47 protein-coding genes (1 of these 47 running past the window's edge) are annotated in these 57,671 nt (G+C 40.9%); 31 read left to right on the forward strand and 16 right to left on the reverse strand.

Annotation, left to right across the window (positions count from 1 at the left end; genetic code table 11):
* Positions 1 to 281, reverse strand: a 281-nt coding sequence (locus tag GSY47_RS10980; protein WP_219071190.1) for a hypothetical protein, incomplete at its 3' end; no start/stop codon positions are given.
* A gap of 405 nt (positions 282 to 686) precedes the next feature.
* Between GSY47_RS10980 and GSY47_RS10985 the strand changes: the two genes are divergently transcribed.
* The 14 genes from GSY47_RS10985 (at position 687) to GSY47_RS11050 (ending at position 21,971) form a co-directional block, all read left to right on the forward strand.
* Positions 687 to 1,079 carry a plasmid mobilization protein gene (locus GSY47_RS10985; protein ID WP_219071189.1) on the forward strand — a complete coding sequence of 131 codons (393 nt, stop codon included), beginning with the start codon at positions 687 to 689 and terminating at the stop codon, positions 1,077 to 1,079.
* Positions 1,064 to 2,314, forward strand: a complete 1,251-nt coding sequence (locus GSY47_RS10990) for a relaxase/mobilization nuclease domain-containing protein (protein WP_219071188.1) — start codon at positions 1,064 to 1,066, stop codon at positions 2,312 to 2,314. The genes GSY47_RS10985 and GSY47_RS10990 overlap by 16 nt, the downstream gene beginning before the upstream one ends.
* 18 nt (positions 2,315 to 2,332) lie before the next feature.
* A complete protein-coding gene (gene mobC, locus GSY47_RS10995) occupies positions 2,333 to 4,321 on the forward strand; it encodes a conjugal transfer protein MobC (RefSeq protein WP_219071299.1) in 1,989 nt (662 codons plus the stop codon).
* An 822-nt stretch (positions 4,322 to 5,143) separates the two neighbouring features.
* Positions 5,144 to 6,268 (forward strand): DUF4238 domain-containing protein, encoded by a 1,125-nt coding sequence (locus tag GSY47_RS11000; RefSeq protein ID WP_219071265.1) that lies wholly within the window; start codon positions 5,144 to 5,146, stop codon positions 6,266 to 6,268.
* Positions 6,269 to 6,296: 28 nt separating this feature from the next.
* Positions 6,297 to 8,201, forward strand: a complete 1,905-nt coding sequence (locus GSY47_RS11005; protein WP_219071266.1) for an AAA family ATPase — start codon at positions 6,297 to 6,299, stop codon at positions 8,199 to 8,201.
* A gap of 2 nt (positions 8,202 to 8,203) precedes the next feature.
* Positions 8,204 to 9,178, forward strand: a complete 975-nt coding sequence (locus GSY47_RS11010) for a hypothetical protein (protein WP_219071267.1) — start codon at positions 8,204 to 8,206, stop codon at positions 9,176 to 9,178.
* 728 nt (positions 9,179 to 9,906) lie between these two features.
* Positions 9,907 to 11,466, forward strand: coding sequence for a nucleotidyltransferase (locus tag GSY47_RS11015; RefSeq protein ID WP_219071268.1), 1,560 nt, complete (start codon positions 9,907 to 9,909; stop codon positions 11,464 to 11,466).
* A gap of 60 nt (positions 11,467 to 11,526) precedes the next feature.
* Entirely contained in the window at positions 11,527 to 12,549 is a 1,023-nt protein-coding gene (locus tag GSY47_RS11020) for a CBASS cGAMP-activated phospholipase (protein WP_219071269.1), read from the forward strand.
* A gap of 453 nt (positions 12,550 to 13,002) precedes the next feature.
* Positions 13,003 to 17,745, forward strand: a complete 4,743-nt coding sequence (avs2, locus tag GSY47_RS11025) for an AVAST type 2 anti-phage system protein Avs2 (protein ID WP_219071270.1) — start codon at positions 13,003 to 13,005, stop codon at positions 17,743 to 17,745.
* Between the two features lie 3 nt (positions 17,746 to 17,748).
* Complete coding sequence (locus tag GSY47_RS11030; RefSeq protein ID WP_219071271.1) at positions 17,749 to 18,840, forward strand: MBL fold metallo-hydrolase; 1,092 nt, start codon at positions 17,749 to 17,751, stop codon at positions 18,838 to 18,840.
* Between the two features lie 109 nt (positions 18,841 to 18,949).
* Positions 18,950 to 19,366 (forward strand): hypothetical protein, encoded by a 417-nt coding sequence (locus tag GSY47_RS11035; protein ID WP_219071272.1) that lies wholly within the window; start codon positions 18,950 to 18,952, stop codon positions 19,364 to 19,366.
* 1,080 nt (positions 19,367 to 20,446) lie between these two features.
* Complete coding sequence (locus tag GSY47_RS11040) at positions 20,447 to 21,016, forward strand: hypothetical protein (protein WP_219071273.1); 570 nt, start codon at positions 20,447 to 20,449, stop codon at positions 21,014 to 21,016.
* Positions 21,017 to 21,284: 268 nt separating this feature from the next.
* Positions 21,285 to 21,440, forward strand: a complete 156-nt coding sequence (locus GSY47_RS11045) for a hypothetical protein (protein ID WP_219071274.1) — start codon at positions 21,285 to 21,287, stop codon at positions 21,438 to 21,440.
* Positions 21,441 to 21,746: 306 nt separating this feature from the next.
* Entirely contained in the window at positions 21,747 to 21,971 is a 225-nt protein-coding gene (locus GSY47_RS11050; protein ID WP_012024726.1) for a hypothetical protein, read from the forward strand.
* A 96-nt stretch (positions 21,972 to 22,067) separates the two neighbouring features.
* Here the strand turns inward: GSY47_RS11050 and GSY47_RS11055 are convergent, their stop codons facing one another.
* From GSY47_RS11055 to GSY47_RS11085, 7 genes are all read right to left on the reverse strand, one after another.
* Positions 22,068 to 23,168 carry a catalase family protein gene (locus tag GSY47_RS11055; RefSeq protein WP_219071275.1) on the reverse strand — a complete coding sequence of 367 codons (1,101 nt, stop codon included), beginning with the start codon at positions 23,166 to 23,168 and terminating at the stop codon, positions 22,068 to 22,070.
* A 29-nt stretch (positions 23,169 to 23,197) separates the two neighbouring features.
* Complete coding sequence (locus GSY47_RS11060) at positions 23,198 to 24,157, reverse strand: beta-propeller domain-containing protein (protein ID WP_219071276.1); 960 nt, start codon at positions 24,155 to 24,157, stop codon at positions 23,198 to 23,200.
* A 2-nt stretch (positions 24,158 to 24,159) separates the two neighbouring features.
* Entirely contained in the window at positions 24,160 to 25,326 is a 1,167-nt protein-coding gene (locus tag GSY47_RS11065) for a PQQ-dependent sugar dehydrogenase (protein WP_219071277.1), read from the reverse strand.
* Positions 25,327 to 25,593: 267 nt separating this feature from the next.
* The gene (locus GSY47_RS11070) at positions 25,594 to 25,827 is read right to left on the reverse strand and encodes a hypothetical protein (protein ID WP_149207790.1); all 234 of its coding nucleotides are present in this window, start codon (positions 25,825 to 25,827) and stop codon (positions 25,594 to 25,596) included.
* Between the two features lie 324 nt (positions 25,828 to 26,151).
* Positions 26,152 to 26,790, reverse strand: coding sequence for a YciE/YciF ferroxidase family protein (locus tag GSY47_RS11075; protein WP_149207791.1), 639 nt, complete (start codon positions 26,788 to 26,790; stop codon positions 26,152 to 26,154).
* A gap of 414 nt (positions 26,791 to 27,204) precedes the next feature.
* Positions 27,205 to 27,492: a hypothetical protein gene (locus GSY47_RS11080; RefSeq protein ID WP_219071278.1), complete on the reverse strand. Its 288-nt coding sequence runs from the start codon at positions 27,490 to 27,492 to the stop codon at positions 27,205 to 27,207.
* Positions 27,493 to 27,671: 179 nt separating this feature from the next.
* Positions 27,672 to 28,838, reverse strand: coding sequence for a zinc-dependent alcohol dehydrogenase (locus GSY47_RS11085; protein WP_219071279.1), 1,167 nt, complete (start codon positions 28,836 to 28,838; stop codon positions 27,672 to 27,674).
* Between the two features lie 605 nt (positions 28,839 to 29,443).
* Between GSY47_RS11085 and GSY47_RS11090 the strand changes: the two genes are divergently transcribed.
* Both GSY47_RS11090 and GSY47_RS11095 read left to right on the forward strand, forming a co-directional pair.
* Entirely contained in the window at positions 29,444 to 31,627 is a 2,184-nt protein-coding gene (locus GSY47_RS11090; RefSeq protein ID WP_223704598.1) for a hypothetical protein, read from the forward strand.
* A 235-nt stretch (positions 31,628 to 31,862) separates the two neighbouring features.
* Entirely contained in the window at positions 31,863 to 32,621 is a 759-nt protein-coding gene (locus tag GSY47_RS11095) for an SDR family oxidoreductase (RefSeq protein ID WP_219071280.1), read from the forward strand.
* Positions 32,622 to 33,064: 443 nt separating this feature from the next.
* Here the strand turns inward: GSY47_RS11095 and GSY47_RS11100 are convergent, their stop codons facing one another.
* Together GSY47_RS11100 and GSY47_RS11105 are read right to left on the reverse strand one after the other, a co-directional pair.
* Positions 33,065 to 33,274, reverse strand: a complete 210-nt coding sequence (locus GSY47_RS11100; RefSeq protein WP_044047735.1) for a hypothetical protein — start codon at positions 33,272 to 33,274, stop codon at positions 33,065 to 33,067.
* 533 nt (positions 33,275 to 33,807) lie between these two features.
* Positions 33,808 to 34,263, reverse strand: coding sequence for a hypothetical protein (locus GSY47_RS11105; protein ID WP_219071281.1), 456 nt, complete (start codon positions 34,261 to 34,263; stop codon positions 33,808 to 33,810).
* Positions 34,264 to 34,991: 728 nt separating this feature from the next.
* Between GSY47_RS11105 and GSY47_RS11110 the strand changes: the two genes are divergently transcribed.
* Positions 34,992 to 35,237: a DUF6965 family protein gene (locus GSY47_RS11110; protein WP_219071282.1), complete on the forward strand. Its 246-nt coding sequence runs from the start codon at positions 34,992 to 34,994 to the stop codon at positions 35,235 to 35,237.
* A gap of 75 nt (positions 35,238 to 35,312) precedes the next feature.
* On the opposite strand, the gene GSY47_RS11115 is transcribed toward GSY47_RS11110, so the two are convergent.
* Entirely contained in the window at positions 35,313 to 35,762 is a 450-nt protein-coding gene (locus GSY47_RS11115; protein WP_149207797.1) for a response regulator, read from the reverse strand.
* A gap of 399 nt (positions 35,763 to 36,161) precedes the next feature.
* On the opposite strand from GSY47_RS11115, the gene dinB reads away from it, so the two are divergent.
* The 5 genes from dinB (at position 36,162) to GSY47_RS11140 (ending at position 44,137) form a co-directional block, all read left to right on the forward strand.
* Positions 36,162 to 37,343, forward strand: coding sequence for a DNA polymerase IV (gene dinB, locus GSY47_RS11120; RefSeq protein WP_219071283.1), 1,182 nt, complete (start codon positions 36,162 to 36,164; stop codon positions 37,341 to 37,343).
* A gap of 3 nt (positions 37,344 to 37,346) precedes the next feature.
* A complete protein-coding gene (locus GSY47_RS11125; RefSeq protein ID WP_219071284.1) occupies positions 37,347 to 40,403 on the forward strand; it encodes a DNA polymerase III subunit alpha in 3,057 nt (1,018 codons plus the stop codon).
* A 61-nt stretch (positions 40,404 to 40,464) separates the two neighbouring features.
* A complete protein-coding gene (locus tag GSY47_RS11130) occupies positions 40,465 to 41,085 on the forward strand; it encodes an alpha-ketoglutarate-dependent dioxygenase AlkB family protein (RefSeq protein WP_219071285.1) in 621 nt (206 codons plus the stop codon).
* A 123-nt stretch (positions 41,086 to 41,208) separates the two neighbouring features.
* Complete coding sequence (locus GSY47_RS11135) at positions 41,209 to 41,526, forward strand: DUF3606 domain-containing protein (RefSeq protein WP_149207800.1); 318 nt, start codon at positions 41,209 to 41,211, stop codon at positions 41,524 to 41,526.
* A 292-nt stretch (positions 41,527 to 41,818) separates the two neighbouring features.
* The gene (locus GSY47_RS11140) at positions 41,819 to 44,137 is read left to right on the forward strand and encodes an ATP-dependent helicase (protein ID WP_219071286.1); all 2,319 of its coding nucleotides are present in this window, start codon (positions 41,819 to 41,821) and stop codon (positions 44,135 to 44,137) included.
* Between the two features lie 210 nt (positions 44,138 to 44,347).
* Here GSY47_RS11140 and xseB read toward each other — a convergent pair whose 3' ends face one another.
* Positions 44,348 to 44,557 (reverse strand): exodeoxyribonuclease VII small subunit, encoded by a 210-nt coding sequence (xseB, locus tag GSY47_RS11145; protein ID WP_379786629.1) that lies wholly within the window; start codon positions 44,555 to 44,557, stop codon positions 44,348 to 44,350.
* The gene (gene xseA, locus GSY47_RS11150; protein WP_219071287.1) at positions 44,532 to 45,968 is read right to left on the reverse strand and encodes an exodeoxyribonuclease VII large subunit; all 1,437 of its coding nucleotides are present in this window, start codon (positions 45,966 to 45,968) and stop codon (positions 44,532 to 44,534) included. The genes xseB and xseA overlap by 26 nt, the downstream gene beginning before the upstream one ends.
* A 320-nt stretch (positions 45,969 to 46,288) precedes the next feature.
* On the opposite strand from xseA, the gene GSY47_RS11155 reads away from it, so the two are divergent.
* The 4 genes from GSY47_RS11155 to GSY47_RS11170 are packed head-to-tail and all read left to right on the forward strand — an operon-like array spanning position 46,289 to position 48,805.
* Positions 46,289 to 46,675, forward strand: a complete 387-nt coding sequence (locus GSY47_RS11155) for a single-stranded DNA-binding protein (RefSeq protein ID WP_219071288.1) — start codon at positions 46,289 to 46,291, stop codon at positions 46,673 to 46,675.
* Positions 46,676 to 46,719: 44 nt separating this feature from the next.
* Entirely contained in the window at positions 46,720 to 47,079 is a 360-nt protein-coding gene (locus tag GSY47_RS11160; RefSeq protein ID WP_219071289.1) for a DUF7222 domain-containing protein, read from the forward strand.
* A 26-nt stretch (positions 47,080 to 47,105) separates the two neighbouring features.
* Positions 47,106 to 47,495 carry a PcfK-like family protein gene (locus GSY47_RS11165; RefSeq protein WP_219071290.1) on the forward strand — a complete coding sequence of 130 codons (390 nt, stop codon included), beginning with the start codon at positions 47,106 to 47,108 and terminating at the stop codon, positions 47,493 to 47,495.
* Positions 47,492 to 48,805 carry a PcfJ domain-containing protein gene (locus GSY47_RS11170; protein WP_219071291.1) on the forward strand — a complete coding sequence of 438 codons (1,314 nt, stop codon included), beginning with the start codon at positions 47,492 to 47,494 and terminating at the stop codon, positions 48,803 to 48,805. The genes GSY47_RS11165 and GSY47_RS11170 overlap by 4 nt, the downstream gene beginning before the upstream one ends.
* Positions 48,806 to 48,892: 87 nt before the next feature.
* On the opposite strand, the gene GSY47_RS11175 is transcribed toward GSY47_RS11170, so the two are convergent.
* On the reverse strand, positions 48,893 to 49,138 hold the full coding sequence (locus GSY47_RS11175) for a hypothetical protein (RefSeq protein WP_149207808.1): 246 nt from the start codon (positions 49,136 to 49,138) through the stop codon (positions 48,893 to 48,895).
* A gap of 272 nt (positions 49,139 to 49,410) precedes the next feature.
* On the opposite strand from GSY47_RS11175, the gene GSY47_RS11180 reads away from it, so the two are divergent.
* Positions 49,411 to 49,836 carry a response regulator gene (locus GSY47_RS11180; protein ID WP_219071292.1) on the forward strand — a complete coding sequence of 142 codons (426 nt, stop codon included), beginning with the start codon at positions 49,411 to 49,413 and terminating at the stop codon, positions 49,834 to 49,836.
* 95 nt (positions 49,837 to 49,931) lie between these two features.
* On the opposite strand, the gene GSY47_RS11185 is transcribed toward GSY47_RS11180, so the two are convergent.
* Complete coding sequence (locus GSY47_RS11185; RefSeq protein ID WP_219071293.1) at positions 49,932 to 50,324, reverse strand: response regulator; 393 nt, start codon at positions 50,322 to 50,324, stop codon at positions 49,932 to 49,934.
* Between the two features lie 286 nt (positions 50,325 to 50,610).
* On the opposite strand from GSY47_RS11185, the gene GSY47_RS11190 reads away from it, so the two are divergent.
* Positions 50,611 to 51,561, forward strand: coding sequence for a hypothetical protein (locus tag GSY47_RS11190; protein WP_219071294.1), 951 nt, complete (start codon positions 50,611 to 50,613; stop codon positions 51,559 to 51,561).
* Positions 51,562 to 51,799: 238 nt separating this feature from the next.
* Positions 51,800 to 52,804: an SDR family oxidoreductase gene (locus GSY47_RS11195; protein ID WP_219071295.1), complete on the forward strand. Its 1,005-nt coding sequence runs from the start codon at positions 51,800 to 51,802 to the stop codon at positions 52,802 to 52,804.
* Between the two features lie 326 nt (positions 52,805 to 53,130).
* Here the strand turns inward: GSY47_RS11195 and GSY47_RS11200 are convergent, their stop codons facing one another.
* Positions 53,131 to 53,601: a DUF1016 N-terminal domain-containing protein gene (locus tag GSY47_RS11200; RefSeq protein ID WP_219071296.1), complete on the reverse strand. Its 471-nt coding sequence runs from the start codon at positions 53,599 to 53,601 to the stop codon at positions 53,131 to 53,133.
* Positions 53,602 to 54,107: 506 nt separating this feature from the next.
* Between GSY47_RS11200 and GSY47_RS11205 the strand changes: the two genes are divergently transcribed.
* On the forward strand, positions 54,108 to 57,470 hold the full coding sequence (locus GSY47_RS11205) for a PAS domain-containing sensor histidine kinase (protein WP_184160502.1): 3,363 nt from the start codon (positions 54,108 to 54,110) through the stop codon (positions 57,468 to 57,470).
* On the forward strand, positions 57,460 to 57,671 hold the start of the coding sequence (locus tag GSY47_RS11210; RefSeq protein ID WP_246453413.1) for a response regulator. 232 nt of this gene lie beyond the right edge of the window; the window shows 212 of its 444 coding nt (coding positions 1-212); its start codon is at positions 57,460 to 57,462; its stop codon lies beyond the right edge, outside the window. The genes GSY47_RS11205 and GSY47_RS11210 overlap by 11 nt, the downstream gene beginning before the upstream one ends.

Here is a 57,671-nt window from a genome sequence, read left to right on the forward strand (position 1 = left end):
ATCGAAGCGCTGATTTCTGCAAGTTTTTCATGAACGTCTATAAGACCAGCTTTCTGAAGGAACTCCTCTGACAGGCTCTCCAGTTCTGCTTTCCTCTGTTCACTTACACTCTCTAAAAGCATCGAAGACCCTTCCCTGATCTTCAGACCATCCTGTATGAGATGGCTTAACAGGAGCACATTTTTTCGTGAAATTTTCAGATCCATTTTCACAGTCTCATTCATTCCTGGTGTACTTAAAATGGTTTCAAATACTTTGGCTACATCATTTGCTGTAATCATAATTCATCATTTAAAAATTAATACTTAGCTCAGTGTAAAATTAAAAAGGATCTTCCCTATTCACCCTACTCAAAATTTGGGGAGGATTGCAGGGCTTGCCATCCTTTTCTAATTTAGCTCTATCTTAAGCCCAATACTGAATTTCAAAGCCCTTTTTTAGTGCGCGATTAAAGGGTGAAGATTAACAGCAGCTGGTTTACATGATTAAGGAACTGTAAGACCTTCACATAAACTTAAAATATGGCTCTAAGGGGCTTTATTAAAGCTTTCGTACTGCGGCTTTCTGCAGTCAGCAAGATGTCTGGTTGTATCACAACCAAAAATCTTGCTGCCCATCTGCTCGGAACTCGCTGGCAGTAAAACTTTCAGATATAATGAAATGGATAGAATGAAAAAGAGAAGATTATGGAAGAGCAAAACAGCGGCAGAAACAGATGGCTCCACATCCGGCTGACCAAAGAAGAATTGGATTTTATTGATAAAAATTTCAAGGCATCAGTCTGCCGCAAACGCAGTGATTTTGTGCGCAGAAATCTCTTGCGTAAACCCATTGTAATGAAGTACAGAAATGAGTCATTAGATAAGCTTTTGCAGGAGCTTATCCAGCTACGGACACAGCTGAATTTCATGGGCAATAATTTCAATCAGAGCGTTAAAAAACTCCATACCCTTTTTGAAATTTCCGATTTCAGAATATGGATATTGTCTTTTGAATCAGACAGGAACAGATATTTTTCCCTCATTGAAGAAATAAAAAAAAGCATTGAAAATCTCGCTCAAAAATGGTTGCAGTCATAAATACAGGACAATCGATAAGAGGCATTTTCTTCTACAATGAGAACAAAGTTTCGCAAGGCTGTGCTGTGTGCATCGGCGAGGGAAATTATCCGATGGATCTTGAAAAAATGTCAGAAAATTTTAAGATCGGCGTATTTTTAAAACAGCTTCAGCTCAATGAAAATATCAAGCGCTCCGCAGTGCATATCTCACTGAATTTTGACCGCTCGGACACGGATTTATCAAAAGAAAAACTCATGCAGATTGCTTCTTCTTATATGGAGAAAATTGGATTCGGCTCGCAGCCTTATCTGGTTTATCAGCATCACGATGCAGGACATCCGCATATCCATATTGCTTCGATAAATGTTAGAGCAGACGGATCAAGGATCAACATGCACAACATTGGAAGAAACCAGTCTGAATCGGCTCGGAAAGAATTGGAAATCTCTTTTAATCTGATTCGGGCAGATTCGAGAAAAAAACAGAGTCCTGCGCTTATTAACGCCATTGATGCGGAAAAAATAAAATATGGGGCGATGGATTCCAAAAGAGCCATCAGCTCAGTATTGAATGCGGTCATTCCGAATTACAAATATACCACGCTGGGCGAGCTCAACGCAGTATTGAACCTCTATAACGTCAAGGCAGAAAGGGGAAAGGAAAATTCAAAAATGTTTCAGAACAAAGGGCTGGTCTACCAGATTCTGGACGGGAATAAAAAGACTGTCGGGGTTCCGATAAAAGCCAGCAGTTTTTATTCCAAGCCTACCCTTTCCCAGCTTGAAATTAATTTTGCTGCGTCCAAAACTTCGCGTGCGGTAAACATGAAAAGAACCCGAAATGCCGTGGATCTGCTGCTCTTGAAATACCCTTCCATCACGCTCTCGCAGCTTGAAACCCGGCTGGCTAATCAGGGTATCACCGCTGTAGCCAGAAAAAATGAGAACGGTTTGATCTACGGCATGACCTACATAGATCATAACACAAGATGCGTATTCAACGGAAGCAGTCTGGGACCTGCTTATGCAGCCAAAGGACTCCTTGAGCGTATTGGCGGATCTTCTGAATTTGGAAAACAGTCGGCTGTTTTAGACAGAACAGCTAAGAGTCAGGGATCTTTTATTTCCGCAGCCGAGGTGCAGCGGATAATTGATGATGTGCTGTATGCAGGAACACCGTCAGATTACGTTCCCAAACAGCTTAAAAACAAGCGAAAAAAAAGAAAAAGAAAAGGACCTTCCGATAACAATTAACAGGCAGAAATCATGAGCATGCAGACAGGAGAAAATGAACAGGCGCTTAGAAAGATTTTAGACATGACAAGACTGATGGGCATCGCAGTGTTGCTCATCCATTTTTATTTTTACTGCTTCGATTCGTTCAGGCAGTGGAACCTTGCGCCTGATTTTGCCTGCAGAATTCTGGAGAATATCCATCGAACCGGCCTTCTGGAGAGCTTCCATAAATCAAAGCTTTTTGCCCTTGGACTGCTGGTTATTTCCCTTATGGGCGCCAGAGGAAGAAAAGATGAAAAACTGCATTTTAAAACCGCGTTTTATTATATCGGCCTTGGACTGATTTTTTACTTTGGTTCTTATATCGCTTTTATAATATTTGCGGATACTGAAGTATGTTCTGTTATGTATATTTCCTTGTGTTCTCTGGGTTATCTGCTGTCGCTTTCCAGCGGCACCCTACTCTCTCGCATTATCCGCAGAAAGCTCTCCTCAGCAGATATTTTCAATAAGGAAAATGAAACTTTCCCTCAAGAGGAAAGGCTTATCGAAAATGAGTATTCCGTTAATCTTCCTGCCCGCTATCACCTCAAAGACAAAGTGCGCAGCAGCTGGATTAACATCATAAATCCCTTCCGCGGGATTCTGGTTCCAGGAACTCCCGGATCTGGAAAATCATACTTCGTAATCCGCCATGTAATTACCCAGCACATCGCTAAAGGTTTTTCCATGTTCATCTATGATTTTAAGTTCGACGACCTCACTATTATTGCTTATAATGCCTGGCTGAAATTCCGTCATCTTTATGCCGTGGAGCCCAAATTTTACATCATAAATTTCGATGACCTATCCAGAACCCACAGGTGCAATCCTCTGGACCCAGCGGCAATGACCGACATTACCGATGCTGCTGAATCGGCACGCACTATCCTTATGGGGCTCAATCGGGAATGGATCAAAAAACAGGGAGATTTCTTTGTGGAATCTCCAATAAATTTCCTGACGGCGGTCATCTGGTACCTTAGAAAATACAGCGATGGCGAGTACTGCACCCTGCCCCATGTCATTGAAATGATCCAGACCGATTACGAAAGTCTTTTCACTCTTCTGAGAACCGAAAAAGAAATCGAAGTGCTGATCAATCCCTTTGTAAGTGCGTTCCTGAACGAGGCAGTCGACCAGCTGGAGGGGCAGATTGCTTCGGCTAAAATCTCGCTGGCTAAACTCTCTTCGCCCCAGCTTTATTATGTGCTTTCGGGCAGTGATTTTACCCTCGATATTAATAATCCATCTGATCCGAAAATTGTTTCAATGGGAAACAATCCGCAGAAAATACAGACTTATGGGGCAGTGCTTTCCCTTTTTGTCAGCCGTCTCATCAAACAGGTAAACCAGAAGGGAAAACTCAAAAGCAGCCTTATTTTTGACGAGTTCCCCACTATCTATCTCAACAATATAGACAGTCTGATTGCGACGGCAAGAAGCAACAGAGTGAGCACCTGTCTGGGGATTCAGGACTTCAGCCAGCTTCGTAAGGATTACGGCCGTGAGCAGGCTGACGTGATTGTCAACATTGTTGGAAATATTGTATCAGGACAGGTCAGCGGGGATACGGCCAAACAGCTCTCAGAGCGTTTCGGAAAGATAATGCAGGACCGCGAAAGCCTGTCCATAAACAGCAACGACACCTCGATCAGCCGTTCAAGACAGCTCGAATCCGCAGTGCCGCCGTCCAAGATTTCTACGCTGAGTTCGGGGGAATTTGTCGGCATGACAGCCGATAACCCAGACTGCCGCGTTGAGCTTAAAACCTTTCACTGCGAGATCATCAACGACCACGAAAAAATTAAAAAAGAAACAGATAATTACAAAGAAATTCCAATCATACGGACAATTGATAATGTTATCGTCCAAAAAAATTATCTACAGATCAAAATTGAGATTCAGGAAATAATCCACAGCGAAATGGAAAGGATAATCAAAAATCCTGCGCTTTCCTCCCTGGTTCTTAAAAAAGAAAAATGAACTTCAGATTCTTGATAAAGCAAGAAATCAAATCCTTAAGACAGAATGAAGTCCATACAATTATAATTACTTAAAAATTACCATTAAGAGTTATTTTAAGGAGGTTTCAAAAATATCAATCAAAAGAAAAATATCAATTTAATTTCATAATTTCAGGAAATTTAAGATTGTATTTGCTTTTAAATCGTACTTAACCTGTCTTTTTATACAAAGAAATTCGTTAAAATTTTGAGGTACACTTTTTTCTCTGCATGCTCTTAAATAATTACATAATACCTTGTATTTATTACGATCTTAATAATTCAAAACGGAACCATTGTATCCGATCATACTATTTATTAATAAAGTGCGGGCCATTGGCAGATCTTAAACCAAAAAACTGTATAAATGTTTAGCAATCACAAGTTAAAACAATAACAAATATATTTATTGAGCATTTTCAAATGATTGTTTTGCCACTGTCCTGAAAAATATCCTCTTTTCTAGGCTGGCTCGGGCGTAAAAGCACCAATTTTAACAGCATAAAATTTTGCGCGAGTAAATTGTTAATGATTTCTTCGCAAATAACCATACTAATTCCGGGTCCTTGTTACTGAAAAAAGTAATCTAAACAAATCTTCTCTTTTCATAAATAAATAACAGCGCTGGTCTAAATTATTGTAAATCGTTTCCAATAAAAAACCTAAATGGAGAAATAAAAATCATAAATGTTTGCTGCTAGCTATTTTCAGGTATTTATACGCATAAACAGTCCTGTTTAAATTGTACTTTTATATCCTAAGACCCTTCATCAGGAAAATTGAAAGAGAAAAGTTAATAAAAATGACACCCCGGCAAAAAAAAGGATCCAAAAACCACCATTTTGTACCGCAGTTTTTTCAGCGTTTCTTCTCTTATGAAAACAACAGAAAAACGATTGGGATGTACAACATCAGGCATAATCAATTCAGAATCCAGGTGCCAATTCCCTCGCAGCTGAGCAGTCCCAATTTTTATGGCCGTGATGGAGAGCTCGAAGACTGGCTTTCAAAACACGAAACTGACTGCGCTCCCCTTTTCCGGGAAATGCTGGAAACTGAGAAACTGCCTATTTTTCAAAGTTCCGATCATTTTAAAATGATGCAGTTCATGATTATTCTGGACCTCAGGAATCCAGTCCATTTTAAAATTTTAAACTATTTTGCGCAGAAACTACGCAACACCAAATCTAAGATAAGTGAGGGCAATGTCTCCCCCGATATGATTCCCAGTCTTGAGAAGGAACAGACCGATCAGGGAAAGATGAGTTCACTGCAATCTGCCGGTCTGATTGCCAAGGATGTAATGGATCTGAAATACAAGCTTATTAAAAATACCTCTGCCAGTCCCTTTATTATTTCTGATAATCCGCTGGTGATGTACAACCAGTTTTTGGAAAAGAGAAAATGGAAATTCTGCAGCCAGAGGGACTATGGTTTTAAGGGCATACAATTCTTTCTGCCATTAAACGATTCCCATATGCTGGCTGTCTACGATTCCGATATCTATAAATTGGGAAACAAAAAACAGCTGGTTGTAAAAATAGATGATAAAAGCAGTATTGACCAGCTGAACATCCTGCAGTTTCTCAATTCTGAGACCACAGTAAATTTCAATCACAGAGCCTCTGAACATTACATCAGGATGCTTCACGAAAAATCTAAAAAATACAAAAAGGCTAATGACGGATTCATCAGCGTGCATGCGCTTAAGCCGCCCAAAGTCAATGACAACTTCACGGCACAGCTAATTGAGATGGGGGTTTCGGACCTGAATATAAAACTGTCTGTCCAGAAGTTAAACTTTATCTCTAAATCCTGCGCAGTGAGAATGCGGACCATTGAAGATCAATACAGAAAGAATACCAAATTGAAGGGCAATACCCTTCAGGTGTTCAGATTGACACCTATTATTGATAATATACAATGAAAATACCATAGAATACAAATAAACAAGCATGGAAATAGTTTACTTATTTATTAAAGATTTCAACAGTCTCAAAAATCAGAACATCAATTTTGGAAGCGAATATAAATTTGAGTTTTCACCGCAAACCAATACCTTGACTGCCTTCAGGAATGAATTATTCATAGCTGATTTTTATAATATTAATTCAGAGGGAGCCAAAGTCGTCAATCTCTCAACTATAATCGGTAAAAATGGAACCGGAAAAAGCAGCATACTGGAATTTATGACCACTAATTTTACAACAGGCATTAATCTACAGGATGAATGTATTGTTGTCTATAAAAATAATTCGGAATTCAAAGCCATTTCTACCCAAGAAATCAAATACGTGAATGATGTAATTACCCAAGCAGAAGTCATAGAAAAAAAATATTTAGACGACCCTAAATTAAGGAAAATGGTTGACCTAGGATTCGATTTCGATGGATTCGACAATACTGATTTTATTTACTTTTCAAATATTTTTGACGGTAGTCCTAGCTACCAGAGAAACGGCCTTCACAATATTTCCACCAACTTCCTTATTTTTCAAGATCATAATGCGGCGATCTTACAGAAAACGATTCTGCCCGGAAATCAAAATCCTGTCGGCGTTCATCTTGTGGACGATGTTTTCAGGCAGGTAAAATTCATAACTGACGATGTTTCCAAAAACAGGGTGAATTTTAAACTTCCCGAAACCTTGGATATAAACTTCAATTTGGAATATCTATTAAGTGATAGCCAATTTGAAAATAATTTCGAGATACAAAAGACGTTTATTTTGCTAAAGGGAAATCTACTGGAGGGTTTTGATTACAATATTACAGGAAGTGCAGTGATCAACCGCTTCATCTTATTTACAATCCTGAATTTAATAAAAGAAATTCTTTCAATAGCTGTTTCTCTTGATCGTTATAAAAATGGCTTCGAATTAAAATTCACCAAAGATTTTCACTCTACTCCTGAAGGCATTCCTTATAAGAACCTATTTTTTCACGACGCAGTGACTTATTTTTTGGATGCAGTGCAGAATAGTTTAAGTAAAAACAGACTAAATGTTGAACATGCCAAATCAATGGTTTATCATACTAGGGAACTAATTGAACTCATTCTACAAAACGAACCTGAATTTATTCAAAGTATTGTTAATCCAGTAACAGATCCCACGCTGTCGATTAAAGTTCAAAATAAGGAATTATTGACAAAATTTATTCAAACTTATCTCAAGACTTTTTCAGTCAATCCGTACCTGAAATTTGTATGGCGAAAATTAAGTTCGGGGGAAAAGGCACTTCTCAACATATATTCAAGGTTTTTCTCTTTGACAGACCTATATAAAACTGGTGAAAAATTAGCAAAGAACTTGATCATCCTTATTGATGAAGGTGATGTTTATCTGCATCCGTCCTGGCAGAAAAAGTTTGTAAAGAACATATTGGAATACTTGCCTATAATTTTAAAGGCAGACGGCGTTACAGAACGAAATCTCCAGATAATCTTTACGACCAATTCCCCTATTCCGGCATCAGATGTACTCAACTACAACACTATATTTCTGGATAAAATCCTTATCGAGGAAAATGACACCTATGATTACAGAGTTGTGGTCAAGGACAGCCTTAATGACCAGAAGGAAAACTTTGCTGCAAACATTAACACCCTTTTATCCGATTCTTTTTTTGTAACAAACGGTCTTATCGGAGAATTCGCCGCCGCCAAGATCAATGCTGTGATCAGCACACTTTCCAGCAGGAAAAAAATTTCTGCAGAGGAAAGGGAAAAAACACGTCTGCTCATCCATCAGATCGGCGAACCGATAATCAAGAACAAACTAATGCAGATATACAATGACCGATACAACTTGGAAATACATGAGAGACTGGATAGAATCGAACGAAAATTAGGGGAATAGGGATGATAAAGATTTATTTAGAAAAAGAGGAATCCATAAGGGAGTTCCATTACAATAATCTCTGTGGGGCACTTCCGGGAAAAACCCAGAATGTTATCCAGCTTTTTGACAAATACATTTCTAAGTTCGGCCATATTCGATACTACTGCGAAAGGCTGGAGTTCCTTAAAGGAAAAACCCTCAGAAATCCGGCGGGATTTTCTATTCTTACGGCAAAACCAAAAGAACTGAGCGGCTTTATAGATGACTTTGAAAAGCTTTTCCCCCAGCCTTTAACCCCAAAATTTGTTAAAATTTTAAACTGCATTTTTTACTATGAGAGTTACAGCAAGTGGAAAGCCTATGAACTGGGGGTTAAGATCAATTCGAATGTGTGCCCCTACTGCAACAGATCCTATACCTTTATAGTGGGGAATGATGCGGTAAACGGGACAAGATTTGAGTACGACCATTTCTTCTCCCAAGAGCAGCATCCTTATTTGAAATTGAGTTTTTACAATCTTGTGCCCAGCTGCCACATCTGCAATGCGAATTTGAAGCACACCAAAAAATTCTGTTTAAAACGCAATCTGCATCCCTATATTGAAGGATTTGGCGATGACATTTTGTTTTCCATACAGCCTCGTTCTATACATTTCATCAATGGCAAAGACGGTTCCTATACGGTTAAATTCAGAAAGGGAATTGGCGCCGATTATGCTAAATCCAGAAGATCGATGAACAATGTTTCTGTATTTCGGCTTAAGGAACTGTATAATATGCATCGCGATTATATTGATGAACTCATAAAAAAAGCGCAAATATATAACGCAGATTATGTCGATTCGCTTTACAGCCAGTTTGGAGGTACCCTTTTTGCAGATAAGGGAGATATCAAACAATTCATTACAGGAAACTATCTCGATGAAAAAAACTATTCGAAAAGGGTTTTGTCAAAACTATCCCGGGATATCGCCGCAGAATTAGGACTTGTATAGCAGCGTATTACTAATTGTTAAACTAATATTTCGCCGAAATTAAAGCCAAATGCCATTTCATAGAAAACTATTTAAAACAAAAAGCGAATTTACAGCCATTAATTTAAAAGCATTCCTACAATAATTTCGTCCATAAAGCGCAACAAGCTGTTGATAACTTATACAGGTCATTTCAAAAAAGATCCTTTCCTCCTACAGTTTCATTGGAGTATTGTCAATTTAAAAAGCAAAAATCACATGTTGATAATTGAGGAGATTTTTAATAGCAGAACAATAAATTATATCGCTTAATTGACAATCTTTGTAAGTATGCAAAGCAAAGCAACAACTTTAGAAACTGTCCAGTAGAGGACTTGCAGTCAAATTCCCCAAATTTCTGTACTGCTTTTTGAAATTTAAAATCAGGACTTCCTTATTCAACTTGAGACCAAGCGGAAGCAGTTATTACGCACTGTGTATTAATTTATTTCAGTTACGGTTTTACATACTTTGGAAATCTCGTTAATAAGTTTATTTGCAAATAAGATGCTGCCGGATGCAGAGATAAGCCATTTCAAAAGAAGAGTTACACAAACCTTCCGTAGTTTATGCCTTATTTTATGGAGCAGGGCCATTTTGGAAAGACTATACTAATCAATGCCTGATAAATTCAAGCGGAAATTAAACGTAGTGAGCACAAACTTAAAATCGAATTTCAGGCAGTCAAACGCAATTAATTAAATGTAATTATGGAAAATTTATTCAAGACAAGCACAAAAATAAATGATCTCCTTGAAAATATAGGGCAGATACTAGATATTACCCAGGCGCAGCATGAAACAGTTGAAAAAAGATATACTGCCGTGGCCAATCAGCTCTCACAAGAAGGTTCGCTGTTAAGCCTGTACCAGCCAGAAATATTACCTCAGGGTTCTTTCCTTTTAGGTACTATGATCAGACCCATTATGGAAGACGATGAACTGGATGTGGATCTGGTCTGCCGCCTGAAAGGAAAAAAAAGCGACTGGGTACAAAAAAACCTCAAAGATGCGGTCAGAGACCAGCTACTTTATAATAATGAAGATTACAAAAGAATGCTGGATGAGGAAGGTAATCGTTGCTGGACGTTAATTTATTCTTGCGACAAATTTCACCTGGATATCCTGCCAGCTATGATTGGCAATAATAACCATGTTAATTTAGACGAAAAATCATTCCGTAATCTAAGTCCATCGGATCTGGAGAATATTTCATTGAGAATAACCGATAAGAGAGAATACAACTATACCACTGAAACTAATCCAAACTATTGGCTCAAAAGCAATCCTTTTGGATATGCGGCATGGTTCAAAGAGAGAAGCAACATTAATCAATTAAAAAGAGTTTTAGCTAGTGAGAGCGTAACTCCGCTGCCGGGTTACAAGAAAAGCAAGGAGCCATTGCTCAGGATAATACAGATTTTAAAACGCCATAGGGACATCATGTTCGGCGGTGATGAACATAAGCCTATTTCCGTCATCATAACAACCTTAGCCGCAAAAGCCTACCAAAAAGAAGCAAATATAATACAGGGGCTTGTGAACATCCTTGAAACCATGCAGTTACATATGCGCAGAATTTACAGCGAAAAGCACGGTAGGGAGATCTGGTATATTGAAAATCCTGTCAATGCTGAGGAAAACTTCGGTGACAAATGGCCTGGGGAACCTGAGAAAGAAGATAAATTCTTTGAGTGGCTGGAAAAAGCAAAAAGTGACTTTAGAGCGTTAACTGAGATGGATCCTTCACAAGCCTACAGACTGCTCAAAAATATTCTGGGCACGAGACCTGTCAATGAAGCTGTTCGAAATCTGGGATATGACGAATTAATCACGGAAAATTTAAAACCTGCCAATTACTCCCCGCAATTGCTATCGGTATCACATCGTGAACAGCCTCGCTGGCGCATGTCTTTATCGTATAATTGTGAAATATACGGCAGATTTAAGGACATTACGGACTATAAAAAGTCAAAATCCATTACTGCCCAGAGTGTACTGCCAAAAGGCTGCGAAATATATTTCACTGCAACCACAAATGTCCCTAAACCTTACGATGTCTTCTGGCAGGTTGTAAATACCGGAGCGGAAGCTGAAAATTCGTATTTGGGCCGAAGAGGGGGAATTTTCAGCGCTCAGACGCTTGGGAAAGGAGGCTTGGTGCAAAAAGAACATTCCGGATACACGGGAACACATTGGATAGAATGTTTTATAGTTAAAGATGGGGTATGCGTTGCACGCAGTTCTGAATTTTTTGTAAATATCAGATAAGAACTAAATTTCATGAACAATGAAATCAATCAGTAACGTTTAAATCCTATGACTACAGTAATGAAAGACAAAAAATTCAAAATCCTTTCCATAGACGGCGGCGGTATCAGAGGTGTTTTTCCTGCCATGTATTTAGCCAGTTTTGAGGAAGAACTGCAACGGAAGGGTGTAGAAAAGTGGCAGATTTACCAAAATTTTGATTTAATATGCGGCACTTCCACAGGAGGTATTATGGCTATAGCCCTTGCCCTAGGTATTCCAGCGAGAGAGATTTATGATCTGTATGTAAATAACGCATACGACATTTTTGGGCATAAAAAATCCTTTGTTAAGCAGCTTTATAGTGCATCTCATGAGAGAAAAACACTTGAAAAATTAATTAAGGATAAATTCAGCGACTATAACGATGGCAAAGATCCGATTCTAAAGGACTGCAAAACCAATGTATGCATACCCATATTCGATTTGCTGGAAGGAAAACCATCGGTTCTAAAGAATGATTATCATCCAAATTTCACCAGAGATTATCATATTCCTGCCTATCAGGCTGCATTAGCAACTGCTGCCGCTCCCACTTATTTTACTCCGTATTCATCCGAATACCTGACCGAACAGGGCGTTAAGAAACCTTTTAAAAATAAAATTGACGGCGGTGTTTTTGCAAACAATCCCACTTTAATCGGAATAATCGAAGCAGAGCAGGCTTTTTACAAAGAAAAGAGCAATTTAAATATTTTATCGATAGGGACCGGTTTTCAAAAATTCTCTGATGGTGCCAAAAGAGAAAACTGGGGGATTTTATACTGGATCAATAGAAAAAGGAAACGGCTGATTGAACTATTCATGCAGGCGCAGTCACAGGAGATTGAAAATTTAGTAACCATTATGCAGAATGGTATTGATAAGGAAAAAGCAACCCACCCCAATTTTATCTACTACAGAATAAATGCAGAGCTTGACGGCACATTAAACATTGAAATGGACGAAACAGATAAAGATAAACTTGAAGCTTTGGCTCAAAAAGCGGCATATAAATTTCACGAAGATGCAACTACAATTATAAAACATTTTAGTAATGGTTAAAGATTCACAAGGCGGTGACATTAGGGCAATAACTAAAACAGAAAATAAGTTGACAACGTGGGGAAATATTAGAGTACAACATCTCGTAAGAAGCACAAAACTGCTACGGACTTTTACAATTTCCATTGAAAATTTCAGAAAAACACATACAGATTCTCTCTTGTAAATCAACTAAAAAAGAAAATAGGTCACTTGTATTTTTATTTATTAAGTGAATAAAAATGTTTTAGTAATTACATTTATCAGCCATTTTGATATTTGGTATATATTGCCATTAGGATTTAGCTAAAAACAAAGCGAAAATTTAGGAAAATTGAATAATCTTTATCCCTCCAACAAACAACTCATTTGTCATGCTTTTTATTATCAATACATAATATAAGCTCTAAATATAAATCACTATTGACATATAACTTTTGAAGCTTAATTTCGTAAATATATATTCTCAATAATATGAAGGAAGAAAACGACCTTAAATTAACCCAGCTTACAGTTAGACTACAGGATTCAGATACTTTAAAATTTACTGGAACCGGCATAATTTATTCTCACCAAAATCTAAGCGACAAGTTATATATTTTAACAGCATCACATTGTCTTTTTAAAGATGGTGATAGTTTTAATGACTTAAGGGAAAACATCAATATTGATATTTATAATTCAAAAACAAAGAAATACGACAAGCTTACCCATAAAATAAATCCTGATTTATTATTTAGCAATATAAACAAAGATGTTGCAGTACTTATTATTGAAAAATCTGTAATCCAGAGCATTATAGAAACAATTCCAACTATAAAGGTAATAAAGGAAAAAGATACTTATCAAAAATTTATTATCAAAGGCTTTCCAAAAGCCACTTTTAGCGAAGAGCTGGCGGTATTATATCCTACCTGGCTCCAGCATGTTGATATAGATAAGAAATTTCAAATACAGCTTCATGAAGATTATACAGATTACAATACGCAGGGATTTTCTGGAAGTGGTGTCTTTCTGATTGCAGAAAATGAGATTTACCTGTTTGGGATCTTTACAAGGTTTAGACCGGAAGATAAAGGAAGAGTAATTTATTGCCAGTACATAGAAACTCTAAATGAAATATTAGACAAAAACTATTACAGCAGGATAGCATTCAGCTATCTTGGAAATTTTGGTTTTACCAGGGATTTTTTTTCTCATCATATTCATAACGCAATCCAAAATTTAGGCCCGAGATTTAATGAAGATTTGAACTTTAAATTACCAATTGCTAGAATTTTTAATGACATAGCAAAAGACAATCTGTTTTTTAAGCGTTTTTTAAATTTAGTTGATAGATGGATTCTTGATAATGGTTATGGACGAATGCAAAATAATATTCATCTTGACGATATAGAATCTAAAAATAATCAGATTAAACAAGAAGTTACCGAGTGGATCAAAAAGCAAAAAAAATCTGTTACCGAAAAAATTGACGTGGAGTGGATTTTAAGCTCCTTAAATGAGATCAATGATACTATTAATATAAAAACAAGAGAACTTTATAAATTACAAAGAGAAGAAGAAGAGAAAAATAAAGGCGTTAAAAAAGATTACAGCTATCGGTCTCCTTTTGAAGGAGAAATCAGCAGATTGAGAGAAATAGGCCGATGTAATGATCAATTTATTGAAAACATTTCAGATAACGTAAACATAAATTTAGCTAATAATCCTTTTTTATTTATTAAAGGTGATGCAGGAAATGGTAAATCCCATTTACTCGGAGATATAGCTCTGACGAGGATTAGGAGAGATTTACCAACATTACTATTGCTCGGACAGCATTTTGTTGAATCAAAAACAATCTGGGAAAATATCTATTCGAACCTGGAAGTTTCCTTCGCTAACAAGGAAATGTTCTTAGAAACATTAAACAATATCGGGAAGCAAATCGGTTCGCGAGTTTTAATATTAATTGATGCTATTAATGAAGGTGCAGGAGCTAATTTATGGGAACCGCAAATCGCAGGGTTCGTAAATGAATTTAAAAAATATCCATATATAGGGATCGTTTTAACCATTAGAACTACGTATCTAAATTTTGTCATTCCCGAACATGTGCAAAATAATCCCTTATTTACTTTCTATACTCATGAAGGTTTCAAAGGCAATGAATATGCAGCATTAAAGCTATTTTGCGAATTTCATGAATTAAAGCAGCCTCATTTTCCTATTTTAGCACCGGAATTTACAAAACCTCTTTTTCTTCAGTTGATTTGCAATGCCGTCAAAAACCTACCTGATAAAACCTTTCCTCAAGGATTTCAGGGTATAAGCAAGATATTTGAAGTTTACATCGATACAATAAACGTAAAATTTCAGAAAAAACGTGAGGAGTATAAATATACTAATGTTGTTACAGAAGCGATTCACAAAGTAGCTTTTGAGAATTACAATAAAGGAAATCAATCCTTATTGCTTAAAGATGTTAAAATTCTACTGAAAAAAGAATTTCCTGACCACAAAATGCTATTAAATGATCTTATTGAAGAAAATATATTTATAACCAATCCACAGATAAATCATGAAACTGACAAAACTGAGGAAATTATATATTTTGCTTATCAGAGATTTGGAGACTTCTACGTAGCTGACGAACTACTTACAAAATATAATTCCACATCCGAAGTTATGGAGGCTTTCAAAGAAGAAACCAATTTTGGACAGCTAATTGCAGATAGATACCATTATTGGTTCAATGATGGAATTCTAGAAGCATTTTCTATTTTATTGCCCGAAAAATTTAATCTTGAAATTTTTGAGGTTTACTACTGGTACTTTTTATCCGATAAAAATAAATATGACAAATATTATGTTTCCGGGCAAATCAATACGTTTTTATTGGATAGCTTTAACTGGAGAAAGATTGAAAGTATTAACGATGAAAAGCTTATCAACTGGTTCAAAGGAGAATATTTTATTATCCCTGATGATGAATATTTTCACAAACTATCAGAATTATCAACCATAAAAGATCATCCATTTAACAGCGACCGATTATCAAGGATCTTAAAGAGATACAAAATGCCGGAGAGAGATAGCTTTTGGCAAGAGCATTTGAGATATTTTACAGGATTTAACGACGATAATATAGCTTTTCCGCTCAGACGTTTAATTGATTGGGCATGGACGCCTAACATATCAGACAAGTTAGATTTTGACACGGCACGATTAACCGCACAAACCTTAACATGGGTATTAAGCGCAACGATCATAAAAGTACGCGATGAAGCGACGAAAGCATTGGTAAATCTTTTAGAAGAGCAGCCAGAGGTATTATTATGGATCTTAAAAAAATTTAAAAATATAGATGATCCATATATCTCTGAGAGACTATATGCTGTAGCTTATGGATGTATATTAAGGACGGGAAACAATTCTGCCGTCAACAAAATAGCTTTAGTCGTATATGCTTTAATATTTAAAAATCAAAGTCCGCCAAAACACATTTTATTAAGGGACTATGCCCGAAATATAATTGAGTTTGCACTTTATAAAAATCCTAAACTTAAAGTTGATCTTAGTTATGTAAGACCTCCATATAAAAGTAAACTTCCCGAAGTATTACCTACAAACGAACAGGTTTTAAAGTATAATTTCCCTTACGATGATCCCGAGACAAAGAGAACCTACAAATTAATGAATAACAGAGTATATCATTCCGTTACCGGCTTCGGTGATTTCAGCAAACACATTGATTCCTGTTTGGACGATTTTGCCCCAACAAGCTTTACCTTTGAAATGGAATATAAAATATTTTATAAATCATTAAAAGCAAACAAAAGAAAACTTTTAAGGGACTTTGCTTCTATCAAGGAATTAAAAAGAAAATACTCAAAACAACGCAATTTAAGATATACTTTAGGAACTGAGAAGATTAAAGAAAGGATAGAACAATTAGATAAATTAATATCTGAGTATATAATTTTCATCGATGAGAATTTTAAGGATGATCAATATGAACATACGTACGTAGTTAATAAAGTTTTACCATTCTTAAAGTCGAAATACGAGGATAAATCTTCACACTTAGATAAATCTGATATACACTCTTTTAAGTATTGGATAATTGAAAGGACTTTTGAACTTGGTTATAATTTTAAACTGCATGGAAAATTTGATGAACATCTTAGTCGGTTCAATTACAGCAGAGAGAACAAAGTTGACCGCATAGGTAAGAAATATCAAAAGATTGCTCTATTTGAAATTCTCGCAATCATCTCGGATAACTATATGCTCTCTAAATTCAATTGGAGCGATGACAAGAAATATGAATTTTATAAAGGCGCTTGGCAACTGTATATAAGGGACATTGATCCTGCATTTATTGTTAAAAACGTTGAGGAAGAGGAAGAGAAAGATGACTTAGGTGTTTTAAATGAAGAAAAAGAATGGTGGGAAGATGAGGATTACAGGTACTGGAATCAGCCAATTTCCCAATGGATTAATAAGCTTGAAGATTTACCAGATCCAAAAAAGGTATTGGATAAAAAAGATTTAAAAAATGACAATTGGCTTTGTTTAAAGAAATTCAGTTCATGGGATGAACCAAAACCAATGGGAGAAGACAAATACGAAGTACATCGAAAGGAAATGTTTTACAAAGTCCAAGCTTATCTTATTGATAAAAAACATAAAAAAAGAATAATAAACTGGCTTTCACAAAAAAATTTCTGGGGAAATTGGATGCCGGAAAGCAGGGAACATACTAATTTAATAAATCGTGAAAAATTTTGGTCCCCAGCCTACTTTGACAGTGATATCGAAAAAAAATGGGAAACGATACAAGACTCAAGTTTTAAAGTAATAATTGCCACTTCAAATGCAGTAAGCAATATGAGTGATGATAAATCTGGAGCACAGTTTAGCTACCAAATGCCATGCAAAACTATTTTTGAAGGCATGAACCTGCAATATGCTCCGATTGATGGTGAGTTTAAAAACGACCTAAATCAGATAGTTGTTACAAACCAAAAAAACAGCGGTGTGCTGGTAAAAAAGAATGAATTTATCAATTTTTTACAAGCGAATAATTTGGATATATTTTGGATGATCCTTGGGGAAAAAATGTCTTATAATTCAAGAAGCCAAACTAATTATCAAACGCAATTAAGCGGTGTCTATTTCCTTGAGAATAACGAAATTCACGGTAATATAAATTCATTTGAAAGAGAATAAAATATGGAAATTCAGTTTTACAAAGCAGAATGCGGTGATGCGGCTAAAATCAGATTTTTAGGTAACGACCAGAAATTTCACAATATTTTTATCGATTCGGGACATCAAAGAACATTTCGTCCAATTTTATTAGAGGAAATTTTAAATTTAAAAGAAATGGGAGAATATATTGATTTATGGATACTCTCCCATATCCATGACGATCATATCGGCGGGGTTCTTAAATACTTAGATTTAATAAAGTCTGGCGAATTAGAAGATGTTGTTACTCAATGGTACTACAATGTTCCGAGATTTATTACTGTAAACGCACATAAACCAAATAGTAAGATTAGCAATGCATCAAGCATAAATCAAGCAGATATAATTTATGAGTACTTAAAGACAAATAAAAAGCTACCCGAAAAAGATATTACTGCTGACTTACAAACCAGAAACTTATTTGGTTTAATATTAACGCTGTTAACTCCCTCCAGTACAAAATTGAATAAGTTACGGAATAAATATCCAATTGATAGCTCAAATGAATTAGAGCGTCATGAATTAGATTCTGTAAGTGATGCAAAAGCAATCAAAGATAACGATTATTTAATAAGGTTATTAGAATTCGAGATTGAAGATTTCGTAGAAGATAAATCTGTAGAAAATGGCAGTAGTATATCACTTATCACAGAATTTAAGAACCGTAAAATATTGTGGCTGGCTGATTCGCATCCTAACGATGTAATTAAATCATTAGAAAAGTTGGGATATTCTAAAGAAAATCAATTTGAATGCGATTGGGTGAAAGTGTCGCATCACGGCAGCAGTGGAAATAATAACAGTGAACTTTATAGTTTTATCAAATGTAATAATTACCTCTTTAGTGTAAACGGAGAAAACAAATATAATTTACCCGAAAAAAAATGTTTAGCAAGAATTCTACGAAATAAAAATAGATCAAAAGGGTCGGTTTATAATTTTTACTTTACATATGACAACGAATTACTAAGAAGTATTTTTAAAGTTGATGGTACAGAAATTTATAATGAATTGAAATTTAATGTACATTATTTAAAAAATTCAAAATATCTAAAAATAGATATTTCGAAGTAAACTATTTTATGATCATTTTTACGGTAACGCTTAATTTGTTAAATATAAAATTTCTAATTACTAATCTCATCTGATTTGATTAAATTTGATAATATCAAAAAAAAGAATGATGGAACCAAGAAAGAAAGCACAGGATGTCTTCAATGAAACCAATTTTATATTTAATCAAAAAACCACATTTGAAAAAGCCTTTCCTGAAATTGATAAAATTTCAGTTGAAGTCAATGAATCAGGAAAAGGTGTTTATCGTGGTTACGGCCTTTCTGATTATGGAAAACATAACATTGGTGAATTTATAAATTGTAATAATCCTAAATGTTATAATGGAGGCTTCAATATCGGAGATATTATTCGAGGTTTATATTTCAATAAAAAAACGGAAGCAGCAGGAAATGCTTACTGCCAAGGAAAGGAAGGAACTCCAAAAGGAAGAAGGACGTATGGGGATTGTGAAAATGATTTTAACTATTCTATTAAAATTGAATATAAATCACCTGAAATTAATGATGATTTAGATATAAAATAACTTCAGGAGATATCATTTTTTAGCACCATCTTCTTTATTTTTAATAATTTACCGCTCTGGCTATCTTTCCTGTTAACATAGCCAAATTAAATCAAAAGTATTTCAAAATAATATAACTAAATTTACAAAGCTTACCTTGATAGGTCTTAAACACAATTCCATGCGAAGTGTTTAAGTACAAAATTTCAAAATTCAAAAAAAAACATTTAGTTGTTTCTTGCACTTTATAATTTTCATTTTAATAAAAATTATGCGGGTATACCAAACACTTTTAAAAAATTGAACTACACTTTTTTTACTAGGTCCTTAGTAAATAATTTTATAAACCCTTTTAAACACTACCAATAATAGAAATTAAATGCGGAACCTCTTCATCCGCAACAAATATACCATAACTCATCTAGAATTTATTTTGTAAATAGACATTTTAAGTTTTGTGGCAAAATCATGGCACTCCCAATTTTAGGAAACCACAAATCCAGCAAAATAAGGGTTTGCCGTCTTTAGGTTCGAAACTGTATACCCACATCAATTACACAGTTGTACTCAGCGGACTGGTCAGGGAAACCTATCAGATTGTCCTGTTCAAAGATACTGAAGAAATGCTGTCGCTCTATCAGGCAATGGACAGGATGAAAACCCACTACGGATTTGACGCCGTGAGGAGATGCGCATGCGTCTCTTTCAAACCTAACAATAAAGACGAAATTTTAAAACGCAAAAAATAAATCATGTTTCTCAACTGCCACGCCTATCATTCCCTGTGCTGCGGCAACATTCGGCTGGATGATTTTCCCTGTCACAAATGTTCTTTTCGAGAGAATTATTGTTTGCAGCAAAGCAGCTTGATGCAGCAGCTATGCTGCATATCAGTATTTGAAGCATTTACCCGTATGATATTGGATCTGCCTGCTTGTCTGATAGCTATTTTATAACTGGAATTCATTATTCTGTAAAGAAAATTGTACCTCTCCGCTATAATTTTGGTAAGAAAGAATTACACGGCCGCAACGATCCTCCCTGCGGGACAATCTCTTAGCGACAGACGACAGCAAAAAATTAATTTAAAAATATAATGTTATGAAAACAGATACAAAGGAAAATGAGCGTCAGGATGACAAAAATTTCCAAAATACAGCATTAGGCAAGCAGGGACAGCAGAAAACTGCCTCCCCTGACGCCCACCCGTTTACAGAGAATGCCGAACCCGATTATGCAGATGATCTGAGCACGGAAGAGATCGGCAGCAGTTCCGATCAACAAAAACCTTCAGACGCGGAGCAGCAGAAATTAAAAGTCCGCAATTCAGACGTGCAGGACAGTGATAAAGACAGTAATCCATACGATTCAGAAAATCTTGATAATGAATCCGACAGCGGATCCAAAGATATAACCGAGAAGGACATTGAAGAGGATCTTATAAATAATGATCCTTCTGAAGGTTTTGAAACTGACATTGATGCGCCCCAGAGTGATGAAACTCAAAACGGCGGCTTTGAAACCATTGAACCCGATCACGATAATCCCGTAAACAAGGAATTTGAAATTGGGGAACTTGGCAACGAGGAGCTTAAAGAAGATGAACGCGTCCGAGATGAAACAGATAATGGTGCAGTCCACAATTACAGACCATCCCAGCGAAAATTTTAATACTCTTATTTTTTTTCCATATAAAACCGTTACCAATAACGGTTTTTTTTATGTGATTTCCTTTTATAACCGCATCAGACAGCCGGGTACTCCATCCATTTAATAATCTGCCTATTGCCAATCAGCCTATATTGCTGAATTATCACATACATCCTAGCTGCTTAAAATTATATAACAAAGGGCAAAAAAAATGTAAGAACAGGATTTTGAGCGTACTTTATTTTTATTGAGTCAAGTACATTTTAAGCTAACCAAAAAACAAATGTTTATGAAAGCACTATTTTCCAAAGTTGTGATACTATCGGTTTTAATGGCGGCGCTGCACATCAGCTGTGAAGCACTATGCGAAGATGAAAATGATGCCTCGAACCGCAAAGAAAATTATATAATCAAAAACGACTCACTTGCTGTTTCAAAAAATTAATGAATGCAGGAAAGCTTGGCAGCTCTCAGTCGCCTTATAACAGTTTCTGAGTCTGCATTCTTGTATTGCATCCTTTTAATACGTCCTTTCCCCATCAGGATGCGTGCTACAGTGCGCACAGGAATGACCTTTGCATTTAATTGGCTGACAGTAAAAACAATAATAATCTGAAAATAATGTAATTAAACAGATACAGACTGTAATATAGTCCGGCTCTTTCTACCGTAACTTTACTGCTCTTTAAATTACAAGAAAAGAAAAGACTGCAGATAAAGCAGCATTTATTAACTATCTAATTTTAACATTATGATACCACAAGAAAACTACGATACTTACCGTCAGGACGACAGTCTGTATCATATGGGGGAAGAATCCATCCAGTCCGAAACCATGGAACATACCGATCCTGGCGTGAACCAGCATTATAAAGACGAAAGGTCTGCCGACCACCAGCCTACCGAACTGGATCATGACGATGCCGACAGAAGAACTTTAGATGAATCTGAGGCAGATGAAGATGATGAGGATTAAAGATATTACTTTTTCCGAGGATGACCAAAGTATATAAGCCTGCGTAATGTAATCATCTCGCAGGCTTTTTTAATCTATTATTTTACAGGGCGGCAATTAATCTGGCAGCTGGTCAATGCTGACTGGTTCTATCCTTGCCTTAGCATTCATATGGTGCCTGTAGCGGCTTGAAGTTTCATAGGCCAGTTGTCTCACTCGCATAATATTGCCCAGCGGACGGTGATCAGCCAGACTGTGAAACGGATTAAAACTCAACGTGTCGTCTGCATACACACGGCGCTCGGGACTGAAAGTTTGCTGCGGATGAAAAGTAATTTTACCAACAGGCTGATAAGGACTCTGGTCCTCGGGCCACTGCACGGATCCGTCTTCCACGGGCATGATTTCCAAATCGGTGCAGAGCTGTGCGCCGATTTCATATTCCGCTGTAGCAGACTGGAAAAAATCAGCAACAATTTTTGTTAAAAAAGCGTGCTCATCTGCGTCGATAATATCCTTATCAATTTTCTTCCCCGCTAATTCCTTTACATTATCCGAAAGCGGCTTAACATTTATTTTGGCCACATAATCCCCAAAACGCAGTGCTGCCATACTGAAATAAGTATCCCCAAGGATATGCGGTCCCGGTGCGCTCAATTGATTGGTATCATCAGCAAGACCTACTGCGGCAAGTACATTCTGCACCCCGACAGCGGCCTTCTGCGCGATTTCCTGAAAGAGCTCCCCGCTGTCGGCCTGCTTTTCCAGCCCCTCCTGCATCTTGAGGTATTCCTTTATCGTTCCGGTTGGAATGACAGGATAATTTACCATAAGGAAGTCCTGGGTCACGGCGTCTGAGAGTTCTGGCAGCAGCTTTTCTCCTTCCACTCCGATTACTTTTATGGCCATACCCCTGAATGCTGACATTTTATCGGGTACGATGGAGCCCTGCGCCGTTGATAAGCGCACAATTACTGGATAGGTTCTGGCCTTGGCAAACAACCCCTGTGCCAGATGTTCGGGCAGGTTATCATATACCTTAAGCTCGCCTTTCAATACAGCATGGCTTTTGGCATGCGCATCGCGTATGGCATGTCGGTATTTCTCGTACATCAGGCGGTTAACCCTTGCCATCGAATCTATAATTTTCTGGCTGATCTCCTGTTCGTCGGGCTGTATAACTTCGATCGAATCACTGTAAGGAATATACTCTATCATGTATGGTATGTTATTGTTTTTTTAATCTTTTATTTTTTTACAGGAGCAAACACGGCCTGCTGCAGGGAAAACTTTTTTGATGGTACGTTATTACCTTCAGTAAGTTCGCTGAAATTCGCATTCATGATCCAGGTTTCACTGCCCGAAACAGCCGCAGTAGAAGGAAAGGCAAAACGGTCTTCTACAGAAGTGGATTCCGAAACCTCTGCCGTAGTCCAATTATCGATGCTTTTAATCTTGAATATTTTGTTTACTCCTCCATTCTGCACTAGTGTCAAAGTGGAATTGTCATTTAAAAGCATACCGTCTGCGCTTGGAAAGAACTGCTCTATTTTTACCTTTGTCCCGCTATTGGGATTTGAAATCGGCAATTTTATAAGTGCTCCTTTCCCATTGTTTGCTACCAGCAGAAAACCTTCCGGATGATAAACAATTCCATTGGGTCCGACTCCTGCTGTTTTAAGCAGTTCGTTTGTGCTGAATACTGACGCTGTTCCTTTTGCATCCACTTTATACACAGCGTATGCATAACTATCCGTGATATAAGCATTCCCTTCTTTGTCAAAAGCCAGGTCATTAGGAAAATGTTCTCCAGCAATAAACCCGCCCAGATCAATATCATTTAATTTCTTACCTGTTTTAAGGTCAAGGATAAGAAGCCTTGCCATTTTCTTTTTGGTATCAGGCGTGCTGAATTTGCTATAGTTGGCATCGCCTGCACAGACAAAAAGCCTTTTTCCGTCGGGATGCACCTTCAGCCCGTAGGTTGATTTAAGGGTTTTATCGGCATAAAATTCCGAATACCTGCCCTCTTTGGTAACTTTTCCAACGGTACCCAATCTTGCCGAGGATACATAAAACACATTGGCAGCCTTATCGAAAGCCACTCCCTCGGGATAACTTTCAGGCGCTTCAAATTCAATGCGTTTTGTTGGCTGCTGAGCCCACGTTAACTGGGCTGCTAACAGTAGTATAATATATTTTTTCATCTTTATTTTTGTTTGAGTGCATAAATAATACCATTTGCATCATCTGATATATAAACCACATCAGAACCGATCGCCAGTCCTGCGGGTCTGCCGAACCGTTCGCTGCCGATTAAAAATCCCGTTAAGAAATCTTCAGACCCTGTGGGATTGCCCTTGCTGTCAAATTTGATGCGTTCCACTTTGTAACCGCTCGGATTTTGTCTGTTCCATGAGCCGTGCCAGCACACCAGTGCATCTCCTTTATTTTTACCGCTGTCGAAAAATGCAAAAGCAATAGGGGCGCTGTGCGCCGGGAAATCCAGTATAGATGCCTGAGTAGGTTTGACCCAGCCCTCCTTGGTATTGCCCACAGGGTCTTCCCTGCTCTGATCCACTTCCTTCTTGCCGTAGGCGAAAGGAAATCCGTAATTGCCTCCCATAATAATCTTATTTAATTCTTCGGGAGGCCAGTCGTCTCCTTTAGTGTCTCCGCCATTGTCCACACCCCACATTTCTTTGGTCTGAGGCTGCCAGTCAAAACCGATGGTATTTCGAAGCCCTGACGCATAAAGCGTTCTTTTCCAAGTCTGCGGGTCCACCTGCAGCATGGCGGCAGTTTCCTTATCGCTTTCCTTACAGTCGTTGCAGACGCTTCCCACTGAGATATACAATTTGCCGTCAGGCCCGAAATCCATCGTGCGGTTCGCATGCTGCCCGCCGCTCGGCAGATCTTTAATCAGCGTATCGGCGGCCTTGCCCAAAGTTCCATCAGCATTTAATGCATATCTAAGTACTTTGTTGTTATTGCACAGGTACATAAAATCATCTTTGGCCGTAATGCCGTGTACTCCTGGAAAATCAGCTACACGTGTCATATCGTCAAACCTGCCGTCGTTGTTGGTATCGGTCAGCATCAGCACATCTCCCGCATCGCGTCTTGTAACATAGAGCTGGCCTTTTTTGCCGATATACAGCATCCTTGGTTTTCCAAGTCCCATCGCGGCAGGGGTCGCCTGCCAGCCATTTGCCGTTTTAAGGCCCGATGCGAGTGAGGAACTGTACTCAAGATGGGTAGGGAAATTGGTAATGGTCACTTTCTTGGTATCTTCTTTAGGAGGTATGCCTTTCTGGCCGTAGGAAAGCAGCCCCATCACACATAGAAATGCAGTAAACTGGTATTTCGTTTTCATATAGCGTAAATTAATTAGTTATCAATAGCTGCTCAAATACTTTAAAATGAGAATATTAGTCTTGATTTGCATATCCAAAAGTATTACCAATAAATAGTAATCAATTACAAGATATGCTCTAATACTTATAGGATTTACAGCAGATGGGAAAATTCAAGTAGGATTGGAATGGGTAAAATGGGTCTGGCAGGCAGAATTGAGTTCTCAGCGGCAGTACTAGATAGTGAGACAGGACGAAAATTTTTATAAACTAAATTTCCTCGTCGGTTATTGGATGTATTTAATCTTTGATTTAGCAAATTCGTCCAAAATCAGCTGTACAGATCTTTCTACATCTTTTGCGATAAGGGAAGATTCCAAAAGGTAATTGTCGACGTAATCAAAGACAGTCTTTTCTGTTTCGTCCAACTTTCTGATCGGATCTTCCTGATTGGACGAAGCAAAAGTACTTTCGAGATGTATTTTCAAATCGTTTTCAAATTTCTCTAATAAATCTTTCATTTATTCTTGTAATTTTTAAATGTTGCATAATAAAAATAAATATAATATCATATATGAAAAAAAACAGTACTCCAAAACTTGCATCAGCTGGACATCTCTTATAAGTTCTTAATACAAATAATATAAGCTGACTGCAGGCCTGACCTGTAAATTTCACCTTCCTTTCGATGAGCTGTAGATTATATAACCTGCGAGGTACTGTATTTGTATTTATTAACCGGATTACAATACCTGATCTGAACTTTAGGTAATCTGCATACTAGTAACGCTTATAAAAAAGGCCCGTACTCACAGTACAGGCCAACTTTTATATTATTCCTAGGCCTAATCTTCCTCGTTTGCATCAAAATTAATGGTATTATAGGCTGCCTCGGTAAGCAGTGTATCTGCTTCTTTTTCCTCCGCCAATGTTTTCTCCAGCAGCAGTACCGCATCATCTTCGCCAAGTGTAGTAGCAAAAGCTGCCAATGTACCGTATGTTGCAATCTCGTAATGCTCAATTTTCTGAGATGCTGCTATGATTCCTGCGTCACGAACAGGTCCTGCTTCGGTTTCTTCCATAATGCTTTCTCCTTCCTTGATAAGTCCTTCCATTGCGTCGCATTTCTTGGCCGCAGCCTTCTCGCCAATTAAAGAAAAAACCTGCTCCAGTCTTTTAACCTGTTCTTCTGTAACGCTAAGATGATCGTTGATAGCAGTTATCAGGTTCTCGGAAGTCGCATTCTTAGCCATCTTTGGCAAAGCCTTAGTCAGGGCTTTTTCTGCCCAGTAAATATCTTTCAATGAATCTACAAATAGTTCTCTTAGTCCATCGGCAGCAGTCGATTTTGCTTTTACTTTTCCGTCTGTGCTCTTAGATGCAGTTTTTGCAGTATTTCTTGATGCAGTATTTCTTGATGCAGTACTTTTGGATGCCGTACTTTTTGCTTTATCCGCCGTAGTTTTTTTTGCTGTAGTTGCCATAATTTTTTAATTTAATATTATATCCAAATGTACAAAGCCATCAACAGAGAGCCTTACATAATGATCCGTTATATCTTACAGTATTCAAACCTCATAGCAATATAGATCAGCAGGTTACAGACGCGAACTAATACATCGGAAACAAAAGCTGCCAATAATTATTCGAACCTATTACACTTAAAAAACACTAAAGGCTGCTAGTATTTTGAAGAACCAGTTTACTTGAAACCGCCGTCGCGCTTACTATGTGTGAGAAAAACTATAAGAAGCATAAAATGTGGCAGCAAGCACCATGGATGCACGATTTTTTTAAACGTTTAAATTCCAAAAGATAGAAGGATTGTGCACACAAAAAAACCTGCATCCAAACAGGATGCAGGTTTAAATAGAAATATAAATAATCAACCTTGGCAGCTATTTACTGCCTTTACTGTTAGATGTTGAATCTTTGTTTATGGTTGTAGTCCCTTTTTGCGTAGTTCCATCCGAACCAGAACCAGTCGAACCCTCGCCGGTAGCACCAGTTGTTCCATTTGTACTTGTACGGGTCGTATCCGAGTCAGCTCCAATGCTGTCAACAGCTGCCTGCGTTGAATCTGTTTCATCTGCGTATGGATCTGTGCTGGAATTCTGATTGTTTTTACAAGATAGCACCAGGGTAAAGATCAGTGTAAGGAATGAAGTTTTTAATATTGTTTTCATAATGTCCTATTTTAGTTTCAATAACCTCAAAGTTAATATCTTAAAAGTTGAGATCGTTATATCATTAAATGAAGTATTTACAGATTTAGTACTTTAAACAATTAATAACCAGAGCGATAATTATATTTAACGCAATCGGTTTTTAGATATAATAAGCATGACGCGTTGAAGAATTATTTCTATTTCCACGGATCAAGTACTACTTTTACACATCCGTCTTCACGTTTTTTGAAAATATCGTAAGCATGTGAAATCTCACTCAACGGCAGTCTGTGCGTTATAATGTCTTCTAGCTTCACCTTTCCCTGAACCACATATTCTAAAAGTTTATCAATGTGTTTGTGAGCCGGAGCCTGCCCTCCTTTTAGGATTATCCCTTTATCAAAAAACTGTCCTATCGGAAAATTATCATAGTTGACAGGATAAACACCCAAAACAGAAACAATTCCGCTTCTTCTTACGGCGCTCATGCAGGCTTCTAAAACTTTTGTTGATCCTTTTTCGAAATTGATGGTTGCCTTAATACGGTCAGCTAAATTACGGTCCGGTTCAAATCCAACCGCGTCAATGCAGACATCTGCGCCGCGGCCATTTGTAAGAGAACGGATCTGTTCAACAACATCTTTAGGCCCATTCTGCCATAGAATTGTGGTACAGCCCGCTGTAGCTTTAGCTTTATCGAGTCTAAACTGAAGTGTGTCAACTACAATGACCTGCGCCGCGCCTCTAAGCCAGGCGCTTTTGGCCGCCATGATACCAACAGGTCCCGAACCAAATATCGCTACGGTTTCCCCGCCCTTGACTTCCCCCCAGTCCACCCCGGTATAGCCTGTCGGGAATATGTCGGTTAGAAAAAGAAGCTGCTCATCACTTAGATCTTCAGGAACAACTCTGGGTCCGTAATTGGCATATGGTACGCGCACATACTGTGCTTGACCTCCGTCATACCCGCCATAGAGGTCTGTATAACCGAAAAGTGCCCCGCCTTTCTCTGTGAGAATTCCACCCTCAGGACCGTAATGTTCGGGGTTGCTGTGCTCACAGTTGCCCGGAACATCGTGATTGCAGAAAAAACAATTCCCGCAGGCAATCGGGAAAGGAACCACAACTCGGTCCCCTCTTTTCAGGTGGGTGACAGCCGAGCCCGTTTCCTCCACAATACCCATAAATTCATGGCCAAGCACCATGGGAGTTGTTGGCATGGCACCAGAATAAATATGCAGATCCGATCCGCATATTGCCGTGGAAGTAACTTTTAGAATAATATCATCCTGTGCTATGATTTTTGGATCTTCTACCGTATCATATTTAATCGAACCAGGTCCGTGAATAACTGCTGCTTTCATGATGTCCTTTTTAAAATTAAGTGATAGCTAAGTAACTATAATTTAAGGCATTAATTTTACAGGATCATCTTAAATTCTTACAGATAAAACACTGTTGTTCAGGTATGATCTCCGCTCCGCATCACATATTGGCAATAACCTGCAGACAATTTTATGTTAGTGAATGAGCCTAGAGGGTTCGTCATTGGCACGCGCAAGAAAGCCCAATAGGCATAGTATGCTTCCAATTTTCTTTCTACAAGCTTTTTATTTTACTGTCTCCGTTCTTTTTCTGGAGACCAGCTTTGGTCCAAAGCCATTTCAGGAGAGTAATCAATTACTATGACCAATTCTCATCTTTGGAAAATCTTGTAAGAACTAGTACAAATTATGTAAGAAGAAAAATTAATGATATGCCGAAATTTGATATAAACCAATTGGATGATGGATGCCTTTTTTAGAAATTACGGCCTATTAACTTATTTCCTTCTGCTCTCTATAGGAGCGGTTGTGACTGGTTTTGTTCTCTTTAACTGGGAATAATTTTAATGTGCTTCTAAATACAGGCTGAATCTCTCATTCCCTATTCACTGGATATCACTTTTTATAAACTAAAAATGATCAATATGCATACAGTTACACCATGGAGCGCAACTGCCCAGGCAGATATTGAAAATAGTGAAATACTTTTGGAGAAAAAAATTCATTCTTCCACGTATCAATTTTATAATACGGGCGATTCGCTTTGGATTGTTGCTATAATGCCCGGTACTGGGAAAATAGCCTTTCGTGCCGCATTTGCCATGAACAGCTGTTTTGAAGTTACCAATCTTTTTGAAGACCAGGATATTGTAATCGTAGTACTCAATTCCAGACTTGGCAATTATGAGGTCCGTATTGAATTTCCCTCTGCTGAAGCACCAGTTTTGCATTACACCACATCCTTCAATGCTAATATTCCTCTCTTGATGCCATTTTGGCCGAGGGACATAATTCCGCTGACGCAAAGCGGGAATATTGCTAATACTGCCGGAACAATTCACATGGAACAGTTAGGATCCCGCTCCGGACTTCTTTTTGCGAGCATTACAAAACCGCAGACAGGTTCGTTTTTTTATTTTCAAAACCTTACATCACTATCCGAGTATTGTGAAGCTACGGAAACGGAATCCAAAAATACAGTAGGCGGAAGCTGGCCCGAAATCGGGTTTCAACTACCGACCACTGATAAACTGCCTCTTCCGGCGGGAAAAGCCTTCACTATCTCGAATGCCTATGTCGTTTTTCATACTGAGATATTTGATCAGACAACAACAATCTGCGAGCATTTTTTAAATAATCTGGTCACGGTATATAAACTGCTTGAACAGCCGCGGATCGAATATCACAACTGGCCGGAAATCGCTCAGAAAGTGGTTTCAGATTTAACGACTAATAAGGGTTCCTGGACACAAAAGCTAGGACACCCCTATTTAAATGCCTACTTATGCGACTATGAAACGCCGCCCGAAAGTATGGTCCAGCTTGCCGTATTGGCTCCTTTTAAAGAATATGAAAAATGGGGCGGCGAAAAAGAGCCTATCTGCGAAGATTTAATTAAAGGATTACCTGAATTTTATGATGAAAAAATAAACTGCATAAACCGCTGGCTTCCCTCGATGGTTGACAAACTGGATCAGTCCGAAGAGCAGAAAAAAGAAATGGTGATGGATTCCTGGTATCTGCATCATCCATTGATGAATCTGGCCAGACTTGCCTTATGGGGTGATAAAACTTCAGAAAAACTTGTGCTTGACTCGATAGAATATGTTATAAGAACGGCACACCATTTCAATTATGAGTGGCCTGTATTTTATAATATGGAAACCCTTGAGGTCATCAAAAAAGAAACGGCACCGGGCGCTGGAGGAGAAAGGGATGTTCCAGGGGCATACGCGCATTTGATGCTGCTGCTTTTTAAGATAACTAAAGAAAAACGATACTTAAACGAAGCAGAAAAAGCGGCAAAAAAACTGGAAGGACTCGGATTAAACATTCTGTATCAAGCCAATAACACTGCTTTTGCAGCCGGGGCTTTATTGGAATTATACAAAATTACCAATAAAAAACTTTACCTCGATTTAAGTTACAGATGCCTGACGGGATTATTTAAAAATATTCAGCTTTATGACTGCAGATACGGATTTGGTAAAAATTATACCAATTTCTTCTCCATTTTTCCCTTGAATGATGCCCCTTATACCGCCGCATATGAGGAGATGGAAGTCTATGCAGCATTGTCAGAATATATGGTTCAGGCAGAAGATGTTGAGATTCTTCCGGCACTGAGAACACTAATTCCCGAGTTTATAAAATATGCTGTCGGCAGGATTGCCTATTACTATCCCGCTATGCTCCCTTTTGATATGATTTCTGAAGAAGTTAAAACCGGAGAAGTTCAGGCTGATCTGTGGATTCCACTTGAAGATTTATACAACGGCTGGGAGAAAAGCGGCAAGGTCGGTCAGGAAGTCTATGGCGCCGGAATGGCCTTTGGTGTCGTGCCAAGGCAGTACATCAAAATTGGCGATGAGTTTCTACTTTTTGTTGATTATCCCATTATTCATCAAAGTAAAAGGGGAAATACAGTCACCATAAAATTAGATGGTGATAAAGAATTGAACTGCAATTTAAAAATTATAAAAATTAAAAACAGCAGCATTAAAATGGAGGTCTTGCAGGATAAGCAAACACAAAAACCTTTTACAGCAAATGCGAATATACACGAGTATAAAATTTCAGGCCGGGGCACCGTAAAAATTCAGTGGTAATTTTTGATCCTGCAGTTTAAAGGCCCAGAATGTGAAAAATGAACCTAAAGATCTACAGGAAAGAATGATCGCAAGTACGGTTTTTTTTTAGTATGTGCATCTGTACATAGTAACATGGCATAGATAAAACCAGATTTGCGCACCAATTTCATACTATGACACTGTATTACCGTGACATTTCAATTTAGTATGCCGGACAGAATAGATAATAATAACTTAAAAAAAAAAAACACTTATGGAAAAATTAACAAATTACTTTGGACAGAACATCAAGGATAAAAAAATAGTTATAACGGGTGGAACAACCGGAATAGGAAAAGCAATTGCCGATGTCTTGGTTTCTCTTGGCGGGCGCGTACTTATTTTTGGAAGGGATAGGGAAGATTTTGAAAAAGCCGTTGCAGATATAAAAAAGCAGTTCCCGGACAGCGAACTTTACGGTACTCCCGCAGATGTTACCAAAAAGGAGGACATTGACAAAATACTGTCAATAGCAGATACCAAACTCGGTGGAATAGACATCCTTATCAATAATGCGGCCGTTGCAGCCCCGGGACTAACAGGGGAAACTTATGAAGATTACAAATACGCGATCGATACCAACATTACCGGTTATCTTGCCTTTGCTCAGGCAGCTGCTGCACGAATGAAAAAGCACAAATCAGGACATATCATCAATATCGGGTCAATGAGTGCGGAGAGCCGCACGCCTGAAAGCACCATTTATGTAGCCACAAAAACAGCCATTCGCGGATTCAGCACCTCACTTCGCAAGGAACTAAATCCTCTTGGGATCAAGGTTTCCCTTATTGAACCGGGCGCTGTGACAAGTGACATGCAGACCGATCCGAAGAAAGTGCAGCATGAGAAAGTTGAGAAACTGGAGATGCTGGAAGCTTACGATATTGCAATGAGCACTTTGTTTTGTCTCTCGCAGCCAAAAAGATGCGATATCGTCACGATGCAGATCCGTCCGCACCTGCAGATCATTTAATAGAAACGCATTTATTCTGGCTTTTGATAAAGATCCGTAAATATATATTTCATGGATATAGATACAGTTTTTTAATCCGTTCTCAATAATTTCCCCCAATCACCTTGGCACAATCTTTTTGAAATCTTAAATTTGGCAAAATCAAGTTTAAATAAATATGGTTTCGAATATTTCCAGATTTGGAGTTGCCTTCAATTTTGCCACAAAAAGTTAAATCGGTTTTTAAAGATATTTCACCGGTCTAAGTTTTGTGGCAAAATCGTGGCGCATTGCCTTTCCATAAAATAGGAATCCAGGAAAATCAATTGCTAAAAAGCTTAGGTCGAAACTTATACAAATATTTACAAGGCAGTGGCTAAGCTGGAAAAAATTAAAAAGCCTGCAGAAATTATATTTCTGCAGGCTTTTTGAATTAATAATAACCATTTATTTTAATTAAGAACCTACTTTGCTGGCGGCGGAGTCATAGTTTTAGAGGTATCGGTCCCAACAGTATCGGCTGGAACCGTACTGATGGTATCAGCCACAACAGCAGAGCTGTCTGCATAAGTATCATTGGTTTCAGCAGGAACTGTCTCATTTTTTTTACACGAAATGGAAAGCCCTGCAAGCACCAGCAGAACTGCAAACCCAGATTTAAAATTGATTTTCATAACAATATATTTTTTTAGTTTGAAATCCCAAGTTAAAAGAAAACCTGCTTATATTCTTACATAATTTCAGTGTTTTATTACAAAACTTTATGGTAAAATCTAAAAATTAGCAAGTTTTTTTTAAATAGACGCCGTTACACTATTACTGAAACCAGCAGCACGGCAATAAAGAATACTATTGAAATGACCATTGCGTTTATTATAGCTCCTTTTCTCTTCTGTGATTGCTGTGCACGGTCGATGATGTGCTTTTTATTGCTTTTAAATAGTTTCATTACGCTGTGATTTTATAATTTTAAAGAAAACGTAAAAATACTGCACCATGATTTAAAAAGCTTACAGCTTTAAAATCAGGTTTTTCATAATTGGAACATCCTGCATTCCTGTTTTATAAAATAGCCAGCTGGGAAAGAAAGCCCTATTTTTTTTTGACAGAATGCTTACATAATTAAAAATCAATAAATTAAATCCTTCCGTATGTGCAGAAAAAGATCCTTGTTTCAATGAAAGGCCGAAAATTGAAAACAAAATATTTAATCGGCTCTAAACTTGCTGTTTCTGCAGAGCATCAGAACAAGTGTCACCACAATACACGAAGCGCTTCCTTCAAATAAAAGGCAAAGGATATAGATGGGAACCGAAGGTTCCGCTCCGAACATAAAGGTCTGGGACAAGGATTCAACGTAATGGTCGCCTCCCCGGGCATAACTGTAGATCATAAGTGCAGCAAGACTAAGCACTACGCCTATAAACGAAGTAATCATGGCTGATACCGCATTAAAAAGAAAATTATTCTGTCCTTGGGCAAGGTTAATGTTTAAAATCCTGTTTACGCCGTAAAATATAAAAAACACATTCAATAAACGCAGATAAAATACATGGGAGAGATTCAAAAACTCCATGAGTAAAAAGAAAAGCGCAACTCCTGCAAAAATGATCAGGCCGCTGCTTAATTCCTTAGGAACAGTGGATGAGTATGCTGTTTTCATAATAATTAAATTTTATTCGTATAAACTTCAAATTTAACACAGCTTTTCCCCGCTGCGTTATAAAATTAAAATACAGCTCTTACAAAATACACAGTACTAAATCACTGATAATCCAATAATTGCAATTGAAATAAATACAATACTAAAATAAAAAAAATGAAAGAATTGCAGTTTTCTGATTTTCTCTGATGCGCATAAAGTTTACAGCGCACGTCCGCCGACAAAAAAAGCCCCTCAAAATTCAAGGAGCTTTCTGGCAGCCGGCGGGTGCCTGAAATGGTATGCGGTAACTAACTAAATCATTGTACAGAACCTTCAGACGAACCCCGCCGGTCCCCTGTTTTTTTTCTGACTGATTAAATTGCTGTTTACCTTTACCAGTATATAGCAAATTTACCAAAACCTAAGGCAGATCACTTACAGTATATCCTTTTAGAATTACAGCTTTTTAAGGCTTAAACCCATTCTTTTGACAATTTGATTTAATCATTCTCCGGATCTGGCGGCGTACAAATGGTATTTATACGTCCTTTTTATAAAAAAAAAAGCAGCACGCTTTGGCCTTAACGATATAAAACCAAATCATTCTGGCAAAAAAGTACAGGTCAAATACGGGCAAACAGCTGGGCTCCAGAATAGTGAAAAACCTGATCGAAAACAGAAGCCCGGCGGGCTGTAAAAGCAATGCCGGCCTTGTCTGATATATGGTTTTGGATTATTTTTGCAGCATGAATTACGAAGATATAAAAAGACATTTTGAAGCGTTTCCTCCTCCCCTTGAGGTGGAATGGAAGCCCTGGGCAAAGATTACAGATACGCAGCTTTTTTTGAAGAGCTGCTACATCGGCATACGCAATTTCAACGGTCCTGTAGAGAGATGCCCGGCCTGGTGGCATCTCAAGGATTTTTACCTGCACATCAAACGCACCATGCCCAGTCAAGGGAGCCCTGAAAAAGAAACTGCCCCTGAATAATAAAGCCCTGTCCTGTAAGATCTTGTCTGATTAAAGATCCGCAAGCATTCAGATCCCTCATCATTATTTTTATCTTTAGCAGGCTGGAAGTTTTTTTTCCATCTCTTTTCTTAAGCTCTTAAGGTCCCTGTCCAAAATCCCTTTTAAAAGATCTTTTAATTCCATAAAGGTAGGCGGTTTTACGGCATAATAATCCGCCCCGAGATTATAGGCGGTCCGGATATGCATCGCACTGCTGCTGGTGGACAGCATGATAATCTTTATATTTTTGAAATCGCTGCCGCCGTTTCGAATTTCTTTAAGGCATTCAAATCCGTTTTTTCGGGGCATATTGATATCCAGAAATATCGTTTCAGGAAGATGCTTCGCCTTTTCAAGGGTTTCCAGCAGTTCGCAGCCGTCTGCCGTCTGCACTACCAAAATGGGCAGGTTTAATTCTTCGACTGCATCAGCAAACAGCAGTCTGTCATCTTCGTCATCTTCAGCAAGATAAATAATCTTCTCCCAATTCTGCTTTTGTGGCATAGCTTTTAAATTTATAGTGCGGCAGGTAAAAATAGATCTGAAAGCCGCAGTGGTTAAAAAAACTTAGGTCTTAGACTATTGAAAATAGAATTACATTTTTTGGTGGTAACTGTAAAGATAATTCTTTTTTTCTAAAAGAAAAAACTTTCAAAAAAAGATGATTCCTGTGGGCTGAAATGCCTGTTTGGAAAAATCCAAATATGCTGGCGGCGGCGGTTTAAAAAAATCCAAAATAAAGACCTGCCGTAAATTCTGAATAAAGTCTTTCTGCTTAATTGCAGCATAATCCAGACCGCCCGTAAAATCAGTATTTTGATTTTTTGTTATTATTTAGAACATAATATTTTTAAAAATTGTTATCATCTGTGCTAATTTTGACAGGTATAAATGATAAAGATTATGAACCGGGCTATTGTACACATTGACATGAACACCTTTTTCGTCTCCTGCGAAAGGCTTACTAATTCAGAGCTTACTGGGATTCCGCTGATTATCGGCGGGGGCGAGCGGGGCGTTGTGGCTTCCTGCTCCTATGAGGCGCGCCGTTTCGGGGTGCGTTCGGCAATGCCCATCCAGATGGCGCTCAGGTTATGTCCGCAGGCCAAGGTTATGAAAGGCGATATGGAACTCTATTCAAGGCTCTCCCATGACGTTACCGAAATCATTCAGGAGAAAGCCCCTGTGGTGGAAAAGGCCTCTATTGATGAATTTTATCTTGACATCACCGGAATGGACAGATTCTACGGAAGCTACAAGTGGACCGATGAGCTGGCGCAGCGCATCACAAAGGAAACCGGCCTTCCCCTCACCTTTGCCCTTTCCATCAATAAAACGGTATCGAAGATCGGAACAGGTGAAGGAAAACAGAAACAGAACCTGGAGATCCCGGAGCATCTGGTGCAGTCTTTTTTAAACCCGCTCTCAGTGCGGAAAATACCGATGGTGGGCGATAAAACCTTCCAGCTCTTATCCCGAATCGGCATACGTACCATTAAGACCCTTTCTGAAATGCCAGCCGAAGCGCTCCAGCGCATGATCGGCCAGAACGGCATTGAACTCTGGAAAAAAGCCAATGGCATTGACAACAACCCCGTGGAACCGTATACCGAAAGAAAGTCGATTTCCACCGAGCATACTTTTTCACAGGATACCATCGACATGGATAAACTGGGAAGGGTTATCCTTGGTATGGTCGAGAAGCTTTCGTATCAGCTGCGCTCCGAGCAGTGGCTCACCTCAACGGTTACGGTCAAGATCCGGTATGCCAACTTTGATACAGAAACAAAGCAGTGCAGGGTGCAGTATACCTCAGCAGATCATATCCTGACCCAGACCGCAATGGATCTTTTTGGCAGGCTCTACCAGCGCCGGATGCGCCTGCGCTTGATTGGGGTGCGTTTCAGCGGACTGGTGCGGGGAACCTATCAGATCGACCTGTTTAACGATACCCAGGAAATGCTGGCGCTCTACCAGGCTATGGACCGGATGAAAAACCGTTACGGTTTTGATGCGGTGATGCGCTGCGCCGGTGCTTCCTTTAAGCCCAATACCAAAGACGAAATCTTAAAACGTAAAAAATAAATCATGTATCTCAACTGCCACTGCTTCCACTCCCTGCGTTATGGCACCATACCGCTCGAAGATCTGATATCCAAGGCAGCCGCCTTGGGTGTCAGGGCTATGGCACTCACTGATATTAATACCGTAACAGGGATTTATGACTTTGTAAAGGGATGCCGGGCTGTGAATATAAAGCCTATTGTCGGAATAGAATTCCGCTCAGAGAATCAGCTGCGCTATATCGGGCTGGCAAAAAATGCGGCGGGCCTTGCTGAGATGAACCGCTTTCTGACCCGGCATAATTTTGAAAATGCCCCGCTTCCTTTGTCCGCTCCGGACTTTGAAAATGTTTTTGTGGTTTATCCTCTGGAGAATGTGCCCGCAGTTTTAAAAGAACATGAGTTTATCGGGATTCGTCCTGAACAGACCCCTGTACTGATTCTCAGTGACTGGAAGAACCAAATAGACAAGATGGTCGTGCTCCAGCCAGTTACCTTCCGCACCAAAACGGAATACAAGCTGCATAAAATACTGCGGGCCGTTGACCTGAATGTAATTCTTTCACGACTCGGCAATACCGATTACTGCAGGAAGACAGAAGTAATGGTGGATCTGGGCAGGATCCTGAAATGTTATGAAGGATACCCGCAGATCATTTCCAATACGGAAAAAATAATAGCGGACTGCCATTTTGAATTTGATTTCAAAACGCCGAAAAACAAGAAATACTACACCAATAACAAAAAGGACGACTTGCAGCTGCTCAGCACCCTCGCCCAGCAGGGGCTCGAATGGCGTTATGGGCAGCATAATGCAGAGGCAAAATCAAGGATGTTCCGCGAGCTTAAGGTAATAGACCAGCTGGAATTCAGCGGCTATTTTTTAATTACCTGGGATATCATCCGTTTCAGCAATTCTCAGGGGTTTCTGCATATTGGGCGAGGCAGCGGTGCCAACAGCATCATCGCCTACTGTCTCGGAATTACCGATATATGTCCTTTGGAACTGGATCTGTATTTTGAGCGTTTTTTGAACCTGAACCGCAAAAGTCCTCCCGATTTTGACATTGACTGGAGCTGGAAGGAACGTGACATAATTCTGGAATACATTTTCTCCCGTTACGGATATGACCATGTGGCATTCTGCGGCACCAATGTAGAATTCAAATATCGTTCTATATTCCGTGAAGTAGGCAAGGTTTTCGGGCTTCCAAAAGAAGAACTCGATGCGCTTGCCAAAAACCCGATGACCCTGCACCCTGCAAATGAAGTGGTCCGTGAAGTACAGCAGTACGGCATGATGCTGGAGAAATACCCCAACCAGAGAAGCATGCATTCCTGCGGCATCCTGATTTCCGAAGAGCCCATCACCAACTATTCCGTACTGGAAATGCCTCCCAAGGGCTTTCCCATAGTGCTTTTTGACATGCATACCGCCGAAGATATCGGGCTTGAAAAGTTTGATATCCTGAGCCAGCGCGGGATCGGCCATATTGATGACAGCGTAAAACTGATTGAGAAAAATCGCGGCATAAGGCTCAATATTCGTGACACCACGATTTCAAAAGATGAAGCCAGCTGCAACAGCTTTCTTGCAATGGGAAAAACCATAGGCTGCTTTTATATCGAGAGCCCTGCCATGAGAGGGCTGCTGCGGCGTCTGAAATGTGACAATTATAAAACCCTTGTGGCGGCCTCCTCCATCATACGCCCGGGGGTCGCGCAATCGGGAATGATGAAGGAATATATCTTCAGGCACAATCATCCCGACAGGTTTGAATACTTCCATCCAGTGTTCGAGCAGCAGCTCGGGGAAACCTACGGCATTATGGTATATCAGGAAGATGTCATTAAAATTGCCCTGCATTACGGCGGGCTTCCTGCAGCCGACGGGGATATTCTGCGCCGTGCCATGTCTGGAAAAGGACGCTCCAAAGCCGCATTGCAGAAAGTAAAAGACAATTTTTTTGCATCCTGCGCGGCCCAGGGGCACCCCTTGGCGCTCAGCCAGGAAATATACCGCCAGATCGAGTCCTTTGCAGGCTATTCGTTCTGCAAGGCACACTCAGCCTCCTATGCCGTGGAAAGCTACCAGAGCCTGTATCTGAAAGTGCATTATCCAATCGAATTTATGGTGGCGGTAATCAACAATCAGGGCGGTTTCTACCGCACCGAAGTGTATGTCCACGAAGCAAAGATGTCAGGGGCGGCAGTGCACAATCCCTGCGTGAACAAAAGCCAGTTGGAAACCACTTTGTATGGTTCTGATGTCTATCTGGGGTTCATGCACCTGCAGAGCCTTGAATCCAAAACAGCTGTTTTGATCCAGCAGGAACGGGAAAAAAACGGGCTTTACAAATCATTGGAAGATTTTATCAACCGCATACCCATTGGAATTGAAGCCATACAGATTCTGATTTTCATCGGCGCATTCCGGTTCACCGGGAAAACAAAAAACCAGCTGCTGGTCATTGCCCGTCTAATTCTGGTAAACTTCAATCCCGAGAACCGCGCACCAATGCTGCTTCAGGAGCCTGTAAAGGAATTTGTTCTTCCCCAGCTGGAACGTTCTGCTTTTGAAGATGCCTTTGATGAGATTGAACTGCTGGGCTTTCCGGTCTCCTGTTCCCCTTTTGATCTGCTTCAGACTCCTTTCAGGGGCAGTGTCATGGCAAAAGACCTTTTGGACCATCATAAAAAACAGGTCCGAATGCTGGCTTATCTGATCTCCCGCAAGCATGTGCCCACAAAGATGGGCGCTATGTATTTCGGCACCTGGATAGATGCTGAAGGGCAGCTTTTTGATACGGCGCATTTTACCGACAGCCTGGCCATGTATCCTTTTCAGGGAGGAGGATGCTACCTGCTGCTGGGCAGTGTGGAAGTGGATTACCATTTCCCCACCATAACGGTTACCAAGATGGCTAAAATGCCCTTTATACCAGATCCGCGCTATGAACAGGAGAACGACTGGAAATACAGGGCGCAGCAGAGAATACGCGAAGATGTGAGCATGACCCATCGCGCTCCCTATCCGCAGGAACATGAAATCAATATTCCAAGGCTAAAAATGAGCAATTAACAGGCTTCTTCGGCTTTAGGCTTTAAGCCTGCACTGAGTATGAACTAAAAAAATAAAGAAAATGATGCTTTTTGATGACACCGAAATTTTTTCATCAGGTAACGGCGGCAGGAGAATATTTGACGTCCCTGATGCCGACCTGCTGCTGATTGATAATTTCTTCAGCAAAACCGAATCCGATCATTATTACAATGTTTTATACCACGGCACACCGTGGAGGGAATATGAAATGCCCATGTATGACAAAGTGGTGACGGCTCCCCGCATGATCTCGTGGTACGGGGACAGCAGCAGGCCTGAACGTAAATCAAATCCGGATTGGCCTTTGGAACTGCTCCAGATCAGGGAGCGCGTGGAAAAGGAAACCCGCATAAACTTTAACGGCGTACTGCTCAATTTGTACAGAAATGGCACCGATGGTGTGGGATGGCACAGCGACAAGACCTCATCGAGCAATAAGAATATGAACATCGCTTCTGTGACTTTCGGAGAAACGCGTCTGTTCCGACTGCGTCATAAAGTGCTCAAAAATATGGCGCCAATCGAAATTCCACTGCACCACGGAACCTTTCTTCTCATGGCAGGCAGCACCAATACCTACTGGGAGCATCAGGTGCCTAAGACGGCCCGTCCCGTACTGCCCAGAATCAACCTTACCTTTCGTCAGGTCAGGGAAATATAAAATAACGACTCCTTTCTAACCGACTGAAAACCATAGCAATCCTATAATAATAGGGGATTAAAATATAACAGCTTTATTTTTCTGTCATGTTAACTTTGGAATTCACTATTAAATTTAAAAATCATGGAAAATCTACATAATAACGGACAAGAGCAGAACGCTCATATTGATATTTCACAGCAGGCTGAAATCCAGCAGTGGGCTGAAAAGTTAAATGTCCCTGAGGAGATACTAAAAGATGCCGTAAGGGCAGCAGGCACTACTGTGGAAGAAGTAGCCGAGCACTTGAATGATAATTCTCCTTCCAGAGAAAGCGCTTCTGAAACGGTCCGTTTGAAAGACGGTCCCTGGCATGATGAAAAGGAGAATGACGAACATTACAATCCAGAAGGAAAAAGCATTGAAGAGGCAACAGACCCTTCAAAACTATCACAGCTTTAAGTTTCGAAAAACCTATTTATCATTCATAGTAATAACTGCTTTATAAAAAGTAAAAACGAAAATAGGTAAAAGAATCCTGAAGGGCATTTTTTTGATTAAGCAGTCAAATGATGCTCTTCAGGATTTTATTTTAAGATAAATGCTTTCTAATTAACCGATAGGTAATCATCCTGAATATAACAATTGCTTCTTACCCTTCTTTTGAGTTAATTCCATAAATTTGTGCTGCAGACTCTTTGATCTGCCCCTCTGCTTTAAAAATAAATAGAGATCAAAAACATTCCGTTTAAAAATGAACGATCCGATTCTAGAAAACCTTAATCCCAGCCAGCTCCAAGCCGTGAAAACCACAGAAGGTTACGTGCGCGTTATTGCAGGAGCCGGCTCAGGAAAAACAAAGGCCCTTACCTCCCGCTTTGCCTATATCGTGGACAGGCTGGGAATCAATTCCTCCAATATCCTCTGCGTGACCTTTACCAATAAAGCGGCGCAGGAAATGAAAAGGCGCGTCAAGGCGCTTATTGGCGATCTTTTTGATGTCAGCTTCATCACAACCTATCACGGTTTCTGCGTACGGTTTCTGCGTGAGGAAATCAACAAAATCCATTACCCGAAAAATTTTATCATACTGGATGCCGAAGACCAGAAAACCATTTTAAGGGAGGTGTTCAACGAACTGGACATCAATTCGAAAAACCTCACTTTCAAACAGGTGCTCCGTTTTATTTCCAAGCAGAAGAGCACCTCTGATTACCTCGGTTACATGCTCGAGAATAAAAGCTTTGAGCCCGATGAAAAGGAATCGCTCTCCAGCCGCGTGTATCAGAAATACCTCGACAAGCAGAAGCGCAATTATGCGCTGGATTTTGATGACCTGATCCATTTTACGGCTTTCATACTCGACAGCAATCCTGATGTGCTTTTCAAATGGCAGCAAATGCTGCATTACATACAGGTCGATGAGGCGCAGGACAGCTCCGACAGCCAGTTCCATCTGGTGGAAATGCTCTCGCGTGTGCACCAGAACCTGTTTCTGGTAGGGGATCCCGACCAGACGATCTATGAGTGGCGCGGTGCGAAACCCGAATACCTGGTGGAATTCGACAGGATGTTTCCTGACACGAAAACCATTATCATGAACCAGAACTACCGCTCTACGCCAAACATCCTCAAAGTGGGCAACCATATTATCAAAAACAACAAGGTAAGGGTGGACAAGGATATGGTCACGGATAATCCCGAGGGGGTTGAAGTGGTGCATTTCCATGGAAAAAATGACTTTGAGGAAACCTTCTGGGTGGCTTCCGAAATCAAGGAAATCCTTAAATCGGAAAATGCCGCTTACTCTGATATTACCATTTTATACCGTTCCAACCATCTCTCCAGAAATATCGAGCAGGCACTGATCAAAGAAAATATTCCCTACGCCATATTTGGTGGCGTGCGTTTCTTTGAAAGAAAGGAAATCAAAGATGTCCTTTCCTTTTTAAGGCTTATCGTGCAGGGCGATAATTTCTCTTTTCTGCGCATGCACAACCACCCTTCCCGCGGGCTGGGGAAAAAGTTCCTCGAAAGGCTCAGCCTTCTGGCAGGCCAGCAGAACCTGTCCCTGCTTCAGGCCCTGCAGCATAATATCGAGGATAAAGAGCTCAATAAAAAAGGGGCTGTTGATTTCCTGGCTCTGGTTGAAGAGCTGAAAACAGATGCCCAGACAAATTCCATTTCCGATCTGGTCAAGATCATACTCGATAAAAGCGGACTGTCCGAACTCTACCGAAAAGACGGCGATGAGGACAGGCTGGAAAATATAAAAGAGCTGGTAAGCTCCATGCTGCTGCTGGAAAAAGAAAACAACGGCCCTGTAAATATTGCCGAATACCTGCAGGAAATTGCACTCTATACCGATCTGGACAAAGACACGGAAAATCAGGATAAGGTTCGTCTGATGACCATCCACATCTCCAAAGGCCTTGAATTTCCCTATGTGTTTCTCTGCGGTTTTACCGAAGGGGTGCTGCCAAGCGCCCTTTCCATAAAAGAAAGAAGAAAACGGGCTATCGAGGAGGAAAGAAGACTGATGTACGTTGCCGTTACCAGAGCCGAGAAAAGGTTTTATATGACCGATTCGGAAGGCTTTAATTTCACCACAGGGCTCAACAAATACCCGTCAAGGTTCCTCTTTGAAATCAAGGAAGAATTTTATGTGCGTAAAGGAAAACTGTCAGCAGAAATCCTCCAGGCGGCACAGTCATCGGCAGCGGCCTCAAAAAACAGTGAAGATACCGAGTTCATTGAAGGGGACCTTGTAATGCATCCTGTCTGGAACAAAGGGAAAGTGCTTGCTGTGGACAGGGAGAAAAACCAGTACACGGTGCATTTTTTTGAAATGGGAAAAGAGAAACCCATTGACTTTTCGTTTCGTTTCCTAACTGCCGGATCAGATGCTGAACCTGAGAGTTCTTCCCCTGCCGAACTTTTGAATATCCAGGAAAACTTAAAAAATGCGCCGGATCCCTTTGCAGACCAGGAGCAGCAGAACGGCTTTGCTGACAATGAAGATAGCCGTATTTTTAATGATAAAAATACAGACAGTGAAAAGGAAGAATGGTAAAAGCCGGCTCATCAGAGCGGTATTGCCGTATCGGTACTTAAATCATTTTTTATACAAAAGCCCATTGCTGTTTGAAACAATGGGCTTTGTCTTGTATCGGCGTATAGTAGGCAGTACCTGAAACTTTTTCATAAAAGGCATGCGGTGTTATCGGAATGTAACTTAAACTATAACGCTGCAAAGCTGTACTTTAGTGTGCAGCATCCTGTTTTACTCCTTGCTGTTCTCCATGCCGCTGATGATTTTAGCCACTTCAGTTTCGGTCGATTTTAGTTTTGCCTGGCAGAACTCTATCAGTTCAGATGCCCTTTTTACTTTGGCAGCCAGTTCATCCACAGAGATGGTTTCGTCTTCCATCTCTTTGGCGATCAGGGCCAGCTCTTTGGCTGCAGCCTCATAAGTCAGTGTGTTTTCCATCATATTCTATTTTTTCGTTGACCGTACTTTTCAGTACGGCATCTTTTGTTACTATTTCAATCTCTTCGCCTTCCTTTATGCTCCCTGCTCCGTTTACAATTTTATTGTTTTTTCGGATCACGGCATATCCTCTGCTGAGCACATTCTGCGGGGAGAGCAGCTTTATAGTTTTATGGTGGTGCTCCAATTGGAGTCTGCGGCTTCGCAGGTACTGGCTGGTAAAGATCTTCAGGTTCGCTTTTAAATGCTGAAGATTGCTGTTTTCCTGCTGGATGATGCTCTGCGGCCTTTGCAGTGTTTTCTGCGCAGCCAGCAGCAGATGCTGCTTTTTTTCTGCCAGCAGGTTTCGGCTAGCCTGCGAAATATGCTGCTTTTGCAGCATAAGCTCTTCTTTCTTCGCGGCAATCAGTTCCCATGCATTATGGCTGACCAGATTTTTGATCTCGCTGAGTTCCCTGTAATGCCCTAGGAAAAGCTGCTGGGATTTGATGGCTATGGTCCTTTGCAGCGAGAGTATGTGCTGCTCGAAACTGCGGTTGTGCGCTATAATGAACTCCGCCGCCTTGGTGGGGGTTTTGGTATGGGTATGGGCCATCAGGTCTGTAATGCTGACATTTTTCTGGTGTCCGATGCCGGTTATCACAGGGATCGGGAATTTTGCGACAGCCCTTCCGATATTGTAGTTGTCGAAAATCAGGAAATCAGACTGCGATCCGCCTCCCCTTGCAATGACAACGGCATCATAAGGAATTCCGGTATTATAGACTTCTATGAGTTTATTTAGGAACAGCTTGGCGTTATTGTCCCCCTGCACAACGGTATGATAGTCATCAATCTGAAAAACATAGCCAAAATCATTATGCTGCATCGTATGGCGGAAATCCTCATTCCCGGCGGAACTGCTTGAGGAAATCACCGCAACCCTCTGAATTATCACAGGAAGCTTCAGACGGCTGTTCAGCGTGGAGTATCCCTCGCCTTCTTTGTGTATGAAATCATTCTCTTTGACAAGCCTTGCAAGGGTAGCATTGCGCTGCTGTTCCAGAATGCCGATCATGAAATTGCTGTCGATATCCAGAAGGTTTACCGAGAGACCGTACAGCGGATGGAAATCCACGCTCACCTGAACAAGAACATGAAGGTTGTTGGTAAAACGCTGTCCGGTGCTGTTTTCAAAATCAAGGATCTTCAGCGCTCCTGCTCCCCAGCTCTTGCCCATTATTTTAGCAGTGATCACACTGCCTTTCTCTGATTTCTCCACCAGTTCAAAATAATGGATCTTTTTATCGGCCTTGAAGGAATGGTTGGTGATATCAGCCACTACCCAGTACGTCCGTCCCTTAAAGCGGGAATGGATCGTCTCCTGGATCTGGCCGGTGAGCTGTGAGAGTCTGATATACTGGTCGGGTCCCATATTGTTTTCAGGGGTCTGCTGCTGTTTGTTTTTCCTTCTTCACCGCTAAGATAGCTATTCTCAGGCGGATCTCAAAAACAGAAAAAAGAGAGGTTAATTTTCAATTCAAAACGGGTTAAAAGGGCAGCCAAAGTAGTGCCCGCCCTCACCTGCATGCGCATAACGGCCCCTGGCCGCCCTTCGGGACTTATAGCACTCCGGCTCGCTATCCGGACACTTTTCTTCTGCTTTCTTTTTTCCCGTTTTTTCTTTTGAAAAATTTCATTTGGGAAGCAGGGGAAAAGAAAACTTAAAAGAGTATTCACTAAAACTTTATTGTCATGGAAATCACAGGACGAATTGTAAAAGATGCCTCCGTTTTTAAGGTAAAAGAAAACCGTGAGGTCGTAAACTTCTCCATAGCGGTCAACGACAGCTATAAACCCAAAGGAAGCACAGAGGTCAAAAAGATTGTAACCTATATCGACTGTTCTTACTGGCTCAGCTCGGGACTGGTGCAGTGGCTCAAAAAAGGTACGCTCGTCCAACTCTTCGGACGCATCGGACTGAATGTCTATATCGGAAATGACGCCCAAGCTCATGGGTCATTGACCTTTCATACCTCGGATATCAAGATACTCGTATTTGCGCAGGCGGATAATACAGAAGCCGCTGCCGCAGCTAAACAGAATAAAACAGCAGAAGAGCCTGACGACCTGCCTTTCTAAACCATTCACGCTTATAATTTTTATACACGCCTAAATGAAATAGTATGAAAGCCTTACAGAAATCCAATTATAAAGAATTCCGTGTCAGTGATGCCTTTAATCAGATTATCCTGCGCAGCATCACTTCTTACGACGGGAAACGCAGCGCGCAGCTGAAATCTTTTTTCCTTGACCTGCAGCAGGGAGGCTGCGTCAGCGGGATGATTTCAGAATTTATCTACAATACCGATTGCTGCGATTTCTACGTCGAGCATATTGATGACCTTGAAAATATCAGAACCGAATTGGAAGAAGCTGTCGGCGAACCGATCGAGAACCGTTTTAAAGTCCCGCACTACACTTTTGTATGCTGGCTCTGCTTTGAGGAATACTGTTACGACCTCTATTCAAGACTCTTTGAGTAAAAATTTTCAACCTTAAATAGCTGATTATGAAAGCTTCTGAAAATTTTAAAACCGCAATAGAAAAATACCTCAGTGATAGGGCGCAGGGCGATACCGCCTTTGCACTGCACTATAGCAAAGCTTCCAAAAACTTGGACGGCTGTCTGAATTATATTTTCGGGGAGGTCAAAAAAACAGGTTTGTGCGCCTTTGACAATCAGGAAATCTTCGACATGGCAGTCAAGTACTACACCGATGATTCTATCGGCAAGCCTGCACCGATTACGTGCAGAACCGTGGTGCAGACCCCTGCACCGTCCGACCTTTTTACGCAGCCCGAAATCCCTGCTGCGCCTGTCAAAACCGAACCTGTTCCAACCGTAAAAAAAGACGTAAAACCTGCGGCGCAGACCGCCCTGACCCTCTTTGACCTATGACACCCAAAACCATCATCGAAAAGCAGCTTACAGCGCTGAGCGCCTCTCTTGCGCCTATCAGAGAAGAGGTATTTACTTGGGCAGAGCAGACTATTTTTCTCAAATGGGGTGTGTTGTCCCGCAGCAGATTCTACTGCCTGGACTGCACCCACGTTTGGAAGCCCTCCTGTCCAACCACCTGCGCCAAGTTCACTTCCTGCCCTGCCTGCGCAGGCAGACTCAAAATGATGCCTTATAATCAGGTGCATTTTAAGGAAACAGAATATTTCGCCCTTTTCGAGCGCTGTGCGGGGTTTCAGGTGGTGCGCATGGTCATATCTCATAAACACATGAAAAAGAATTTCCTGCCCTCCTATTTCCATAAGGAAGTCATGCAGCATTGGATAAACCCCAAAGGGGAAGTGCGCACCCTTGCGCTCAGCACCAATGTGTTTTCCAGTAGCCTTGATGCATGGAAATTCTATTCCCCGCTTGAAATAAAGCCTAAGGACTTCATCCGAAATGCCAAATACTTTATCAACCCTTTCAAGGTCTATCCGCAGATGAAAGTATTGCCTATCCTGAAACGCAACGGATTCAAGACTTCGGTATATGACATTGCACCGAACTTATTGTTTTCATCGCTTCTAAGCGACCCCATCGCCGAGACCCTGCTAAAGGCAAAACAGCTGAACCTGTTGCAGTATTACCTCTGCGCATCACGACAGAACATCCGCCGCAACTGGCAGGCGGTCAAAACCGTCATCCGAAACCATTACAAAATTTCAGATGTCCCCCTTTGGGAGGATTATCTCGAACTGCTGCGGTATTTCAAAAAAGACCTTTCGTGTCCTTTGTATGTCTGCCCCGATAACCTCAGTGAAGCGCACGACCATTTAGTAAAAAAGAAAAGGGACTTCCTTCGCAAGAAAAAACTCCGCGACCTGCGCATTGAAATCGAAAAGGCGCAGAAAAGATACGCAAGCGACAAAAAGCGCTTTTTCGGGCTGTCGTTCCGCGATGGGCATCTCAGCATTTCCGTTATTGAAGAAGTAAAAGATTTTATGGCCGAGGGCGACGACTTGGGGCATTGCGTGTTCACCAATGAGTATTATGTTAGAAAAGATTCGCTGATACTCTCGGCAAAGGTCTGCGATAAGTCCGTAGAAACCATCGAAATTTCACTCAGCCGTATGGAAATCCTGCAGTGCAGGGGAATGAAAAACAAGCCCTCCAGACATCACAGACAGATCCTGCAGCTGCTGAGCCAAAACTTGTATCAGATAAAGGAGCGCATGAAAAAAAGAAAACCCAAAATTATAAGCCGATAAGCATATCGGCTTTTTTTATGCAGTGAAATCAAAGCCCGAAAGCCCGNGGACGGCGGGCTCTGGATTCCAATGCCTGCCAAAGCCGCATTACTTTAAGGTAATCGCATCGGCAAGGTTTTCCTGATCGATAAAGGCCGTTATATACTGCCGGGCTTCACCGCGCTTCTCCAGATCCGTTTCAAAGGTATTGAGATGATACTCCTCGTCCTGGTCCAGGATATGAATGATCTCGGTATAGCCTTTCGAAATCAGGCTACCTTTGAGCTTGATCACGGTGAGCTGCTGGTGCGGGTCCAAATCTTTTCTCACCTTTAATTGTATTGCTTTTTCCATTGTGAAAGATCTGTATGTTAGGGTAGTTGTAATTCTCCTATCAAATATAGCAATTAAGACCGCAGCCGCAGCACTGGGTACTGTTAAAAAAAGACAAGCAGCATTTTACCGCACATGTTAATTTAGTAAGAAAAATAAAATTTACTGTAAGAAAAAGACAATAAAATGATTTAATTTTAGGGAGGCAGAATCTTAAAAACGTTTAGCCCTCACAATGGGAAATCAAAACTGGACAAAGCTAAATTACTTAATTTAAAGCGTATCTTTAAGACATGAGAAGAAACGGAGAAATAATAATAATCGAAGATGACGAGGATGACAGGCTCTTCCTTAAGGATATTTTTGAAAGCCTGGACTATCCCAACAAAATAAAATTCATTGAAGACCCAATGGATGCACTTTCTTACCTTTCCAATTCGAAGGTGAGGCCTTTCCTTATTTTGTCAGATATCAATATGCCCAAGATTAATGGCTTTGAACTCCGCGAACAGATACTTGCCCTGGCGGAAATCCGTGAGAAATGTACTCCTTACATCTTTCTTTCCACCTCGAGAAACCCGGAAAATGTGCTCAGGGCGTACCGCTGCCAAGTACAGGGATACTTTAGGAAAGAAGAAGACTTCTCAGTCTATCAAGCCATGATAAAAAACATTGTGGAATACTGGCGCCTAAGCCTTACTCCGGGATCAGCACTGTAAAAAACACCTCTGCTTTATTTATATTGTACGAATCCGCCCGCTGAACTTCAGGTAAAATCTGTTGCGGCTTTCTATTTTTTTTCTTGCTCGAAACATCAAAATGGCTTTGGCTGCAAAAGCGAATCCAGCTGGGAAAGAAGCTCGCCAAAACTGTTGGGCTTGCTGATATAGGCAAGGATGTTTTGCTGCCCGATTTTGCTCTTCATGAAATCCGCCGAGGGGGTCGAGATCATCACTACAGGAATATCCTTCAGCCTTGCGTCATTTTTTAAAGAGATCAGCAGCTCCAGCCCATTGATTCTGGGCATATTATAATCTAGAAAAATCAGTTCGGGCAGCTTATCAGACCCCCTGAGTTCTTCCAAGGCAGTCTGCGGACTGCTCTCCCATCGCAGCAGTATGTTTTTATTGAGCTGGTCTACCGCTTCCATAAACAGCTCGGCATCTTCACGGTCATCATCGATAAGCAGAATACTTCTATATAACATGGCACATACATTTTTAAGCTCCTCGGCTGCAATTAAATACGGTTTTTAGCCCGATGCGGTTTGGCGCGGCAGGCAAAAAAAGATAAATCACCTATACAGCCCGCCCTTAAAGATACGGCGATTTTCTGCGGCAAATGGACGCTGGCTGCCAGATGTGGAAATTTTACAACTCTATTTTGGAATTATATAAGAACAATGCTGCCGTGAAGATTATTTTTGCGTTTTTATAGGATTTTTCATCCTTGCCTATCTGTTTTATTTTGGTTGTAAATTAGAACTGCAGACTATGAGACCCCTACTGTTCCTTTTTTGCGCACTGGCTGTCTGGGGCTGTTATCCGCAGCAGCACCATGATCCTAAAGTGCTTCTTGCCATGGAAACCTATGCTTTTTTGAAAGGACAGAGTGCCGCCCTGAAAAAGGCCGCCAGCCAATTCCCTGCCTTTGCAAAAGAAGCGGCCGAACTTCAGCAAAAGGCTCAGGCGGTATTTGGAAGGGCAGAGAAAAATGCGGAACTCTTTCTGCGGCAGCAGCTCGCTGATCCGCAGTTCAGCAGCTTTCAAAAACACATTGACTCCCTGATAAACCAGCAGCTGCGGCACCCTATTGAAAAGAAAGAATATGCAGCCAAATTTCTTCAGGCCGTCAAAGACAAAATAGTGTTCAGCCCAGCTGCCCCTGTTCCCAAAGGCCTGCTCGCCTTTGCCTACCATGACGCGCCCCATCAGGAAATAATCGACGGCCATACGGTAAAATTCTCCACAAAGGGCCATCCCAAAGCAGACCAAAGCGTGGTTGTACTGCCGATACCCAAAAGCTGGGAGGCGCAGGAAGCCCAAATGCCCGCAGCCGTGCAGCAGTTTACCAGCTGTGAGGGAAAAGGAAATGAAAAGATACTGATCGTAATTCATGATCTGCCCCAAGAATACCAAAACCTTGCACTTAATGAAAAATCCATGCAGGAAATGATACCCCCGCAAAGCAGGCTGATCCGCACAGAGCCGGTTACCATCGATGATATGCCGGGCATAATGGCGGAAATAGAGGAAATTTTGGACGAGCCCCAAAAAAATATGAAAGTGCGCATGCTCCAGTTTATGGCGGCAAGCGGGGGCAAGCTATACTGCCTGCAGGGCAGCATCGGCCCTGCTGCTGCGCACCATAATCTGGATCACCAGCTGAGAAAATACGAACCTCTGTTTCGAATGGTGGCCCAAGCTGCCCGGATAGAGAATTAAAAAGCGGGACAAAAAACACAAAACGCTGTAAAAGAGGACCATCTAAATTTTGAGCTTCCCAAGAAGCGCCAGATCGCAATGCACAGCTGAAAACCGCAGATTACCATTCGATACTCTATATCTTGCAAAAAATTGCTGTAATTTTATAATAATGAAGGCTGGTTCGTTTTTTAAATTTGATTCCATTTTTTTTAGGAAAAAAGAAGATGCTTTTTAAAAATGCAAAAAGTAAATGATTATGGAAAGTAAAAACAATATACCGCAGAATGCTGAGCAGACCGGTGTGGCACCTGCACTTGGAGAAAGCGCGCTGCACAGCGAAAACACCTTAAATCCAGTCGCACAGCAAAACAGCCATGCTGCTGAAATGCAAGACCCTGTCACCAAATATGCAGTACCGCCCTTCAATGAGCAGTCGCAGCCATGGCCGGGTCTTGTCAGTAAAATGGATCCCAGACCGGATCATGGTGAAGAAAGCTACAAAGGCACAGGACGATTAAAAGGCCGTAAGGCCCTCATTACAGGAGGCGATTCCGGTTTGGGAAGAGCCGCCGCAATTGCTTATGCAAGAGAAGGAGCTGATGTTGCCATAAACTATTACCCTACCGAAGAGGAAGATGCAAAGGAAGTGATCCAGCTCATTGAAGCCGCAGGAAGAAAGGCTGCTGCCATTCCCGGGGATCTCCGCGATGAGACGTTCTGCAGATCTCTTGTCGATCAGGCAGCCCAAGCCCTTGGCGGATTAGATATAGTAGTCAACAACGCGGCAAGACAGCAGGCTCACCAATCCATCTTAGATATTTCCTCAGAAGAATTTGACTGGACCATGAAAACCAATATTTATGCTCCTTTCTGGATTATCAAAGCGGCGCTGCCTTACCTGAAACCGGGATCATCCATCATCGGAACAAGTTCTGTGCAGGCCTATGCTCCCACCGAAGATTTATACGATTATGCCCAGACAAAAGCCGCCACTACAAATTACATCAAATCACTGGCCAGACAGCTGGCACCAAAAGGAATCAGAGTCAACGGTGTAGCCCCAGGACCAGTGTGGACTGCATTGCAGGTAAGCGGAGGTGCCAGTATGGAAAAACTCAAAGAATTTGGATCCCAAACTCCTTTGGGAAGACCAGGACAGCCGGCCGAACTGGCTTCCATTTATGTACAGCTCGCCGCTGAAGATGCCAGCTATGCAACTGGGCAGATTTATGGCTCAAGCGGCGGTGAAGGCAATCCATAATCAATCAGAGAGAAGATTTATAAAGTACAAAACCTCTGCAATAGCAGTCTGCAGAGGTTTTTATTGACTGTAATAAAAATTTACCTTAAAATACTCAATTTTTTATAAAAGCTATCAGAGACTGATAATGAAATACTGCAATTCTATCTGCCGGCGATTTGATTTTCGATGATAAAAAGTAAAACTAAATTAAATCTTCTCCATATTTTTTACCTAACCAAGTATTCCTGTAACAAATCTTTTCTAAAAAAACATTTCCTATATTTTAAAAAACATCCCAGTAGGTTCTTTAAAAGAGTACTGTCCATCAAATGGAGATGATTCTGTTAAAATTTTCCTGTTTCAGTACGTTTAAAAGTTTTCGCGGCTATCTGCTCTCCTAAATCATTGACGCTCATCAGCAGGTCGTTAATCTGATAGGCATAGAAGAGTTTAGCCTCTGTATTGTTGATAGGCAGAATAGCTAAAAAGTGGGGCCATGTTAATTGCCGGGACAGTCTCGCGACAATTTCTTTGTCTGCAAACTCATCAGCAAACCGCATCATTGTCCGAAGATTTTTTTCTTCAAAATTGCTGCCGAATTTATTCTTTAGTTCCAACGACAAGGCAGTCACGATCTGTCGTGCGTTTTCTGATAGTTTTTTATCAAGTATTGTTTCATTAATTTTAAATCCAATTTCCCAAAAAAGCAGCACTGAAGAACCGTTAGCCTGCTGTTGGGTCTGCTCGGCAAGGCGGGATAACTCGCTGATTAAATCCGCTTCAATAAACGCTGTATTATTTATATTTTCTGCCATAGTATCCCATCATGCTTAACCAAATTACAGGGCTTATAATTTAGTTGAAATCATCACAATTTTTATTAAAAGTTTCAGCTAAAGGCCTAAATAAAAATTGAATATTTCAAAGATAAAAAATCTAACAGCATCCGCCCTGCGTTTTTTTTAGAAATAAATAAGCAGTAAGACATCAGACACTCTTTAAAAGCGATGCGGATCAATGCTTTTAAAACAGCCAGGATTCTAAATTAACACATCCAAAAAAATGGTTTAAAAAAATAGTCGGCTCCGGCTTCCCACAGACAAAACCTTAAAATGCCAGTACAGTATGCAGATGTAGTGTTTGGCATTATTTAACTAAATTTTTATGCCGCAAATGCAGTTGAAAAACTAAAGACTTAAAAGTGACAATTTTAAAATTTTCCATAAAAATTGTATAAAAGCTGCCACAGCGGAAAAATTAATTTTACGCATGACAAAAACTATTTTTTTACGCTGGCTGTTAGGCAGAAACAGCATACCGGATGAAGAAGTCCGTTCCATCGGAACCGCAACAAAAAATAAAATTGCTTACTTTTACAAAAACCAAAACTGTTATCCTGTATGCAGCAGCCCTTCCTAAAACTAGAAAATTGAATCAAGAACCAAATACTTCAGACTTTTACTTTCTTCAAAATGGAGGTGAAGCCGCCGAGCTAATTGAAAAAATTGACTGGGAAAGCCATACTTTGGGCACTCCGGACAACTGGCCGGAGAACCTCAAAAACACCATTGCCACAATCGTGTGCTCAAAATTTCCGATGTTTCTCTGGTGGGGTGATCAGCTGATACAGTTCTACAATGATGCCTATCGTCCCAGTTTCGGAAATGAGGGCAGACATCCCAAAGCCATGGGACAGAAAGCCGTGGACTGCTGGCCTGAAATATGGGATTTTATCCATCCGCTGATTCAAAAAGTGCTGTCAACGGGAGAAAGCATCTGGTACGACGACCTGCTGCTGCCAATATTCCGAAACGGCAAAATGGAAGACGTATACTGGACTTTCAGCTATAGCCCGATAAGGGACGACCGCCGCCAGATCAAGGGTGTATTGGTAATCTGCAATGAAACCACTGAAAAAGTAAACAGCAGACTTCATCTGCAGCAAAGCAGCGACGAGCTGGAATTTGCCATCAACGCAGCCGAATTTGGGACTTATGACCTGGATCCAAGGACACGGAGCTTTTCTTCAAATGCAAGGCTCAAGGACTGGTTCGGGCTCAAAGCCGATCAGCAGGTGAAACTCGAACATGCCCTGGGGGCAGTCGCAGAGAAGGACCGTCAGCGTGTCACTGAATCAATTAATTATGCCCTCCGATACGAATCAGGCGGGCGATACGATATTGAGTATACCATCATCCACCCCATTACCAAAATACCGCGGATTGTGCATGCCCTTGGAAAGGCATGGTTTGACAATACTAAAACCGCTTACCGCTTTAACGGCATTCTGCAGGATATCACCCAGCACCGCAAAGCGGCTCAAGAGCTTCAAAAATCAAGACAGCTCACCGATCTTACCATACAGAGCATGGCTCTGGGACTTTTCAGCGTGGATTATGCCGCTGATACCCTGGAGTATTCCGCTGAATTCAGCAGGATACTCACCGGGAATTTTAAACCCGGCCTGGGCAGGAAGGATTTCCTCAAATACGTGCATCCCGATGACCTGCATCTGAGAACCGGCGCCATCAAAAGCGGCATGGAAAATGGCACCTTTAACTATGCCCCAAGGGTTATTTGGGACGACGGCAGCATACACCACATTGCCATATCAGCGGCACGCATCGTCAATTCCGAAGCAAAAGCACCGATGTTCTCCGGAACGGTCGCCGACATCACCGAAAAAGAAAACAGCCGTCTGGCCCTTGAGCAGGCACAGTCACGACTTGAGATGAACAAGCGGGAGGCAGACCGCCATTTTTCAAATGTAACCGACAGCTCCCCTACCGGGTTATGGCTTTCCAATCCGCAGGGAATGTTTACCTATTTCAACAAAACCCTTATTGATTTCACAGGGGTGCCCTACCAGGAACTGCTGGAGGGAAAATGGACCTGGGTCATTGCCGAGCAGGACTATAAAAAAACCAAAGAAGCATACCTTAAGGCCCTGGAGCAGAAAAGCCATTTTGATGTGCTTTTCCGGGCAAGGAAAAACAATGGGCAGCTGATCTGGTGCCGCGCCGCCGGCGACCCTTTTTATGATGCCGACGGACAGTACGGCGGCTACGCCGGGTTCTGCATGGACATCGATGAAATAATTTCCGTGCGCCAGGCCGTTATTGAAAGCCAGAACCAGCTCACCTCGATGATCGAGCAGTCCCCCGTGGGGATCTGCCTCTTTACAGGACTGGATATGAAGATCGAAATTGCCAATGATATCATGATTGGATACTGGGGCAAGGACAGCTCCGTGATAGGGCTGCCCTTGGAAGAAGCCGTTCCCGAATTAAGGGGGCAGCCTTTTATGGATATCCTGCAGCAGGTCTACCGTACAGGCGAAACCTATTACGGCCATTCCGTACCGGCGGACCTGAAGCTCGACGGAAAAATCAGCACCTACTACTTTGAGTTTACCTATACCCCGATCCGCGACTCCAAAGGCACGATTTACGGAGTTATGGACATTGCCATTGACGTTACCGATCAGGTCATCGCCACCAAAAAACTCGAAGAGACAAGGATGGCGCTCGCAGGGGCTATTGAACTGGCCGAACTCTCCACATGGACGCTCGACGCCGAAACTAAAACCATTACCTGTTCGGACCGTTTTAAGGAGTGGCTCGGTTTAAGCGCCGGCACCGCAGACCGGGAAGAGTTCCTGCAGCGCATCAGCGAACCCTACAGGCATAAAGTTGCCGCGGCCCTGGAAGAGGCCCTCAGCGGTTCGGCCGAACAATTTTATGATTATGAATTTCAGATTGTAAACAAAATAACAGGACAGCAGCGCATTATCCATGCCAACGCCCAGGTGCAGTACGGCAAGGATGGTGTGGTAAAATCACTCAGCGGCACGGCGCAGGACGTGACCAAAGAAAAGGAACTCCAGCAGGAGCTTACCTTCAAGGTAAAGGAACAGACCGCCGAGCTGCAGACTAAAAATGCCGAACTGGAGGCCAACAACCGCGAGCTTTCGCAGTTTGCCTATATCGCCTCCCACGACCTGCAGGAACCCATAAGAAAGATCAGCGTTTTTACCGATCTGCTGCAGAACAATCTGGGAAAGAACCCCGAGAAGGTAAATACTTATATCGACAAGATCAGCTCTTCTTCCAGAAGGATGGAGAACCTCATTAAGGATGTGCTGCAGTTTTCAAAGCTCACCCATATTTCACATCAATTTGTACCGGTAAACCTCAATACAGTGCTCAGCGAAATATTGGCAGATTTTGACCTGGTCATCGAACAGAAAAATGCCCAGGTAAGCATCGGGCAGCTTCCCCTCGTGCAGGCCATACCGCTTCAGATGTCACAGCTTTTCGGCAATCTGCTCTCCAATGCCCTGAAATATACCAAGCCCGGCACCAGGCCCGAAATCAGCATTAACGCACAGCCTGTTCCAGAAGCTCAACTCAGGCTGCATGCACTGGATCTGGAACTTCCCTATATCAAAATAGAAGTGCGCGATAACGGCATTGGATTCTCACAGCAGTACGCCGAACAGATTTTCAATATCTTCCAGCGCCTGCATGGAAACGACCAGTATTCAGGCACCGGAATCGGCCTTGCCATGTGCCGCAAGATCATGCAGAACCATAATGGTGAAATTACTGCCGCATCGCAGGAAGGCTCAGGCACTGTTTTTACTATTATTATGCCTGCAGTGCACGAAAAAAATGGGGGATGATAAAAAATTAGGAGGGAAAATAGTATATTTACACTCCATTATTACACATATGACGACCATTTTTTTAATTGATGATGATCCAGACGACCGCGAAATCTTTGCTGAACTGCTTGCCGAAGACCATCCCTCAATTGTTTTGCAGCAAGCCATAAATGGCGCAGATGCCTTTGAAAAACTTAAATCTGAAAACTTTACAAAGCC

This window comes from Flavobacterium quisquiliarum (assembly GCF_019308285.1).
Lineage (GTDB): Bacteria > Bacteroidota > Bacteroidia > Flavobacteriales > Flavobacteriaceae > Flavobacterium > Flavobacterium quisquiliarum.

Coding starts and splice junctions, on each gene's coding strand:
- GSY47_RS10985 (WP_219071189.1), top strand. CDS start 687: ATGGAAGAGCAAAACAGCGGCAGAAACAGATGGCTCCACATCCGGCTG.
- GSY47_RS10990 (WP_219071188.1), top strand. CDS start 1,064: ATGGTTGCAGTCATAAATACAGGACAATCGATAAGAGGCATTTTCTTC.
- mobC (WP_219071299.1), top strand. CDS start 2,333: ATGCAGACAGGAGAAAATGAACAGGCGCTTAGAAAGATTTTAGACATG.
- GSY47_RS11000 (WP_219071265.1), top strand. CDS start 5,144: ATGACACCCCGGCAAAAAAAAGGATCCAAAAACCACCATTTTGTACCG.
- GSY47_RS11005 (WP_219071266.1), top strand. CDS start 6,297: ATGGAAATAGTTTACTTATTTATTAAAGATTTCAACAGTCTCAAAAAT.
- GSY47_RS11010 (WP_219071267.1), top strand. CDS start 8,204: ATGATAAAGATTTATTTAGAAAAAGAGGAATCCATAAGGGAGTTCCAT.
- GSY47_RS11015 (WP_219071268.1), top strand. CDS start 9,907: ATGGAAAATTTATTCAAGACAAGCACAAAAATAAATGATCTCCTTGAA.
- GSY47_RS11020 (WP_219071269.1), top strand. CDS start 11,527: ATGAAAGACAAAAAATTCAAAATCCTTTCCATAGACGGCGGCGGTATC.
- avs2 (WP_219071270.1), top strand. CDS start 13,003: ATGAAGGAAGAAAACGACCTTAAATTAACCCAGCTTACAGTTAGACTA.
- GSY47_RS11030 (WP_219071271.1), top strand. CDS start 17,749: ATGGAAATTCAGTTTTACAAAGCAGAATGCGGTGATGCGGCTAAAATC.
- GSY47_RS11035 (WP_219071272.1), top strand. CDS start 18,950: ATGGAACCAAGAAAGAAAGCACAGGATGTCTTCAATGAAACCAATTTT.
- GSY47_RS11040 (WP_219071273.1), top strand. CDS start 20,447: ATGAAAACAGATACAAAGGAAAATGAGCGTCAGGATGACAAAAATTTC.
- GSY47_RS11045 (WP_219071274.1), top strand. CDS start 21,285: ATGAAAGCACTATTTTCCAAAGTTGTGATACTATCGGTTTTAATGGCG.
- GSY47_RS11050 (WP_012024726.1), top strand. CDS start 21,747: ATGATACCACAAGAAAACTACGATACTTACCGTCAGGACGACAGTCTG.
- GSY47_RS11055 (WP_219071275.1), bottom strand. CDS start 23,168: ATGATAGAGTATATTCCTTACAGTGATTCGATCGAAGTTATACAGCCC.
- GSY47_RS11060 (WP_219071276.1), bottom strand. CDS start 24,157: ATGAAAAAATATATTATACTACTGTTAGCAGCCCAGTTAACGTGGGCT.
- GSY47_RS11065 (WP_219071277.1), bottom strand. CDS start 25,326: ATGAAAACGAAATACCAGTTTACTGCATTTCTATGTGTGATGGGGCTG.
- GSY47_RS11070 (WP_149207790.1), bottom strand. CDS start 25,827: ATGAAAGATTTATTAGAGAAATTTGAAAACGATTTGAAAATACATCTC.
- GSY47_RS11075 (WP_149207791.1), bottom strand. CDS start 26,790: ATGGCAACTACAGCAAAAAAAACTACGGCGGATAAAGCAAAAAGTACG.
- GSY47_RS11080 (WP_219071278.1), bottom strand. CDS start 27,492: ATGAAAACAATATTAAAAACTTCATTCCTTACACTGATCTTTACCCTG.
- GSY47_RS11085 (WP_219071279.1), bottom strand. CDS start 28,838: ATGAAAGCAGCAGTTATTCACGGACCTGGTTCGATTAAATATGATACG.
- GSY47_RS11090 (WP_223704598.1), top strand. CDS start 29,444: ATGCATACAGTTACACCATGGAGCGCAACTGCCCAGGCAGATATTGAA.
- GSY47_RS11095 (WP_219071280.1), top strand. CDS start 31,863: ATGGAAAAATTAACAAATTACTTTGGACAGAACATCAAGGATAAAAAA.
- GSY47_RS11100 (WP_044047735.1), bottom strand. CDS start 33,274: ATGAAAATCAATTTTAAATCTGGGTTTGCAGTTCTGCTGGTGCTTGCA.
- GSY47_RS11105 (WP_219071281.1), bottom strand. CDS start 34,263: ATGAAAACAGCATACTCATCCACTGTTCCTAAGGAATTAAGCAGCGGC.
- GSY47_RS11110 (WP_219071282.1), top strand. CDS start 34,992: ATGAATTACGAAGATATAAAAAGACATTTTGAAGCGTTTCCTCCTCCC.
- GSY47_RS11115 (WP_149207797.1), bottom strand. CDS start 35,762: ATGCCACAAAAGCAGAATTGGGAGAAGATTATTTATCTTGCTGAAGAT.
- dinB (WP_219071283.1), top strand. CDS start 36,162: ATGAACCGGGCTATTGTACACATTGACATGAACACCTTTTTCGTCTCC.
- GSY47_RS11125 (WP_219071284.1), top strand. CDS start 37,347: ATGTATCTCAACTGCCACTGCTTCCACTCCCTGCGTTATGGCACCATA.
- GSY47_RS11130 (WP_219071285.1), top strand. CDS start 40,465: ATGATGCTTTTTGATGACACCGAAATTTTTTCATCAGGTAACGGCGGC.
- GSY47_RS11135 (WP_149207800.1), top strand. CDS start 41,209: ATGGAAAATCTACATAATAACGGACAAGAGCAGAACGCTCATATTGAT.
- GSY47_RS11140 (WP_219071286.1), top strand. CDS start 41,819: ATGAACGATCCGATTCTAGAAAACCTTAATCCCAGCCAGCTCCAAGCC.
- xseB (WP_379786629.1), bottom strand. CDS start 44,557: ATGATGGAAAACACACTGACTTATGAGGCTGCAGCCAAAGAGCTGGCC.
- xseA (WP_219071287.1), bottom strand. CDS start 45,968: ATGGGACCCGACCAGTATATCAGACTCTCACAGCTCACCGGCCAGATC.
- GSY47_RS11155 (WP_219071288.1), top strand. CDS start 46,289: ATGGAAATCACAGGACGAATTGTAAAAGATGCCTCCGTTTTTAAGGTA.
- GSY47_RS11160 (WP_219071289.1), top strand. CDS start 46,720: ATGAAAGCCTTACAGAAATCCAATTATAAAGAATTCCGTGTCAGTGAT.
- GSY47_RS11165 (WP_219071290.1), top strand. CDS start 47,106: ATGAAAGCTTCTGAAAATTTTAAAACCGCAATAGAAAAATACCTCAGT.
- GSY47_RS11170 (WP_219071291.1), top strand. CDS start 47,492: ATGACACCCAAAACCATCATCGAAAAGCAGCTTACAGCGCTGAGCGCC.
- GSY47_RS11175 (WP_149207808.1), bottom strand. CDS start 49,138: ATGGAAAAAGCAATACAATTAAAGGTGAGAAAAGATTTGGACCCGCAC.
- GSY47_RS11180 (WP_219071292.1), top strand. CDS start 49,411: ATGAGAAGAAACGGAGAAATAATAATAATCGAAGATGACGAGGATGAC.
- GSY47_RS11185 (WP_219071293.1), bottom strand. CDS start 50,324: ATGTTATATAGAAGTATTCTGCTTATCGATGATGACCGTGAAGATGCC.
- GSY47_RS11190 (WP_219071294.1), top strand. CDS start 50,611: ATGAGACCCCTACTGTTCCTTTTTTGCGCACTGGCTGTCTGGGGCTGT.
- GSY47_RS11195 (WP_219071295.1), top strand. CDS start 51,800: ATGGAAAGTAAAAACAATATACCGCAGAATGCTGAGCAGACCGGTGTG.
- GSY47_RS11200 (WP_219071296.1), bottom strand. CDS start 53,601: ATGGCAGAAAATATAAATAATACAGCGTTTATTGAAGCGGATTTAATC.
- GSY47_RS11205 (WP_184160502.1), top strand. CDS start 54,108: ATGAAGAAGTCCGTTCCATCGGAACCGCAACAAAAAATAAAATTGCTT.